Genomic DNA, 42,247 nt, shown 5'->3' with positions numbered 1-42,247 from the left:
GGCAGCGTTCTCCGCGCCGTGGCACTCCGCTCAGCGCATGTGGGGGTAGGTGTGGTCGGTCGGCGGCACGAACGTCTCCTTGATCGTGCGGGCCGACGTCCAGCGCAGCAGGTTCTGGGCCGCGCCGGCCTTGTCGTTGGTGCCCGAGGCCCGGCCGCCGCCGAAGGGCTGCTGGCCCACGACGGCGCCGGTCGGCTTGTCGTTGACGTAGAAGTTGCCCGCGGCGAACCGCAGCACCCGCTGGGCGTGAGCGATCGCGGCGCGGTCCCGGGCGATCACCGCGCCGGTCAGCGCGTAGGGCGCCACCGACTCCAGCTGCGTCAGGACGGCGTCGTAGTCGGCGTCGTCGAACACGTGCACCGCCAGCACCGGCCCGAAGTACTCGGTGGTGAACACCTCGTGCTCCGGGTCGGTGCCCTCCACGATCGTCGGCCGCACGAACCAGCCCTCGGCGTCGTCGCAGCTGCCGCCGGCGACCACCGTCAGCGCGTCGTCGTCCCGCGCGCGGTCCAGCACCCGCGCCAGCTTGTCGAACGCCCGCCGGTCGATGACCGCGCCGAGGAAGTTCGCGAAGTCGGTGACGTCGCCCATCGGCAGCGCCTCGGTGCGGTCGACGAGGTCGTCGCGCAGCCGGGTCCACACGCTGCGGGGCACGTAGGCCCGGGACGCCGCGGAGCACTTCTGCCCCTGGTACTCGAAGGCGCCGCGGATCAGCGCGGTGCGCAGCACGTCGAGGTCGGCCGAGGGGTGGGCCACGACGAAGTCCTTGCCGCCGGTCTCCCCCACGATCCGGGGATAGGTGCGGTAGCCGGCGATGTTCTCCCCCACCGTGCGCCACAGGCGCTGGAAGACCGCGGTCGAGCCGGTGAAGTGGATGCCGGCGAGGTCGCGGTCGGCGAGGACGACGTCGGAGACCGCCGCCCCGTCCCCGGTCACCATGGTGATCACCCCCGGCGGCAGCCCGGCCGCCTCGAGCAGCTGCACGAGGAAGTGCGCGGCGAACTGCTGCGTGGGCGCCGGCTTCCAGACCACCGTGTTGCCCATCAGCGCCGGCGCGGTGGGCAGGTTGCCGGCGATCGCGGTGAAGTTGAACGGCGTGACCGCGTAGACCACGCCCTCCAGCGGCCGGTGGTCGGTGCGGTTCCAGCTGCCCGGCGCCGACTCGGGCTGCCCGGCCAGCACCTCGCGGGCGAAGTGCACGTTCCAGCGCCAGAAGTCGACCAGCTCGCAGGCGCTGTCGATCTCCGCCTGGGCGACGGTCTTGCTCTGGCCGAGCATCGTCGCGGCGTTGAGCGTCTGGCGCCACGGACCGGCCAGCAGGTCCGCGGCGCGGAGGAACACCGCGGCGCGGTCGTCGAACGCCAGGTCGCGCCACGCCGGCGCCGCGGCCTTCGCGCAGCGCAGCGCCTCCTCGGCGTCGGCGTGCGTGGCGTGCGCCCCGGTGCCGAGGACGGCGGCGTGCCGGTGCGGCTGGACGACGTCGAAGCGCTCGCCCCCGCCCAGCCGTCGGCGGCCGCCGAGGTCCATGGTCAGCTCCACCGGCTCGGCGGCGAGCTCGGCCAGCCGGATCTGCAGCTCGGCCCGCTCCGGCGAGCCGGGCGCGTAGGTGAGCACCGGCTCGTTGCGCGGCGGGGGCACGCGGGTGACGCCGTCCACGGGGACCTCCCTCAGGTCGTGGGCACCAGGGCACGCAGGAAGAAGCGCAGGTTGGCCGGCCGCTCGGCCAGGCGGCGGGCGAAGTAGCCGTACCAGTCGCGGCCGTAGGGCACGTAGGCGCGCACCCGGACGCCGGCGGCGGCCAGCCGGCGCTGCTCGTCGGTGCGGACGCCGTGCAGCATCTGCACCTCCCAGGAGTCCGGCGCGCGCCCGCACTCGGCGGCCAGCCGGCCGGCGATGCCGAGCAGCACCGGGTCGTGGCTGCCGACCATCGGGTACCCGGGCCCGCGCATCAGGACGCCGAGGCAGCGGGCGTAGGCGGCGTCGACCGCCCGGCGCCCCTGGAAGGCCACCGACGGCGGCTCGTCGTAGGCGCCCTTGACCAGCCGCACCCGCGAGCCGGGCACCGCCAGCGCCCGGACGTCGTCGAGCGTGCGGTGCAGCGCCGCCTGCAGCGCCACGCCGGTGGCCGGGTGCTCCCGGCGCAGCTCGGCGAGGACGGCGAGCGTGGCGCCGACGGTCGACGACTCCTCCATGTCCAGGGTGACCGTCGTGCCCAGGGCGGTGGCCGCCGCCACGACCGGGCGCACCAGGTCGAGGGCGAGGTCGGTGCCACCGGGCAGCGCGCGGCCGAACGCCGACAGCTTCACCGACACCTCCGCCGCCGGGCCGAGACCGAGCGGGGCCAGGCCCTCGAGCAGCGCGAGGCAGGCGTCGCGGGAGCGGCGCGCCTCGGCCGGGTCGGTGACGTCCTCGCCGAGGTGGTCGAGGGTCACCGCGATGCCCTCGCCGGTCACCCGGCGGACGACGGCCAGCGCCTCCTCCAGCGTCTCGCCGGCCACGAACCGGTCCACCACCGCACGGGTGACCGGCCAGCCGGTGACCGCGCGGCGCAGCGCCGGGCGGCGCGCGGCGGCCAGCAGCAGGGTGCGCGTCGACGGCATCCCGGCCTCCGGGGGTGCGGGGGGGTCCATGGTGCGCCGGATCGCGCGCTGTCCGCTCGCCGGCGGGCGCGGTGACCTACCCTCGGATGCAGATGCGTGCGGGAGGAGAGGCGTTGCCTCGAGATGCGGGGGGCGACGCCGACGTCCTCACGGTGCTGCGGTCCGCGACGGCCGCCGAGCACCAGCGGGTGGAGGACACCCTCGGCCTGATGGACCCGGAGATCACCCGGGACCGGCTGGTCGACGTCCTCGGCGGGATGCACGCCTTCTGGCGGGCCGCCGAGGACGGGCTCGACGCCTGGGCGCGGCGCTGCCCGGCCGACGCCGCCGTCCTCGACTGGGCGCGCCGCCGCCGGTCCGCCCTGTTCGCCGCCGACCTGCAGGCGCTCGGCGCCGGTGCCGACGACGGCGCGCGGCCGGAGCTGCCGGAGGTGCCCACCACCGACGACGCGCTGGGCCGGCTCTACGTGCTCGAGGGCTCCACCCTCGGGGGCACCTTCATCGACCGGCACCTGGCCGCGCTGCCGCACCTGGCGCCGGGCACCCGGCTGGGCGCCTTCTCCCCCTACGGCCCGGAGACCGGCGCCATGTGGCACGCCTTCCGCCGGGTCACCCGGGAGCACGTCGCCGCCGGCGGGGACGCCGGGCGCGTGGTCGCCGCCGCGCGGGAGACGTTCACCGTGCTCGCCGACTGGTGCGAGGGCGCGGTGCAGGGGACGCGCGGGTGAGCCATCCGGACGTCGACGTCGACCTGCTGCCCCCGGGCACCCCGATCGACCTGTCGAACTGCGAGCGCGAGCCGATCCACGTGCCCGGCAGCGTGCAGCCGCGCGGGGTGCTGCTGGCGGTGCGCGAGCCCGAGGGCGTCGTCGAGCAGGTCTCGGAGAACCTGGCCGGCCTGATCGGCGTCCCGTGGCGGGAGGCGCTGGGCCGGCCGCTGGCCGAGGTGCTGGGCGTGCCCGCGGCCGAGGCGGTCCTCCGCTCCGCCAGCGCGTTCGGCGACCTGCGGGAGCGCAACCCGGTCGAGCTGACATTGGAGGTCGACGGCAGCCCCGTGCCGGTCGACGCGATCCTGCACCGGGCGCTGCTGCGCTCCACCGCGGCCGGCGACGAGGTGCCGGCGACCGACCTGGTCATCGAGCTGGAGCCGGCTCACGGGCCGCGGCCGTTCTCCTTCCCGAACACCTACCAGGCGGTGCGCAGCACCGTCGGCGAGCTCAACCGGGCCAGCACGCTGCAGGAGCTCTACGACATCACCGCCCGCGCGGTGCGCACGCTGACCGGCTTCGACCGGGTGATGGTCTACCGCTACGACGCCGACTACAACGGCGAGGTCGTCGCCGAGGCCAGGGCCCCGCACCTCAACTCCTTCCTCGGCCTGCACTACCCGGCCTCGGACATCCCGGCGCAGGCCCGCGCGCTGTACGAGAAGAACTGGATCCGGCTGATCTCGGACGTCGACTACGTCCCCTCCCCCCTGCAGCCGGCCGCCCACCCGGCCACCGGCGCGCCGCTGGACCTCACCTACTCGACGCTGCGCAGCGTCTCCCCGATCCACCTCGAGTACCTGCGCAACATGGGCGTGCGCGCCTCGATGTCGATCTCGCTGCTGCGCGACGACCGGCTGTGGGGGCTCATCGCCTGCCACCACTACGACGGTCCGCACGCCCCGCCGTTCGCCACCCGCGCGGCGGCGGAGTTCCTCGGCTCCACCCTGTCGCTGCGGCTGGTCGACCGCGCCTCGGAGGAGGAGGTCGCCCGCGCCCTGCAGGTCCGCTCGACCCTGGCCTGGCTGACCGCCGCCACCCTCGACGAGGACCGCCCCCTCGCCGACACCCTGCTGGGCAGCCCGAACCTGCTGGACCTGCTGCCCGCCGACGGGGTCGCGGTGCGCCTGCAGGGCAGCACCGGCTGCAGCGGAGCGCCCCTGCCCGAGGGGCTGGCCGAGGCGATCGCGGCCTGGGCGGCGGCCACCGGCGAGGACGTCGTCGCCACCGACTCGCTGGCCGCCCTGGCACCGGAGCTCGACGCCCCCACCGACGTCGCCTGCGGGGTCCTGGTGCTGCCGCTCCCCGAGGGCCAGTACCTGCTGTGGCACCGCGGCGAGTCGGTGCAGCACATCGACTGGGGCGGCGATCCGCACAACAAGGCGATCGCCGAGCTCGAGGGCGACGAGGTGCGGCTGTCCCCGCGCAAGTCCTTCGAGCGCTGGCGGGAGACGGTGCGCGGCCGGTCCGAGGCGTGGACGCCGCAGCAGGTCGCCGAGGCCACCGAGCTGCGCACCCACCTGCTGGAGGCGCTCTACGCCCGCTCCCGCAGCATCGTCCGCGCCGCCGAGACCCTGCAGCGCAGCCTGCTGTCCGAGCCGCCGGCGCCCGACGGGCTGCAGATCGCCGTCCGCTACGTGCCGGCGACGCGGGAGGCCCAGGTCGGCGGCGACTGGTACGACGTCTTCGTCCAGCCCGACGGGTCGACGGTGTTCGTCATCGGCGACGTCGTCGGCCACGACATCGCCGCCGCGGCGGACATGGCGCAGCTGCGCGGACTGCTGCGCGGCATCGCCTTCGACAACGCCGAGGGCCCGGCCCGGGTGCTGTCCCGGCTGGACGCCGCGATCGAGGGACTGCGGCTGGGCGCGATGGCGACCGTGCTGGTCGGCCGGCTGGAGCAGACCGACGCCGAGCGCGCCGCCGGGGTCACCCGGCTGCGCTGGTCCAGCGCCGGGCACCTGCCGCCGGTCGTCACCGACCCCGACGGGCGGGCCACGGTGCTCACCGGCGAGCGCCCCGGCCTGCTGCTGGGCGTCGCCCCGGGGATGGCCCGCCGCGACGAGGAGACGGTGCTCCGCTCCGGCTCGACGGTGCTGCTCTACACCGACGGCCTGGTCGAGCGCCGCGACCAGGGCTTCGACGAGGGCGTCGACCGGCTGGCCGGCGCCCTCCCCGAGCTGCGCGATCTGCCGGTCGAGCAGCTGTGCGACGCGCTGCTCGACCGGCTGGTGCCGCAGGCCGCCGAGGACGACGTCGCGCTGGTGGCCGTCCGGCTCGGCTAGGGGTTCGAGAACTCCGCCGACAGCCCGTCGCCCTGGTCGCCGCCCTCGGCCGGCAGCGGGGCCTCGTCCTCCGCGGCGCGCACCTGCGCCTCGACGTCCTCCCCGCCGGCGGGGGCGCCGGTGCCCTGGGTGAGCTCGCCGAGCAGCCGCTCCTCGTCGGGGCGCAGGTCGCCGGCGCCCAGGTGGTCGCCGGGCTCGCCGGCGTCGGAGCCGGTCGCCATGGCCGACTCCAGCTCGGTGTCGAGGGCGGGGTCCTCCCCCGGGGTGCTCACGTCGCTCACCGCGGGAAGTTGGGCTCGAGCCGCGGCACGATCTGCATCTCCGGCACGAACGCCGACGGGTGCAGCGTGACCAGCGTGCGGACCATCTCGGCCACCGCGGCCGGCGGCATCATGAGGTGGGAGGGGATGCCCCACTGCTCCATCATCGGGGTGTCCATCGCGGCCGGGATGACGCTCTGCACCCGGCACGGGAAGGGCCGCTCGGTGCCGTCGTCGGCCTTCACGGCCTTCTCGCGCAGCTCCCGCTGGATGCACTTGGTGGCGTTGAGGAAGCCGGCCTTGGAGCCGTTGTAGGCGATCGCGCCGCTGCCGGAGGTGATCGCCGACAGCGACACGATGTGCACCACGTCGGCGGTGCGCCCCTCGGGCAGGTGCTGCACCCGCTTCATGAACTCGCTGGTCAGGAAGACCGGGCCCTCGCAGTTGACCGCCATGACCCGCTGGTAGTCGGCCAGGTCGATGTCGGTGATGTAGCCCGGCCGGTCGATGCCGGCGACGTTGACCAGGATGTCGAAGGCGTCGCCGTGCTGGTCGAACAGCTGCGCCACGACCGCGCGCCGGCTGGCGTCGTCGGTCACGTCGAGCGCGACCACGTCGGCCTTGCCGCCGGCCTCGCCGACCAGCTCGGCGGTGCGCTCGCTGCCGGCCTGGTCGATGTCGGCCACCGCCACGTGCGCACCGGCCTCGGCCAGCGCGACGCACGTCGCCCGGCCCAGCCCGCTGGCGCCCCCGGTCACCAGGGCGACCCGCCCGTCCAAGGCCCCGCTCGCGGCCATCCACGCCTCCCTCTCGAAGATCACGTACGTCGCCGACAGCCTCTCCCGAGATCGACCCGGCCGCAGGTCGAGGCGGGGTCAGCGGGGCCGGGCCCACACGTCGGCGAGGGTGACCGTCTCCAGGCCCCGCTCGTCGAGGACGCCGAGCAGCTGGTCGTAGACGGTGGTGACGGTCGGGTGGTTGGCGTGCCCGATGACGATCGACTGGGCGACCATCCACCGCCGCGCGGCGGCCATGAGCTCGTCGGCGGTGATCAGCCGGCCGTCGTCCAGGGTGCCGTTCCACATGACCGTGGTGGGGTGCCCGGCGTCGGCGGCGATCGCGTCGACCCGCGCGTCGTGCGCGCCGTACGGCGGCCGGAAGAACGGCGTGTCCGCGCCGAACGTCCGCCGGAGGAAGTCGCGGTTGCGGCCGATCTCGTCGGCCACGGCCGCGTCGTCCAGCGTGGTGAGGTCGGGATGGGACCAGGTGTGGTTGCCGAGCGCGATCTGCCCGGACTCCACCAGCGGGCGCAGCGCCCGGGCGTTGTCGGTCCAGGAGCCGTACCGGCCGTTGGGGAAGAACGTCATCCGGACGCCGGTGTCGCGGGCCAGCTGGACGAAGGCGGCGACCACCTCGGTGCTCACGCCGTCGTCGACGGTCAGCGCCAGCCGGGAGCCGGCGCCGGGCAGCCGGTCGACGACGCCCAGCGGCGGCGGGACGGTGCCCGGGGGCTGCACCGCCCGGGCCGCGGCGGGCACCGCCGGCGCGGGTGTCGCCGCCGGGACGGGGGCAGGGTCCTCGGCAGCGAGCTGCGTCGCGCCGCGCCCCACGGCGGTACCGGCCAGGCCGGCGGCCAGGAACATCAGGAAACGTCGGCGCTCCACCCGGCGGAAGCTAGGGCGGCGGTCCGGCGCGTCCCCGGCAGCGACACCAGCGCCCCCGCGCGGCCCTCACGCTGGGTCGCGCTCCGGCTACGTCGCAGCTCAGGCGGCCGGGAGCAGCCCCGCCTGCTCGATCAGCCGGGCCTGCTCCCGGCACCACGGGCTCCACGCGTCGCCCTCGGTCTCCTGCCGGCGCCGGAACGCCGCCCAGTCCAGCAGCTCCCACGCGCCGACCTCGGTCGGGTCGGGCGCCACCTCCCCGGCGTACCGGCCGAGGTAGACCGGGCAGACCTCGTTCTCCACCACGCCGCGGAACTCCGCGCGGTAGCGGTAGCCGGGCAGCGCCGGGCGGAGGTCGGCCACGGTCAGGCCGAGCTCGTAGCCGGCGCGGCGGGCGATCGCGGCGGCGTCGTCCTCCCCGGGGCCGGGGTGGCCGCAGACGGTGTTGGTCCACATGCCGGGGAAGGTCTGCTTGCCGTCGGCGCGGCGGGTGACCAGCAGCCGGCCGGCGTCGTCGAACAGGTACGCGGAGAAGGCGCGGTGCAGCGGCGTCTCGCCGTGGTGCACTAGCGGCTTGGGCATCGTGCCGATCGCCGTCCCGTCGTCGTCGACCAGCACGATCAGTTCTGCCGCGGGCGCCGTCACGCCCCCATCGTCCCCGACCGTGACCCGGCGCGCTGGCGGCGGACCGGGCAGAGTGGTGCGGTGGACAGCTTCCGACGCGACGGCATGGTGTTCGACGTCCGGGACGGCGGCCCGGCCGACGGTGAGCCGGTGGTGCTGCTGCACGGCTTCCCGCAGGACTCCGGCGCCTGGGACCGCATGGCACCGGTGCTGCACGGCGCCGGCCTGCGCACCCTCGCCCCCGACCAGCGCGGCTACTCCCCCAGCGCCCGGCCGGGGGGACGCGGCGCCTACCGGCTGCGCGAGGTCGCCGGCGACGTGCTGGCGCTGCTGGACGCCGCCGGGCTGGAGAGCGCGCACGTGGTGGGCCACGACTGGGGCGGGATCGTCGGCTGGGCGCTGGGCGCCTGGTACCCCGAGCGGCTGCGCACGCTGACCGCCCTGTCGGTGCCGCACCTCGCGGCGATGAGCAAGGCGATGGTGACCAGCGACCAGGCCCTGCGGTCGAGCTACATCGGCTTCTTCCAGCTGCCCGTCGTCCCGGAGCGGTTGCTGCTGGCCGGCGGCGGCGCGGCGCTGCGCCGCATGCTGCTGCGCGGCGGGCTGCCCGAGGAGCTGGTCGACCGGTACGTGCGGCGCATGCGCGAGCCGGGCGCGCTGACCGCCGCGCTGAACTGGTACCGGGCCCTGCCGCTGGGCGTGCGCGACCCGGTGGGCCGGGTGCGGGTGCCCACGCTGCACGTGTGGAGCACCGGCGACACCTTCCTCGGCCGGACGGCGACCGAGGCGACGGCGCAGTACGTGACCGCCCCCTACACGCTCGAGGTGCTGGAGGGCGTGACGCACTGGATCCCCGAGCTGGCCGCCGAGCGCACCGCGGAGCTGGTCATCGCCCACACCCGCAGTGGAGTGTGAGGGGCGAGGTTTCCTCGCCCTGCGCACTCCGCTAGCGCATCTGGCCGGCGCCGGCGTACGGGTACGGGCTGGTCAGCAGCGCGCCCTCGGCGAACCGGGACAGCCGGAAGTCCGACTCCGGCACGTCGGCGTCCGAGCTCTTCCCGTCGACGACGAGGTCGGCGACCAGCCGGCCCACCGCCGGGGAGATCTTGAACCCGTGCCCGCTGAAGCCGGCGGCGGCGATCAGCCCCTCGACCGGCGTCTCGGAGATGACCGGGTTGAAGTCGGGCGTGACGTCGTAGCAGCCGGCGTAGGTGCTGGCCACCGCCGCGTCGTCGAGCCCGGGGAACCGGTGCGCGATCTTGCCGACCGCCATCTCGAGGAAGTCCCCGGTGGCCCGGTCGAGGTAGTGGTCGGGGTCGGCCGGCTCCAGCTCGGCGAGGTCGCTGTTGCCGAAGAGCAGCTGCCCGCCGGTCTCGGGGCGGATGTACTGCAGCGACACCAGGTCGGAGAAGACCGGCACGTCGCCGACGTCGAGCCCCGGGTCCAGCAGCACGATCGCCTCGCGGTGCACGGTGATCGGCAGGTCGATGCCGTGCGCGGCCAGCAGCGGCACCGACCACGGGCCGGCGGCGACCACCACGGTGCCCGCGGCGATCGTCGTCCCGTCGGCGAGGCGGACGCCGGTGGCCCGGCCCCCGGAGACGAGCACCTCGGTGACGGTCGTCCCCTGCCGGATGCGGACGCCGTCGCGCCGGGCGGCCGCGGCGAAGGCCTGGGCGGTCGAGTAGGCGTCGCCGTAGCCACCGCGCGGCTCGTAGCCGAACGCGGCGAAGTCCGACAGGTCGGCGGCCGGCCACAGCGCGGCGACCGTGGCGGCGTCGACCTCCTCGGTCCGCACCCCGACGGCACGCTGGCCGGCCAGGCTGGCCCGCAGCGCCCCGACGTCGGCCTCCCCCACACCGACCACGTAGCCGGTCTGCCGGAAGCCGATGTCGGTGCCGAGCAGCTCCTCGGCCCGCTCGAAGACCTCGAGGCCGTGGTTGGCCATCGCGGCCAGCGAGGTCACGCCGTAGTGGCAGCGGACGATGCCGCTGGACTTGCCGGTCATGCCCGAGCCGACGGTGTCCCGCTCGCAGACGACGACGTCGGTCACGCCGCGGGCGGCCAGCGCCCACGCGGTGGCCGCGCCCTCCAGCCCGCCGCCGACGACGACCACGTCCGCGCTGCTGGTCACAGGGAGCGCCCCGGGATCCACGACGTGCCGGCCAGCGGCACCCGCGCCATCGCGGCGGCCTCGATGGTCAGCGCGACGAGGTCCTCGGGCTCCAGCGAGTGCAGGTGCGCCTTGCCGCAGGCGCGGGCGATGACCTGCGCCTCCATCGTCATGACGCGGATGAAGTTGGCCAGCCGGCGGCCGCCGACGACCGGGTCGAGCCGGGCGGCGAGCTCGTCGTCCTGGGTGGTGATGCCGGCCGGGTCGCGGCCGGCCTGCCAGTCGTCGTAGAAGCCGGCCGCCGAGCCCAGGGCCCGGTACTCCTCGTCCAGGTGCGGGGAGTTGTCGCCGAGGGCGATCAGCGCCGCGGTGCCGATGGCCACGGCGTCGGCGCCGAGCGCCATGCACTTGGCCAGGTCGGCGCCGCTGCGGATGCCGCCGGAGACGATCAGCTGCACCCGCCGGTGCAGCCCCTCCTCCTGCAGGGCCTGCACCGCCTGCGGCAGCGCGGCGAGGGTCGGGATGCCGACGTGCTCGATGAAGACGTCCTGGGTGGCCGCCGTCCCGCCCTGCATGCCGTCGAGCACGATGACGTCGGCGCCGGCCTTGGCCGCCAGCTTGACGTCGTAGTAGGTGCGGCTGGCGCCGATCTTGACGTAGACCGGCTTCTCCCAGTCGGTGATCTCCCGCAGCTCCCGGATCTTGATCTCCAGGTCGTCGGGACCGGTCCAGTCGGGGTGCCGGCAGGCGCTGCGCTGGTCGACGCCCATCGGCAGGGTGCGCATGCCGGCCACCCGCTCGGTGATCTTCTGGCCCAGCAGCATCCCGCCTCCGCCGGGCTTGGCCCCTTGGCCGAGCACCACCTCGATGGCGTCGGCGGCCCGCAGGTGGTCGGGGTTCATGCCGTAGCGCGAGGGCAGGTACTGGTAGACGAGGTGCTTGGACTGGCCGCGCTCCTCCGGCGTCATCCCGCCGTCGCCGGTGGTGGTCGACGTCCCGACCTCGCTGGCGCCCCGGCCGAGGGCCTCCTTGGCGCGGCCGGACAGCGCGCCGAAGCTCATCCCGGCGATGGTCACCGGGGTGGACAGGTGCAGCGGGTAGGTGGCGTTGCGGTCGCCGAGGACGACGTCGGTGTCACACCGCTCGCGGTAGCCCTCCAGCGGGTAGCGGGACATGCTCGCGCCGAGGAAGAGCAGGTCGTCGAAGTGCGGCACCTTGCGCTTGGCGCCGCCGCCGCGGATGTCGTAGATGCCGGTCTCGGCGGCGCGCTGGATCTCGGCGATGGTGGAGCGGTCGAAGGTCGCGGATTCACGGAGCACGGGTCGTCCCCTCAGTACGCCGAGGCGTGGTCGATCGAGAAGTTGTAGAGCTGACGGGCCGAGCCGTACCGGCGGAAGTCGCGGGGGTCGGCGTCCAGGCCCGCGGCCGCGAGCAGCCCGGTGAGCTCGGCGAGGTGCTCGGCGCGGACCTCCTTCTCGACGCAGTCGGCGCCCAGGCTCTTCACCGAACCGGCCACGTAGATCCGGGCCTCGTAGAGCGAGTCACCCAGCGCGTCGCCGGCGTCGCCGCAGACGACCAGCCGGCCGGCCTGGCCCATGAACGCGCTCATGTGCCCGACGTCGCCGCCGACGACGATGTCCACGCCCTTCATCGAGATGCCGCAGCGGGCCGCGGCCGAGCCCTCGACCACCAGCAGCCCGCCGTGCGCGGTGGCGCCGGCCGACTGCGAGGCGTTGCCGCGCACCCGCACGGTGCCGCTCATCATGTTCTCGGCCACGCCCACCCCGGCGTTGCCGTGCACGGTGACCGAGGCGGTCTTGTTCATGCCGGCGCAGTAGTAGCCGACGTGCCCGTCGACCTCCACCGTCACGTCGGCGTCCAGGCCGACGGCGATGCTGTGCCGGCCGTCGGGGTGCGTGACCCGCCAGACCGGCGACTTGTCGGCCACGTCGAGGGCGTGCAGGGCGGCGTTCAGCTCCCGCACCCCGGAGACCGACAGGTCCACCACCGCCGGCTCCACGGCGGTCTCCGTCAGCGCTGCCATGCGTACACCTCTTCCGGCTCGGGCTCGAAGATGCGGGCGGTCTCGATGCCGGGCAGGCCGGCCAGGGCGCGGTACTCCGACGCCATCGCGACCCACTGCGGGGTCTCGGCGACCACGGCGGGCTTGCAGGCGATCGCGTCGCGGACCACCGCGAAGCTGTCCCGGGTGCTGACCAGCAGCGTGTAGAAGCCGTCGAACCGCTCGCACAGCAGCTTCAGCGACTTCTCCAGGTCGTACCCGGCGGCCAGCTGGGCGGCGACGAAGCGGGCGCCGACCTCGGAGTCGTTGTCGCTGTCGAACACCGCGCCGCCGGCGACCAGCTCGCGGCGGATCGTGGCGTGGTTGGCGAAGGAGCCGTTGTGCACCAGGCACTGGTCGGCGCCGACCGAGAACGGGTGGCAGTGCGCCGGGGTGACGGCGGACTCGGTGGCCATCCGGGTGTGCGCCACGCCCTGCCAGCCCTGCGCCCGCGCCAGGCCGAACTCGGCGGCCAGCGTCTGCGGGTGGCCGACGCCCTTGAGGACGGCGACGTCGGGGCCCTGCCCGATCACCAGGGCGCCGGGCACCGCGGTGCGGACGGCGGCCACCAGGGCGTCGACGTCGGCGGCGGCGTGCACCACCAGCGTCTGGCCGGCGTCGACCACCTGGACATCGGTGAGCACCGCGCGGACGGCGTCGCGCACGTGGTCCGCCGTCCGGCCGCCGGGCAGGAGCGAGACGGTGGCACGCCCCTCGGGCGACCAGCGCGGATCCCCGTAGACGGCGACGCCGGCGGAGTCCGGTCCGCGCTCGGTGACCTGGCACAGCATCCCGGTCAGCAGCTCGCCGAGCCGGGGGTACAGCGAGGGCTCCCGCAGGTGGAGCCCGACGATCCCGCACATGTCGTCCCTCTCCCGTCTCAGAAGGCGGTCACGTAGCGGTCGACCTCCCAGGGGGTCACCTGCCCGTGCCACTCGAAGAACTCGTCGCGCTTGAGCCCGGCGAAGTAGGCGCAGACGCCGGGCCCGGCCGCGTCGAGGGCGCCGGCGACGACCGGATCGGCCTCCAGCGCCTCGACCGCGTGCAGCAGCGTCGGCGGCAGCGGCGCGCTGCTCGTCGTCCCCGGGTCGCCGGGGTCCAGCCCGCGGACGACGCCGTCCAGCCCGGCGGCCAGCGCCGCGGCGACCGCGAGGTAGGGGTTGGCCGAGCCGTCGCCGCCGCGCAGCTCCACCCGGTTGCCGTCGGGGACGCGCAGCAGGTGGGTGCGGTCGTTGCCGCCGTAGGTGGCGGTGCGCGGCGACCAGGTGGCGCCCGAGCGGGGGTTGGCCGCGCCGGTGCGCTTGTAGGAGTTGACCGTGGGGCCGAGCACCGCCTGCAGACCGCACGCGTGCTCGAGCAGGCCGGCGACGAAGGAGTACGCCAGCGGCGACAGCCCCAGCCCGCGCGCGTCGGCGCCCTCGGGGAAGGCCGGGGCGCCGTCCCGCCACAGCGACAGGTGCAGGTGCAGGCCGCTGCCGGTGCGGTCGGTGAACGGCTTGGGCATGAACGTGGCGGTCATGCCGCGCTGCTCGGCCATGACCGAGAGCAGGTACCGCAGGGTCACCACCCGGTCGGCGGTGGTCAGCGCGTCGGCGTAGGCGAAGTTCTGCTCGAACTGGCCGTTGCCGTCCTCGTGGTCGTTGGCGTAGTTGCCCCAGCCCAGGCCGTTCATCGCCCGCGAGACGGCGGTGAGGTGGTCGTACATGCGGGTCAGGCCGCGGGCGTCGTAGCAGGGCCGGGCGGCGGTGTCCCTGGTGTCGGCCGGGGCGAGCGCGCCGTCGGGACCGCGGGCGACCAGGAAGTACTCGACCTCGGCGCCGACCATGAGCTCCAGGCCCTGCGCTGCGGCGCGGGCCAACTGCTCCTTGAGGATCACCCGCGGCGCGTACGGCCAGGGCCGGCCCTCGACGTGCGGATCACAGTGCACGATCGCCAGGCCCGGCTGGAGGAAGGGCACCGGCATGTAGGACGTCGGGTCCGGCACCGCCATGACGTCGGGGTCCCTGGGCTCCTGGCCCAGCGCGCCGACGGCGTAGCCGGCGAACCCGACGCCGTCGGTCTGCAGCTCCTCGACGGCCTCGATCGGCACCAGCTTGGCGCAGGGCTTGCCGACCAGGTCGACGAAGAGCGCCATGACGAACTCGATGCCGTCGGCGCGGGCGCGGGTGGCCAGGTCCGGCACGGTGCCGGGCACGGGGTCGAGGGCGGGCAGCCCGGCGCGCGCCGGCGCGGGCGGTGCGGCGGTGATCGACACGGGATCCTCCTGGCGGGTCGTCCACTGATGTGAACCGCTGTCACCTCAGAGGAAACCCGTCCGGCGTTACCGCGCGGTTTCCGGCGCGGGGAGATCTGGTTGCCCGTCGTCCCGCCGTCCGCAGCGCGCCGACGCCGGCCGCACCCACCCGCAGTGCGTGCGTTCCTCGCGCATCGCGGGCGCTGCAGCACCGGCAGTGCACGAGCAGCACCGGCGATCCCGCCACCCGCCCCGGCGCGCCTGGGGCCGACCTCGCGCTCCGGCAGCGCGAGCAGCACCCCGGGAGCGGCTGCTCAGCCGGCGCGCAGCCAGTCCACCGCGGCGCCGCGCAGCCGGGTCAGCCCCTTGTAGTCGGCCATGTCGTCGGGCAGCTCGGCCAGCACCTCGCCCAGCCGCCGGCGCCACTCCGGCACGGCGGCCAGCTCCCGCAGCGACACCAGGTACGTGCGGATGAGGAAGCAGACGGCGTTCGAGACGCCGAGCCGCAGCAGGTGCTGCACCTCGACCCGCAGGTGCAGCCGGTCGGGCAGCGCCGGGTCGGCGGCGATCCCCCAGCGCTGCGGCGCCCACTCCGACCGGGCCTCGGTGGAGGTGTCCAGCCGCCGGTCGACCGTCATCGACCAGTTGGTGCGGCGGTAGGCCTCGCCCGGCTGCAGCCGCATGAGGAACTGCTCGGCCCGGGTGATGACGCCGGTCTCGTGCACCCGCGGCACCGGCCCGTGCACCTCGCGGAAGCGCATGCCGACGTCGAAGCCCATCGACCAGTCGGCGGCGAAGGTGACCAGCCCGGCGTCGGCCCACAGCGAGCCCTCGCGCTGGTCGAGCAGGACGACGTCCTCCTGCACCTGGCTGCCGAGGAAGAACAGCGGACCGCCGGGCAGCGAGTCGTCGTCACCCACCCGGAAGCTGGTCGAGGTGCCGATCAGGTCGTTGCGCCAGTACCAGCGGTCGCCGCGCTCGGCCAGCGACATGACGCCGGGATGGGCGGCGGCCAGCTCCGGCAGCAGGGTGGTCAGCGCGTCCCAGGCGGCGATCCGCATGTGCGGCAGCTCCGCGCAGCGCGTCGGGTCGGCGGCGAGCACCTCCCGGCGCAGCGCCAGCTCGGCGGCGCACTCGTCGTCGACGTCGAGCAGCCGGGCACCCCAGCTCCCGGCCGCCGTGGCCACCGGCCGGCGCGCCGGCTCCACGTTGGTCGAGTACCGGTAGGCGTCGGCCGCGAACGGGAAGGGGAAGCGGGCCAGCCGCGCCGAGACGCGGGGCAGCGAGGTGGTCACAGGTCCAGCTCCAGTTCGTCGTCCAGGCTGCGGGAGACGCAGCACATGACCGCGTCGCCGGCGGCACGCTCGGCCTCGGACAGGTAGAGGTCGCGGTGCAGGGGACGGCCGGCGGTGACCGGCACCCGGCACTCGCCGCAGACGCCCTGCCGGCACATGCTCGGGACGGCGACGCCCGCACCCTCCAGCGCCGCCAGCAGGCTCGTGCCCGCGGGCACCGCCACCGCCGCGCCGGAGCGGGCCAGCCGCGCGGTGAACGGCCGGCCGGGGTCGAGGTCGGCGGCGGCGAAGCGCTCGGCGTGCACCCGCTGCTCGGGCCAGCCCAGCGCGGCCGCGGTCTCCTCGACGAAGGCGATCAGCGGCGCCGGCCCGCAGACGTACACGTGCGTGCCGATCGGCTGGTCGGCCAGCGCGGCGCGGACGACGTCCCGGAGCTCCGCGGTGGACTCGTGCACCGACACCCGGTCGCCGCACAGCGCGGCCAGCTCCGCCACGTGCGCCCCGGCGCCGGGCCGGTGCCCGTAGAGCAGCCGGAACGACCGCGACCACCGGACCGCGGCGCGGGCGTGCGACAGCAGCGGGGTGATCCCGATGCCGCCGGCCACCAGCAGGGAGTGCCGCGCGGTCGAGACCGGCGCGAAGGCGCTGCGCGGCCCCGCCGCGGCGACCAGGTCGCCCACCGCCAGCCGGTGCACCGCGGCCGAGCCGCCCGCGCCGTCGGGACACAGCAGCACCGAGATGCGGTACTCCGCCGCCGGGCTGCCGTCGCCGGTGAGCGAGTAGGCGTTGCGCCGCTCCCCCAGCGTCAGCACCAGGTGGCTGCCGGGCGGATGGCCGGGCAGCAGCGCCCCGCCGGGGTCGCGCAGCGCCAGCGTGCGGATGCCGGGCGCAGCCTCGGCGACGGCGGCGACCTCGAGCACCCGGCCCGGCGCCTCCCCCGCGCCGGCCCGGGGTGCACCGGACAGGACGGCGGTCACGCCACCCCCGCGGCGTCCGGCGTCGACCCGAGGTAGGTGCCGGTCCGGCGCGAGACGTGGCCGTGCACCTGCAGCCGCCGCCCGCAGCCCGCGCAGGGCAGCTCGCCCCCGACGGGGACCGCCCGGTCGGTGGTGGTGCGGCAGTGCGCGCAGTGCACCCGCCGGCGCTCGGTGCTCGTGACGGCGACCCGGATCTCGGCGTCCAGCAGCCCCAGCCCGGTGACCACCGCCCGCGCGGCGAGGACGTCGACCTCCGGGCCGGCCAGCATCAGCCGCCAGCCCACCCGGGCCCGCGCCACCTGCCCGGCCAGCTCCGCCAGCGCGGCGTCGTCGGCGCGCTCGGCGGTCGAGACCGCGACCACCGACCCCGGCCGCGCCTGCTGCTCCCACTCGCGGACCACCGCCGCCCCGGCCGCGCCGAAGCCGACCAGGCTGACCGTGCGGCCGGCCGGGTCCACCGGCTCGGGCGCGGCCGGCCACCGCGGCACGCTGCTGTGCTGGGGGGTCATGGCCCTGCCTTCCCTGTCCACTGGCGGTGGACGGACGCTACGACCGGTGGACCCCCGAAGGGGTTACCGAGCCGTTACGTTCTCGTCGCCGCACCGTCCGGGGCCCGGTGCCGCACCTATGCTCGCCCGGTGGAGGTCTCCCCGGAGCACGTTCCGCACGACGACGTACCCAGCGGGCACCTCGAGGACGTCATCGCCCGGCGGGTGCGCGAGCTGCGGCTGGCCAAGGGCATCTCCCTGGCCGACCTCGCCCGGATCACGGGCATGAGCAAGGCGATGCTCTCCAAGATCGAGAACGCCCAGACCTCCTGCAGCCTGTCCAGCCTGGCGCGCCTGGCCGAGGGGCTGGCAGTGCCGGTCACCGCCCTGTTCCGCGGGGTGGACGCCGACCGCGAGGCGGTGTTCACCCCGGCCGGCCAGGGGGCGCGGATCGTGCGCCGCGGGAGCAACGTCGGCCACCTCTACCAGGTGCTGGGCACGCTGCGGGGCGAGCACAAGCGGCTGGAGCCGCTGCTGGTCACCCTCACCGAGGCCAGCGAGGTCTTCCCGCTGTTCCAGCACGCCGGAACCGAGTTCATCCACATGCTCGAGGGCGCGATGGTCTACGGCCACGGCGAGGCCCGCTACGAGATGCGGGCCGGCGACTCGCTGGTCTTCGACGGCGAGGGCCCGCACGGCCCGGCCGAGCTGCTGGAGCTGCCGATCCGCTTCCTCGCCGTCACCGGTTTCGGCCACGTGGTGTGACCGAACGCCTCGCGTGAGCCCGCGCCGCGCGGGGTAGCCAGCGCGGCCATGAGCCCCGACGCGACCGCCCCGGCCACCCGCGCCGAGCGCCTCGACCGGCTGCCCTTCACCCGCCAGCACGGCCGGCTGGTCGTCGGCTCCGGGGTGGGCTGGGCGCTGGACGCCATGGACGTCGGGCTCATCTCCTTCGTCATGGCCGCCCTCGCCGTGCAGTGGGGCCTCGGCGACACCGAGCTGTCGTGGATCGGCTCGATCGGCTTCGTCGGCATGGCACTGGGCGCCACCCTCGGCGGGCTGCTGGCCGACCGGTTCGGCCGGCGGCAGGTCTTCGCGGTCACCCTCCTGGTGTTCGGCGTGGCCACCGGTGCGGCCGCCCTCTCGTGGTCGGTCGCCTCGCTGCTGGTGTTCCGCTTCCTCATCGGGCTCGGCCTGGGCGCGGAGCTGCCGGTGGCCTCCACGCTGGTGAGCGAGTACGCCCCGGCCCGGCTGCGCGGCCGGGTGGTCGTCGCGCTCGAGGCGTTCTGGGCGGTCGGCTGGCTGCTCGCGGCGCTGATCGGCTACCTCGTGGTGCCCGCGTCGGCCGACGGCTGGCGGTGGGCGCTGGCCCTCGGCGCCGTTCCGGCGCTCTACGCCGTCGTCGTGCGGCGGGGGCTGCCGGAGTCGGTGCGGTTCCTGGAGCTGCGCGGCCGGGTGGAGGAGGCCGAGGCGGCGGTGCGCCGCTTCGAGTCCGCCGCGGGCGTGCCGGCGGTGCCGTCGCCGCCGCCGCGGCCGGTGCCCGCCCCCGGTCCGCGCGCCCTGTGGGCGCCGGGCACCCGCGGCCGGACGGCGGCGCTGTGGGCGGTCTGGTTCGGCATCAACTTCGCCTACTACGGCGCCTTCATCTGGCTGCCGAGCCTGCTGGTCGCCTCCGGCTTCTCGCTGGTCCGGTCCTTCGGCTACACGCTCGTGATCACCCTGGCCCAGCTGCCCGGTTACGCCGTGGCCGCGCTGCTGATCGAGCGCTGGGGGCGGCGGCGCACGCTCGTGGTGTTCCTGGCCGGCTCCGCGGTCGGGGCGGGGCTGTTCGCGCTGGCCGCCGGGGACACCGCCGTCCTGGTCACCGGCATGGTGCTGTCCTTCTTCAACCTCGGTGCCTGGGGCGCGGTGTACGCGGTGACCCCGGAGGTCTACCCGACCGCGTTGCGCGGCACCGGGGCCGGCGCGGCGGCCGGTTTCGGCCGGATCGCCTCCATCGCCGCGCCGCTGTGCGTGCCCCCGCTGCTGGACCTCGGCGGCACCGGGCTGGTGTTCGGCACCTTCGCCGCGGCGTTCGTGCTGGCCGCGATCGCCTCGTGGGCGCTGCCGGAGCTGCGCGGCCGGGCACTGGAGGAGTCGCCGGACCCCGCTCCCGTCGGCGTGCACTGAGCTGCCGACGGCCGGAGGCCGGCCCCGCGGGTGCGGGACCGGCCTCCGTCGTGCGACGTGGGGTCAGCCGGCCGGGGTCGCCTCGGTCCGGGTGATCCGCTCGGCCGAGGCGATGACCGCCTCCGGCGTCGGGCCGGCGCCGGGGGTGTGGATCTTCCCCTCGGCGTCGTAGGCCACCTCGGCGTGCTCCACCAGGTCCACGCCGCGGGCCTCGTCCTCCGCGGTCAGCCGCAGGCCCAGGGTCTTCTGCACCGCCAGGGCGATGAGCAGGGTGACGACGAAGGAGTAGCCGAGCACCGCCACCGCGGCGACCGCCTGCGTGCCGAGCAGGCCGAACCCGCCGCCGTAGAGGAGGCCGGCCCGGCCGCTGGGCGCCTCGGCGGTGCCGAGGAACCCGACCAGCAGCGTGCCGATCACGCCGCCGACGAGGTGGACGCCGACGACGTCGAGGGAGTCGTCGTAGCCGAACCGGTACTTCAGCGAGATCGCCAGCGGGCAGATCGCGCCGGCGATCGCGCCGACGGCGAGCGCCCCCAGCGGGCTGACCGCGCCGCAGGCGGGGGTGATGGCGACCAGGCCGGCGATCGCGCCGGACATGCCGCCGAGCGTGGTGGCGTGGCCGTCGCGCAGCCGCTCGACCAGCAGCCAGGCCAGCACCGCCGCGCAGGTGGCGTTGAAGGTGGTGAGCATGACGACCGACGCGCTGTTGCCGGCGGCCAGCGCCGAGCCGCCGTTGAAGCCGAACCAGCCGAACCACAGGATGCCGGCGCCGAGCGCGACCAGCGGCAGGCTGTTGGGGCGGGCCTGCCGCGGCCAGCCGGCGCGCTTGCCCACCACCAGGACGACGGCCAGCGCGCCGATGCCGGCGTTGATGTGCACCGCGGTGCCGCCGGCGAAGTCGACCGCGCCGAGGGTGTTGGCGATCCATCCGCCCTGCAGGCTGCCGTCGGGCGCGTCGAAGGCGAACACCCAGTGCGCGACCGGGAAGTAGACCAGCGCCGCCCACAGGCCGGCGAACACCAGCCACGGGCCGAAGCGCACGCGGTCGGAGACCGCCCCGGCGATCAGCGCGGTGGTGATGACGGCGAACAGCGCCTGGAAGACCGCGACCAGGGCCGGGGGGAGCGCCGCGCTCTCGTCGCCGGCGAGCAGGTCGCCGAGCCCCATGTGCTCGGTCACGTCGCCCAGCAGGCCCAGGCCGCCGTAGGAGTCGCCGAAGACGGCGGAGAAGCCGAACAGCGTCCAGAGGACGCCGACGACGGCGACGGCTCCGAACACCATCATGATCATGTTCAGGACCGAGCGGGAGCCGACCATGCCGCCGTAGAACAGCGCCAGGCCCGGGATCATGAGCGCGACCGCCATCGTGGCGGCGAGGATGAATGCGGTACTGCCGACGTCCACGGCGTTCCTCTCGTCTACTGGGAGTGGTCCCTGTCCCGTGGGAGTAGACGACGCAGACGTTGCCGCTGAGCGCCGGGAACGGTGACGTTCGTGTTGCGGTGCGCCCCCGCGGAGGCCCCGCGTCAGGCCGGGCCCGCGCCCCCGTCGTCGGGGACGACGGCGACCCGGACGGCGGCCTCGGGCACGCCGAGCCGCAGCGCGGTCTCCCGCGCGGCCGCGACGTCCTCGGCCGGGCCGGCGAGCATGAGGTCGCAGTCGTCACCGCCGGTGCGGGCGACCCAGCGCTCGAGTTCGGCGAGGGCCACCTCGTCGGCCCGCTGGGCGGCCGCCCAGCCGACCGGTGTGCCGGCCGGGATCTCGGCGAGCCAGCCGCGGACCACCCGCATCCCGCCCCGACCGATGCCGAGCATCCCGACCGGACGGCTGCCGGCGCGGTCGGGGTGGCGCTCGGTACGGGCGACGGCGGAGGAGCGGTGCGACATGGGGACTCCGGGGAAGCTCGGCCGCTGCTGGTCGGGCCACAGTAGGGCCCAAAGACCCGGTCGTGGTTACCGGATCGTTACATCCCCTCCCTCTCCGTGCCCACACCGGGGGGCCGGTTGTTTTCCGGGACCTGCCCCGGGGGCGGCGTGTCGCCGGGGACGCGCGGGTAGCGGCGGGGCATGCCTGAGCTCAGCCGCGACCACCTGCAGGGCCTCCGGATCGCCGTCACCGGCGCCAGTGGCAACGTCGGCAGCGCGCTGCTGCGGCGGCTGGCCGGCACCGGCGTCGCCGAGGTGCGCGGGCTGGCCCGTCGGCAGCCGCCGGAGGTGCCGCCCTACGACGGCGTGCGGTGGCACCTCGGCGACCTGGGCGAGACCGCGGTGGAGGAGGTGCTGCCGGCGTTCCTGGAGGGGGTCGACGCCGTCGTCCACCTGGCGTGGGCGCTGCAGCCCGGCCGCCACCCCGAGCAGCTGCACCGGGTCAACGTCGAGGGCACCGAGCGGCTGGCCCGCGCGGCCGCCGCCGCCGGGGTGGCGCAATTCGTGCACATGTCCTCCCTCGGCGCCTACGCTCCCGGCGCGCGCGGGCAGGCGGTGGCCGAGGACTGGCCGATCACCGGCATCCCGAGCTCCCAGTACAGCCGGGACAAGAGCCAGGCCGAGCGGGTCGTGCGGCAGGTGTTCGCCCGCTCGCCCGAGGTCACGCTCACCGTCGTCCGGCCGACCCTGGTGCTGCAGCCGCAGGCGGCCGGCGAGATCGGCCGCTACTTCCTCGGCCCGCTGCTCTACGGCGCGGCCCGGATGCTGCCGGCGTCGGTGACGCGGGTGGTGCCCCTCCCCCTGCCCGCCGTCCGGGTCGGCTTCGTGCACGCCGACGACGTCGCCGACGCCCTCGCGCGCATGCTCGACCGCCGTGCCCCCGGGCCGTTCAACCTCGCCGCCGAGCCCACCCTCGACGCCGCCGGCATCGCCCGCGCGCTCGGCGGCCGGCGGGTGCCGGTGCCCGCGGTGGCGCTGCGGACGGCGCTGTCGGCCGCCTTCCACGCGCACCTCGTGCCCACCGAGCCCGGCTGGCTCGACCTGGGCACCCAGGCGCCCGCGCTGGACACCACCCGGGCCCGCACGCTGCTGGACTGGACGCCGGCCCACCCCGGCGACGACGTGCTGGCCCAGTTCGTCCGGGCGCTGCTGGCCGGCACCGGCAGCGAGGGGCCGCTGCTCACCCCGGCCGGCGGGGAGCGGCTCGACCCCGCCGGCGACCCGGCGAACGCGCCGGGCTAGCCGGCCCGCGGCGCCACGAACAGGCCCTCGGCCTCGGCCAGCACGGTGCCCGGGGCCCCCTCGGCGACCAGCCGGGCGGTCGCCGAGGTGCGCCGCCCCTCGGTCTGGCCGACCTCGGCCGACAGCAGCAGCGGGACGCCGAGGCGGACCGGCCGGCGGTAGCGGACGGTCAGCGTCGCGGTCAGCCCACCCTGGCCGGACGCGCGCACCGCCCGCGCCAGCACGTGGTCCAGCAGCGTGGCCACCACCCCGCCGTGCACCAGGCCGGGTGGGCCCTCGTGCGGCTTCCCGACCGTCACCCGGCCGGTGGCCCGGCCGTCGGCGCCGGCGGCGGCCACCAGGGGCGGCGCGACCGGGCTGCCCGGCCCGTACACCGGGTTGTACCAGCGCTCGCCCCGCTCGGGGTCGTCGACCCGGGGGATCTCGTGCAGGTCCCGGCCGGTCACCCGCAGCCGGGCGGCCAGCTCCCGGGCGGTGGTGGCGGCCGCGGCGAGGTCGGCGTCGTCCACCTCGGTGCGGACGGCGGCGTCGACCAGCTCGCGCAGCGCCGCGCCGAGGTCGGCGACGGCGTCGCGGCGGGCGGCGCGCTGCTCCGGGCCCAGCGCCTCAGCCACGCGGCATGCCGGCCGCCCGGAGCAGGCCACCGCCGATGATCACCCGCTGCACCTCGCTGGTGCCCTCGTAGAGCCGGTAGAGCCGGGCGTCGCGGTAGAAGCGCTCGACCGGGGTGGTGCGCAGGTAGCCCAGCCCCCCGTGCACCTGGACGGCGCGGTCGGTGGCGCGGGCGACCATCTCGCTGCAGAAGAGCTTGGCCGAGGACGGCCCGATCGAGGTGTCGGCGCCGCTGTCGTAGGCGGCGGCCACCTCGCGCACCATCGCCCGGCCGGCCAGCAGCTCGGCGTGGGTGTCGGCGATCAGCGCCTGCACCAGCTGGAACCGGCCGATCGGCGCGCCGCCCTGCTTCGCGGTGGCCGCGTAGGCGACCGACTCGTCGAGCACCCGCTGCGCCATGCCGACGCAGAGCGCGGCGATGTGCAGGCGGCCGCGGGAGAGCACGGTGAGCGCCTTGCTGTATCCGCGGCCCTCCTCACCGACGAGGGCGTCGGCCGGCACGCGCACGTCGTCGAGGAACACCTCGGAGGTCCACGCCCCCGACTGGCCCATCTTCTTGTCGCGGGGGCCGAGGGTGAGCCCCGGGGCCGAGGCGTCGACGACGAAGCTGGAGATGCCCCGCCCGCCCTTCTCCGCGGGGTCGGTGCGGGCGAAGACGACGAACAGGTCGGCGATCGGGGCGTTGGTGATGTAGCGCTTGGCGCCGTTGAGCACCCAGGAGTCGCCGTCCCGGCGGGCGCTGGTGCGCAGCCCGGCGGGATCGGAGCCGGCCTCGGCCTCGGTGAGGGCGAAGGAGCCGATCAGCTCGCCGCTCGCCAGCCGCGGGAGGTAGGCCTTCTTCTGCGCGTCGCTGCCGAACCGCGCGATCACCTGGCCGGCGATGCCGTTGTTGGTGCCGAACAGCGAGCGGAACGCCGGGGTGGTGTAGCCGAACTCGAAGGCCAGCTCGACGTCCTCGGCCATCGTGACGCCCAGGCCGCCGTACTCCTCGGGCAGCGCGTAGCCGAACAGGCCCATCTCGGCCGCCGCAGCCCGCAGCTCCTCGGGGATGCGGTCGTCGAGGTCGATCTCCTCCTCGCGCGGGACCACCACCTCCCGCACCAGCTGGCGTACCGCGTCCCGGATCTGCTGGAAGTCCTCGGCGTCCACGACGCCATGGTGGCACCGCCGTCCACGACGCGATGGTGGCACCGCCCGGTACCGGAAGCTCTCCGCAACGGTGCGACCACTGCCAGTTGTGACCATGTCGGGCCCGGGCTAGCGTCGAGGGCGGCGTCCGGAACCGCGGCCGCCACCGTTCCACAGCTCGGAGGTGCCCGTGCCGCACCTGTCCGTCGCCGTCGTCCCGACGCCCGACCAGGTGGTCGTCCGGCTCACCGGCGAGGCGGGCGTCGCGACCCTCGACCGGCTCGGCGCGGCCCTCACGGCCGCTGCCGCGCTGGGCACCCGGCAGGTCGTCGTCGACGTCGCGGGGGTCCGGTTCACCGACGAGGCCCCGCTGCTCGCGCTCACCGAGTACACCCAGGCGCTGGCCCCGGCCGGGCGTGCCTGCCGGCTGGTCGGTGCGCCCGGGGCGACCCGGCGCATGGTGGCCGGCGCGGGCCTGGCCGGCCGGCTGGAGCTGGACGGCCTGCTCGACGCGGTGCCGCCCCGGCCCGCCCCGGACGAGGCCGCACCGGCGCCGGCCCGCCGCCCGCGGCTGGTCCGGGGGGCGGGCCGGTGGCACGAGCGGCGGCCGGGCCGCGGCCGGTCGGCACCGGCCGCGGAGAGCCTGCGCCGCTGGCGCTGAGTCAGGCGAGCGCGTCCAGGCGGGCCATGTCCTCCGCGGAGAGGGTCAGCCGGGCCGCCCCGAGGTTCTCGGTGAGGTGGTCGACGCTCTTGGTGCCCGGGATGGGCAGCACGACCGGCGACTTCTGCAGCAGCCAGGCCAGCGCCACCTGGGACGGCGTGGCGTCGAGCTCGCGGGCGATGTCGGCCACCGGGCTGTCCGGGGCGGCGAGGTCGCCGGTCGCGATCGGGAACCACGGGATGAACGCGATGCCGTGCTCGGTGGCGACGTCGAGGACGTCCTGGCTCTGCCGGTTGGTCAGGTTGTAGAGGTTCTGCACGCTGACGACGTCGACGATCTCCCGCGCCGCGCGCAGCTCCTCGACCGAGACCTCCGAGACGCCGATGTGGCGCACCTTGCCCTCGTCCTGCAGCTCCTTGAACGCGCCGAGCTGGTCGGCCAGCGGCACCTCGGGGTCGATGCGATGCAGCTGGATGAGGTCGATGCGCTCCACCTCCAGGTGCCGCAGCGAGAGCTCGACCTGCTGGCGCAGGTAGGCCGGGCGGCCGACCGCGGTCCAGATGCCCGGGCCCTGCCGGGTCAGGCCGGCCTTGGTCGCGATGACCAGGTTCTCGGGGTAGGGGTGCAGCGCCTCGGCGATGATCTGCTCGCTGACGAACGGCCCGTAGGAGTCGGCGGTGTCGATGAAGTCGACGCCCTGCTCGACGGCGGCGCGGACGACGCGCAGCGCGCCCTCCCGGTCGGCCGGTTCACCCCACACGCCCGGGCCGGGCAGCTGCATGGCGCCGTAGCCGAGCCGGTGCACGGGGAGGTCCCCGCCGATCGAGAAGGTGTCGGACAGCTCTGCGGTGGTCATGCCGGGTGCCAGCACGCCAGCCCGCGCGGCTGTTCCCGGATGCGTGTTCGATGAGCCCGTGGCCGAGGCGAAGCGTGGCGAGATCCTGGTGCTCCGGCACGGGCAGACCGAGTGGAGCCGCAGCGGCCAGCACACCGGGACGACGGACCTCCCCCTCCTGCCCGAGGGAGAGGAACGCGCCCGCGCCCTGGCCCCGGAGCTGAGCCGGCGGAACTTCGCCGAGGTGCGGGTGAGCCCGATGCAGCGCGCCCGGCGCACCGCCGAGCTGGCCGGGCTGACCGCGACGGCGGTCGACGAGGACCTCGTGGAGCTGGACTACGGCGGCTACGAGGGCCGCACCACCGCGGAGATCAGCGAGGAGCTGGGCCGGGAGTGGTCGGTCTGGCGGGACCCGGTCACGCCCGGCGCCACCCCCGGCGAGACCCTGGCGGCGGTGGGCGTCCGCGTCGACCGGGTGCTCGACCGGGTGCGTCCCCGGCTGGCCGACGGCGACGTCGCGCTGGTCGCGCACGGCCACGTGCTGCGGGTGCTCACCGCGCGGTGGCTCGGGCTGGGCCCCGAGGCCGGCGCGCTGTTCGCCCTCCCGGCCGGCGCCTACGGCGTGCTGGGCCACGAGCACGCGCGGCCGGTGCTCACGGGGTGGGCGCTGCGCTGACCGGCGTCGCCGGGCGGCCGAACAGCCAGCCCTGACCCTGGTCGGCGCCCAGCGCGGCGACCTCCTCGGCGGCCTGCTCGGTCTCCACGCCCTCGGCCACGACCAGCGCGCCCACCCGGTGCGCGGACTCCACGACCGAGGCGACCATGGTGCGCGCGCCGTCGTCGGGCAGGGCGGCCACCAGCGGCTTGCCGAGCTTCACGACGTCGGGGCGGAGGCTGGTCAGCAGCGACCGGCTGGCCCAGCCGGCGGCGACGTCGTCCAGGGCGACCCGCCAGCCCAGCGAGCGGTAGTGCTCGAGCACCGACAGCAGGTGCCCGTGGTCGGCGACGGCGGAGGGCTCGCCGACCTCGATGACCAGCCGCTCGGGAGCCAGGCCGGCCGCGGCCAGCGCCTCGACGGTGCTCGCCAGGTCGGCCTCCGGGCGGTGCACCGAGGTGGGGTGGGTGTTGACGAACAGGTCGGCGTCCCCCAGCCAGCCGGCGGCGCCGGCGACGGCGCACTCCCGGCCGATGCGGTCCAGCCGGGCCAGCCAGCCGGCGGACTCGGCGACGAAGAACAGGTCGCCGCCGCCGATCTCCCGGCCGTCGACCGCTCCGCGCAGCAGCGCCTCGTGCGCGACCACCCGCCGGTCGCCCAGCGTGACGATCGGCTGGTACACCGACCACAGCTCGGCCTCGGCCAGCACGCCGACCTCCGCGGTCACGCCCCGTCGGGCGAGCTCGACGGCGAGCGTGGGGGCGGTCAGCAGCCGGGTGACCAGCGCGGTGTACTCCCCCGGCGGATCGGTGGACACCCGCACGACCTCGGCCTCGGCGCCGGTGAGCTCCCGGGAGAGCCGGTCGAACAGCCGCTCGACGCCCACGCCGTCCCGCTCGTCGGTGAGGTCGAGCAGGCCGGGGGCCGCGTACACCGAGAGCCCGACCGACCGGGCGATGCCCGCGACGGAGGGCAGCACGCTGTCCACCTCGCTGGCCATGAGCACCCGGGTGGCGACCTCCGGTAGTGGCCACGCCTCCCGCCGCCGGACGGGGACGACGGGCAGGGAGCCGGTCGGACCGGTGGTGCTGGCCACGCGAGGAGGATGGCCGACGTCGGGGTGTCCCGGCGACAGGCGCGCGGGGGTGGACCCGGCGCGTCCACGCCGGGCAGGCACCTCGTCCACAACTTAAGTGTCTAAGGTGCCGGGCATGAGGCCTCTCCCGTCGACCGACCCCGTGCGTCCCAACCGCGGTGGCCGGCCGCGCGACCCCAGCCGCGACGGCGTCATCCGCGCCGCCATCCTGCGGCTGCTGGGTGAGGTCGGGTACGGGGCGCTGACCATGGACGCGGTGGCCGCCGAGGCCGGCGTCGGCAAGGCGACGATCTACCGCCGGTGGCGGACGAAGCAGGACCTCGTCGTCGACACCATCTCGGACATGAACCGGGCGGTGGCCGTTCCCACCGACACCGGCACGCTGGAGGGCGATCTCCGCGCTCTCATGCACCTGCTGGTCGGGGTGGTGAACGGGCCGGTGGGCACGGCGATCCGCTCGCTGCTGCCGGCGATGCAGCACCAGGAGGCGATGACCGAGGCGTTCCGCAGCGGACCGCTGGAGGTCTGGCGGGACGCCTACGCGCAGGTCTGGGACCGCGCGGCCGCCCGCGGCGAGATCGGCCAGGGCATGGCCCGGTCGATCGTCGCCGAGGCCACCAGCGCGCTGCTCGTGCAGCGCTGGCTGCTGACCGGCGAGCCGGTGGACGAGGCCTACGCCGACCAGGTGCTGGACACCCTCGTGCTGCCGGTGCTGCGCCAGTCCCGCTAGCTGGAGGCCCGCTGAGCGTCCGCGCCGGTCACCAGCCGAGCGTGCCCGGATCGCCCTTGACGGGGCCGACGACGTCGGCGGTGATCCAGCCGCCGTAGAAGTCGCCGGGCTGGGCCCGCACGGCCTCGCCGTCGACCAGCGCGCGGTCGACCCGGCTCGGATAGAACGCGACCGCGCCGCGCAGGAGCTCGTACCCGGCGGTGGGCCGCTCGTAGGACCAGCCGACCGCCGGGTGGCGCCGGCCGTCGACGACGGCGTCCCAGTACGTGGCCGCGCCCTTCCACTCGCACCACGAGCTGCCCTCGGCGCGCTCGAGCACGCCGGGGACGACGTCGGCGACCGGCACGTAGTAGACCGGCGGGTGGCTGGTCTCGCAGACCCGCACCGCCCGCACGGTGTCGGCGACCACCCGGCCGCCGAGCTCGACCACGACCCGCCGCGCGGTCACCTCGGCCGACGGCGGCCGGGGGTAGTCCCAGACCGACTCCTGGCCGGGACCGACCGGGTCGGGCCGCGGACGGCGCACGGTCAGCGCTTGCGGGACCGCACCGCGTTGACCACGACCACGGTGACGAACAGGCCGACCGCGCCGATGGTGGCCTTGCCCGCGGGCGAGGCGAGGAAGCGCTGGACGGCCTCCCGGCCCTGCGACTTCAGCCGCGTCGGGCTGGTGCGGAAGGCCAGCTGGTCGAGCGTGGCCGCCAGCGACTCACGGGCAGCGTCGATCTCCAGCTGAATCTGTCGAGGGTCGCGAGGCACGGCGACAGCCTGCCAGACCCGCCGTCGCGGGGCGCGTTCCGACCGCTCGGGGCAACCCGCACGGGCGACCTCCGGGCTTCTCCCGCCGGGTCCTCCTACACTCTGCTGCGCGGCGGGAGTGGTGTAACGGCAGCCACGCCAGACTTAGGATCTGGTGCCTTCGGGCGTGCGGGTTCGACTCCCGCCTCCCGCACCGCCAGCGCCTGCCGCCCCGGCGGAGGATCATGGGACGGCGTGAGCGTTCCCAGCCGGATCCTGCGTCCCCGGGTCCCGTCCGACGGGGCGGGCGGCGACGTCCGGGCGCGGGTGTGCGCCGGCCTCACCGGTGAGGTCCTCGAGATCGGCCACGGGTACGGGCCCAACCAGTCGCACCTTCCCCCGGCGGTTACCGGCGTCTGGGCCGTCGAGCCCTCCGCCACTGTGCTGCGGGACGCCGCCGAGCGCGCCGGGACCTCCGCCGTCCCCGTCGTCGTCACCGAGGGCGACGCGCAGTCGCTGCCCTTCCCCGACGACCGCTTCGACGCAGCCCTCTGCACCTGGGTCCTGTGCGAGCTGCCCGACCCGGCCGCCGCGCTGGCGGAGGTGGCCCGCGTCCTGCGCCCCGGCGCCGCCCTGCACTTCGTCGAGCACGGACTGTCCCCGGACCCGTCGGTCCGGCGATGGCAGCGCCGCGGGCACCGGGCCGATCGGCTGCGCACCGGCTGCGTGCTGGACAACGACGTCGCCGCGTTGCTGGCGTCCTCGCCGCTGACGGTCACCCGGCTGACGCGGTGGCGCCAGGACGATGCGCCGGGCTGGGCGGGATACATGTACGAGGGCCGGGCCGCCGCCTGACCCGCCGGTCACGGCAGGGGTGGTCCGGCGGTGGTCCAGGTGCGGTGCGGACGCCGGAGCAGCCACTCCTCGTCGATCCGGATGCCGGTCAGCCGGTCGACCAGCTCCAGCAGCAGCGCGCGGCCGCTCCCGTCCTGGAAGTCCAGGCCCTCCTCCTCCGGCAGCGGGTCCCCGATCGGCTCCCAGTCCTGGAGGAACGGGTCGAGCGACCGGACCACCGTCCCCCGACGCGCCAGGGACAACTGGTACCGCGCGTTGATGTTCCAGAACACGCAGACGGCGGAGCCGCCCCGGGAGAGCTCGGCGAGCAGCGCCTCGTCGGTCGCCTGGTAGCCGTTGTTCTCCACGACCACGAGCCGGCCGTCGCGCTCCCCGACCTGCACCGGCGCCGCGGAGGAGTCCAGGTCCACCAGGTCGCAGGCCTGGTCGAAGGTCGCCTGCCGCTCGGTCGACCAGTCGAAGCCGAGCAGCTCGCCGACCTCGCGCAGCTCGAGCCCCTCGACGACGGTGAGGGTGACGGCCTCGACGTCCTCCAGCCAGTCGTCCGGGCCAGCCGGTTCCGCGGGGGCGGTCCGCCCGGGGGCGCTGCCGCGGTGCAGCCAGCGGAGCAGCCGCGGACCGCGACGCCGGAACCCCGCGCCGTGCCGCTCGTCGGTCATCGCCGCACCGTAGCCCGGCCTGGATGTCGTGAGGATCACACGATCGGGTCGTCGCAGGTGAGGGGCCCGCCGAGCGTGACGGTCGCCCAGCCGCGTCGCCGGGGGCGCCGTACCGTCGAGGTGCGGCCGGCCGGCAGCGCAGCCGGATGGCCCTCTTCCCCGCATCCCCGCACCATCCCGGAGACCATGTCCTCCCCGCGCACCGAACCGACCGACCGAACCTCGTCCGCCGAGTCCGCCGAGTCCGCGGAGAAGGCGAAGGCCAGCGCCCTCAACATCGCCCAGATCGCCGCCGGCGCCCTGGCCGCGGTGTCCACGGCCGTGGTGATGTCCTTCTTCGGCGCCGTCGGCACCCTGATCGGCGCCGGCCTGGCCAGCGTGATCAGCTCCGTGACCGCCGCCCTCTACAAGCAGTCGCTGGAGAAGACCAACGAGCGGCTGCGCCAGGTCCGCGCCCAGCTCGGCGGCGCCCGCCCGGCGAACGGCCAGGCGAACAACCAGGCGACACCGGAGCCGACGGCCGGGCCGCCGGCGACCGCGGCCCTGCCCGCCCACCTCGATCCGCGCCGCGCCCCGGCGCCCCGCCGGCTGGACGTCAAGCGGGTGGCGCTCTACGCCGGCGCGGTCTTCGTCCTGGCCATGGGGATCGTGACCGGGATCGAGCTGATCGGGCAGAAGCCGGTGTCCGCCCTCGTCGGCGGCACGACCAGCAGCACCTCGGGGACGACGACGATCGGCTCGTTCACGAACACCTCGTCGACGCGGGACGCCGAGCCGACGGCGCCGGCGACCACCGCCCCGGCGAGCCCCGGCACCGGCGCCCCGGCGACGAGCTCCGAGGCCCCCGGCACCGAGACCGACGCGCCCGCGAGCACGAGCACCGGCACGAGCTCGACCGCGCCGTCCACGCCGACCACCCCCCGGTCGACGACGGCGGCTCCCGAGCCCACCCGGTCCACGACGCAGGCGCCGGCGACCTCGGCGCCGGCGGCGACCGCCACCCCCTGAGCCGGGTTCAGAGGACGACCCGCAGCTCGACCGTCGCCGACGGTCGCTGCGGGTCGTCGTCGTCCACGACCGCCAGCAGCGACACCTCGTCGCGCGAGCTGCCGCGCAGGGCCAGCCCCTCGATCTTGTGCACCCGGCCGCCGACCTCGGGCACGGGCGCGACGGCGAGCACCCGGTCGCCGTCGGCCAGGGCCAGCGCGGTGGCGACGACCGGCCCGTCGTCGACGGCGTTGGGAGTGTCCTCCGCGGCCGCGCTGAGGACCACGCGGCCGTCGGGCAGCGCGACCGCGTCGGTGACCGCCAGCCCCACCCCCTCGACCCGGCCGAGGTCGTAGCGGCGCGGCGCCGCCACCGGCACGGCGGCGGCCGGTGTCCGCCCGAGGACGGCGGCCACGAGGTCGGCCAGCGGCACGTCGACGCTGGCGTCGGCCACCCCGGCGGCCAGGTTGCCCCGCTGGAACCAGCGCACCGTGTCCCCCGACCGGGCGGCGCCCTCGAGGTTGAGCTGGTCCGCCGGCACGCCCAGCAGCGCGGCCACCCGGGCGTAGAGCGGCCCCAGCTCGCCCGCCCGCACCTCCGGCCGGCCGTCGGCCAGCCGCACGACGATCCCGCGCATCCGCCGCGGGCCCGAGCCGGAGCCGAGCAGCACGACGGCGGGCTCGCCGTCGACCTCGGCCGGGGAGGCGACCTCGAGGTCGGGTTTGAGGTGCTTGGTGCCCTCGTCCTCGCGGAACCGGTCGAGGCCGTCGACCGGCGGCAGCACCCGCACCGCGGTGACCCCGCCCGCGCGCACCCAGGCCGCCGACGTCGCGTCGTCCTGGGCGACCAGCCAGCCGTCGCCGAACGGGGCGATGCCCGAGGCGGCGGTGACCGGCGTCCCGTCGTCGAAGCGCAGCGACCCGATTCCGTCCACGACGACCTGCATGGCCCCGCACTGCCCACCGCCGGGGCGGCTCACGCCCCTAGGAGCCGACCAGCGCCCGGTGCAGGACGGCGATGAGCTCGGTGCGGGTGATGATCCCGACCAGCCGGCCCGCGGCGTCGACGACCGGCAGGTTGCGCAGCCCCCGGTCGGTCATCAGCTCGACGAGGTCGGCCACCGGCATGTCCTCGGGAACGGTCGTGACCGGGGTGGTCATCACCTTCGACACCGGGTCGAACTCGACGATGTCGCGGTTGAACAGGTCGAAGACGGTGATGATGCCGACGACGCGGTGCTCGGCGTCCACCACCGGCACGGCCTTGACGTGGTGCTGGTTGATCACCATGCGCGCCCGGTAGAGGGTGTCGCCGGGCAGCACGCTCTTCACGTCGCGCGCCATCAGCGAGCCCACCCGCAGCCGGCCCAGCCGGCGGTCCAGCGCCTGGGCCTCGGCCTCGCGGATGAGCGACACCACGTCGCCGGGCAGCACGTCGAGACCGCGGTCCAGGCGGGCGATGGCCTGCGTGACGTCCTCGGTCGACACGCCCACCCGCTCGCTGGGCGCGGCGTCGGTGCCCTGGGCCGGGGGCGGCGGCGGGGGCACGTGCGGATACGGCCGGCCGGTCAGGTTGTTGACCAGCGCCCCGACCACCAGCAGGACGACGGTGTTGACGCCGACCGGCCACAGGGCGAAGGCGAAGCCCTGCTCGGCCACCGCCGACCCGCCCACGGCGGCGAACAGCGCGCAGGCGCCGCCCGGGGGGTGCACGCAGCGCAGCAGCATCATCAGCGCGATGGCCGCGCCCACCGCGACGGCCGCGGCCAGCGCGACGTCGTCCACCAGGCGGCCGGCGGCGATGCCGACCAGCGAGGAGCTGGTGTTGCCGACCAGCAGCGACCACGGCTGGGCCAGCGGGCTGGCCGGCGCGGCGAACAGCAGCACCGCGGTGGCGCCCATCGGCGCGACGATGAAGGGCAGGGCCTCCGGTCCGCCGGGCACCAGACGGGCGGTGAGGGCGGCGAGCGCGATGCCCACGAGGGCGCCCAGCCCCCCGCGCAGGTAGTCGGCCCGGCGGTAGCCGACCGGGCCCGGCCGCAGCGAGGCCAGCCAGGCCCTCCGGTCCGCGTACACGCGTCCACCCCTCTCGCCGGCGCCGGTGCCGTCGACGGACAGTACGCGGGGCCGCCCCTGCTGCGGGGTCGGCCCGGCCCCGCGCCGTTCCGCCGACGAGGTCCGTCCGGGACCGTCTCCCCCCATCGGGTCGCCCCGTGCAATCAGGGGCTGCAGCCCGGCTCCTCCGCGGCCGTTGCCCCGGCCATGACCGCCACTCCCGTCCGGCCGGCCGCTGCGGGCCGGCACCGCGCCCCCGACCTGCTCGGCGACTCCGACTGGGCCGCCGCCGCGGACTTCGAGGCCGCCTGGCGCCGCACCGGCCGGCACGCCGCCCGCGAGGAGGGATCCCGGGGCCGGCACGCCGCGCCCGAGGACTGGGAGACCAGCCCGGTCCGCCACGCGGACGGCGACCCGTTCGACTGGCTCGGCTTCAGCGAGACGCCGTGAGCCGGCTCAGCGGCCGGCGAGTGCCGCGGCGACCAGGGGGACGAGGGCCGCGAACGCCTGGGCCCGGTGGCTCCTCGCGTCCTTCTCGGCGGGCGACAACTCGGCGGAGGTGAGCGTCAGCCCCTCCGGCTCGAACACCGGGTCGTAGCCGAAGCCGTTGCTGCCGCGCGGCTCGCGCACCACCCGCCCGCGCCAGGCGCGCTCGAGCACGTGCTCGGTGCCGTCGGGGGTCACCAGCGCCGCGGCGCAGACGAAGGCCGCGCCGCGCCGCTCGTCGGGCACGTCGGCGAGCTGGCCCAGCAGCAGCGCGGTGTTCGCCGCGTCGTCCCCGTGCCGTCCGGACCAGCGCGCGGAGAGCACGCCCGGCATGCCGTTCAGCGCGTCGACGGCGATGCCGGAGTCGTCGGCGACCGCGGGCAGCCCGGTGTACCGGACCGCCTCGCGCGCCTTGAGCAGCGCGTTCTCGGCGAAGGTGGCGCCGGTCTCGGGCGCCTCCGGGTACTCCGGGACGTCGCGCAGGCCCACGACCTCGACACCCGGGACGGCGGAGGTCAGCAGCCGCTGCAGCTCCGCGAGCTTGCCCGGGTTGCGCGTGGCCAGCAGCAGCCGGGTGCTCATCGGGCCAGCGCCTCCCGCTGGAGGCGGGTCAGCTCGGCGCAGCCGGCCACGGCCAGGTCGAGCAGCGCGTCGAGCGTGGGCCGGTCGAAGACGGCGCCCTCCGCCGTGCCCTGCACCTCGACGAAGCCACCGCTGCCGGTGCACACCACGTTCATGTCGGTGCCGGCGCGCACGTCCTCCTCGTAGGCGAGGTCCAGCCGCGGCTGGCCGTCGATGACGCCGACGCTCACGGCCGCCACGGACTCGGCGATCGCGTTCTTCTTCGCCAGCTTGCCCCGCTCCCCCAGCCACGAGACGGCGTCGGCCAGGGCGACGTAGGCCCCAGTGATCGCCGCGGTGCGGGTGCCGCCGTCGGCCTGCAGGACGTCGCAGTCGATGGCGATGCTGTTCTCGCCGAGCGCGCCGAGGTCGATCGCGGCCCGCAGCGAGCGCCCGATCAGCCGGCTGATTTCGTGCGTCCGGCCGCCGATGCGGCCCTTGACCGACTCGCGGTCGCCCCGGGTGTGGGTGGCCCGCGGCAGCATCGCGTACTCGGCGGTGACCCAGCCCAGGCCCGAGCCGCGGCGCCAGCGCGGCACCCCCTCGGTGACGCTCGCGGCGCAGAGCACGCGGGTGCGCCCGAACTCCACGAGCACCGAGCCCTCGGCGTGGTCGAGCCAGTTGCGGGTGATCGTGACCGGCCGGAGCTGGTCGGCGGTGCGCCCGTCGGGGCGTGGGGTCTGCGGGGCGGGAGTCACGTGAGTCGACAGTAGTGCTCCGCACCGTCGTCGTGTCGCCGGAACCGGAACAGGCTGCCGACCTGCGACTACTACTGTCCGCTCGCCTCCCGGCGATCGCCGGGTGCGCCTCCCCCGAGCACCGGAGCAGCGACCCATGGCCCAGCACGCCGCGCATCCCGTCGACGACGCCGAGGAGCAGGAGGAGCGGCACGGTCGCCGGATGGAGCTCGTCGCCGCGGTGCTGCTGGGCCTGGCCGCCGTCGCCACCGCGTGGAGCGCCTACTGGTCGGCCATCTATGGCGGCAACGCCATCCAGGGCTACGCCCAGGCCAACACCCTCACCAGCCAGGCCGCCGACATCTACGGCGACGCCACCGGCCAGTTCAACTACGACCGCACGCTGTTCCTGCAGTACGCCCAGGCGCTGATCGCCGGTCAGCCCCAGGTCGCCGACGCGCTGCGCGACAACTACTTCTCGGAGAACCTCGAGGAGACGGTCCAGTGGTACGACACCACGGGCGACGAGGTCACCGACCCGTTCGACGCCGACGCCGGCTCGCCGTACGCACTGCCCGAGTGGGCCGAGGGCAACGAGCTGTCCGAGCAGGCCGACGCGACCTACCAGCAGGCGGTCGCCGACGACGACCAGGGTGACAAGTTCGACCTGTCGACGGTGTTCCTCGCCCTGTCGCTGTTCTTCGGCGGCATCGCCACCGTCTTCCGCCGCCGCCTGCCGCAGTACGCCACCCTGACCGTCGGCGGCGCCGGCCTGGTCATCGGCGTGGGCGCCGTGGTCTGGGCGCACCTGGGCTGACGCCGTCCTCGGGCGGGGCCGGCGGAGGACGCCGGCCCCGCCCGCGCGCGTCCGGATGTCCCGCCCGCGCGCGACCGGCAGGATCGGCGCATGCGATCGGAGCTGCGCAGCGTGCGGACCGGCGGCGTGCCCGCCGTGGTGGACCTGACCGACGAGTGCGCCGAGTTCGTCTCCGGTGAGGCCGACGGGCTGCTGCAGGTGTTCGTGCCGCACGCGACCGCGGGCGTGGCGGTGATCGAAACCGGTGCCGGCAGCGATCCCGACCTGCTCGCCGCCCTGGAGGACCTGCTGCCGCGCGACGACCGCTGGCGGCACCGGCACGGCAGCCCCGGCCACGGCCGAGACCACGTGCTCCCGGCGTTCGTGCCACCGCACGCGACGATCCCCGTCCTGGAGGGCCGGCTGCAGCTGGGCACCTGGCAGCGGATCTGCCTGGTGGACACCAACGTGGACAACCCGCAGCGGCACGTGCGGCTGTCGTTCCTCGCGGGGTAGCGGGCGCTCCCCCGTGCACCGCTGTCGGCGGACCACGGCAGGATGCCGGGCATGACCGACACCAGCACCCCGGACGCGCCCGTCCGCCTGGCCCCTGGGGACCGGGCGCCGGACTTCACCCTCCTCGACGCCGAGGGCACCCCGGTGTCGCTGTCGGACCACCGCGGACGCCGGGTGGTCGTCTACTGCTACCCGGCGGCGCTGACCCCGGGCTGCACCACGCAGGCGGTCGACTTCACCGCCGCCGCGGGTGAGCTCGCCGAGGCCGGGCTGGACATCATCGGCATCTCCCCCGACCCGCCGGAGAAGCTGATGCGCTTCCGGGAGAAGGAGTCGCTGGGCATCACGCTGCTGTCCGACCCGGACAAGAGCGTGCTGACCGCGTACGGCGCCTACGGCCCCAAGAAGCTGTACGGCAAGGAGGTGGTGGGCGTGATCCGCTCGACGTTCGTCGTCGACGCCGAGGGCCGCATCGAGAGGGCCGCCTACAACGTCAAGGCCACCGGCCACGTCGCGAAGCTGCGCCGAGACCTCGGGCTGGCCTGAGCCGTCCCGCCCCCGACGCCCCTCCCGGTCCGCCCGGGAGGGGCGTCGCGCGTTCCCGGCCCGCCCGGGCGCGCGTCCCGGCAGGACGGGACGGCGGTCCCTCGTGCTCGGGTCACCCCCGACGGCACTGTCCAGGGGACTCGATCACCGACACCTCCGGGAGAGGCCCCCATGCTCCGCACGACCACGACGACCCGCCTCCTCGCCGCGGGCTGCCTGGCCGCGATGCTCGCCGCCGCGGGCTGCAGCGCCGCCGACGACACCTCGGCCGGCGGTGCCGGCTCCGAGGACACCAACCTCGCCTCCGACGGCAGCGGCGGCGACCTCGAGGCGTTCTGCCAGGGCGTCGTCGACCTCGACGCCACCCCCAAGCCGATGGGCGGGGAGACCGGTCCGAGCCCCGAGGACGTCGCCGCCTACGGCGAGGCGCTCGGCGGCCCGGTGCAGGCGATCGTCGACAACGCCCCCGCGGACCTCGCCGAGGCCGCGGCCACGCTGCAGGACGCCCAGGCCGCGCTGACCGGTGGCGACCCCAGCGCGCTGTTCTCGCCCGGGACGATCGAGGCCGTCGGCGCGATCCAGCAGGGCGTCGCCGACAACTGCGACTACGAGTCGGTCACCGTCACCGCGGTCGACTACAACTTCGAGGGCGTGCCGGCGACGCTGCCCGCCGGCGTCGTGAACTTCGTCATGCCCAACATGTCGCAGGCCCACGAGGAGCACGTCATGCTCGTGGCCCGCGTCGCCGACGGGCAGACGCTGACCCCCGAGCAGTTCGTCGCCGACCCCGAGGGCTCCTTCGCCAAGATCGAGCTGATCGGCGAGGCGGTCGCCTCCCACGGCGCGACCGGCGGCGTCACCCTCGACCTGCCGGCCGGCGAGTACCTGCTCATCTGCCCGGTCGCCAAGGACGAGACCAGCCCGCCGCACTTCGTGCTCGGCATGATCGCGGCGGTCAGCGTCGCGTGAGCCGCCGGTCCTCCGGGGAGGCCGGCCGCCGGGCCGGGCTCCCCGGGCGGCCCGGGGCGGCGGTGAGCCGGCGGGCGTTCCTGCTCGCCGGCGCGTCGGCCGCCCTGTCCGTGCCCGTGCTGGCCGCCTGCACGGCGGGCGAGCCGCCCGCGCGCCCAGTGGCCGGGGCCGGCGGACCGGAGCGGCCGGCGCCGGCCACCGACGCCGACGGGGTGCCCCTCGTGCCGGTGCCGCCGCTCGCGCCGTCCGAGCTCGACGCCGACGACGTCCGGGTCTTCCGGCTGCGCGCGCAGGCCGGCACCACGGAGTTCACCGCGGGCACCGCCACCCCCACGTGGGGCTACGAGGGCGCCTACCTCGGCCCCACCCTGCGGGCCCGCCGCGGGGAGACCGTGCGGGTCGAGGTGACCAACGAGCTGATGGACGGCACGACCGTGCACTGGCACGGCATGGAGCTGCCCGGCACCGCGGACGGCGGCCCGCACGCCCCCGTCCCGCCGGGCGGGTCGGTGTGGCCCAGCTGGACGGTCGACCAGCCGGCCGCCACGCTCTGGTACCACCCGCACCCGCACATGCACAGCTCCGAGCAGGTGCTCCGGGGGCTGGCCGGCGCCTTCCTCGTCGACGACGACGCCGCGCCCCCCGGGCTGCCCGCGCGCTACGGCGTGGACGACGTGCCCCTGCTGCTGCAGGACAAGACGTTCACCCCCGACGGCCGCATCGACGAGGAGACCCGCACCGCGATCGGCCCGCTGGGCGAGGTCGTGCTGGTCAACGGCGTGGCCGGCGGCCGGCTCGAGGTGACCACGCAGCGGATCCGGCTGCGGGTGGTCAACGCCTCGGGCGGGCGGGTGTACGCCGTGGCCGCCGCGGACGGCCGCGAGCTGGCGATGGTCGCCGGCGACGGCGGCCTGCTGGCCGCGCCGGTGCCGGTGCGGTCGGTGCGGCTGTCGCCCGGCGAGCGCGCGGAGCTGGTCGTGACACTGACCGCCGGCGAGCGGCTGCAGCTGGTCTCGGTGCCGCCCGACCTCGGCCTGCTGCCGCAGGCGGCCGCGGCCTACGGCGGCGCCGACACGCTCCCGCTCCTGGAACTGGCCGCCGCCCACCACCTGGCGCCGTCGCCGGAGCTGCCGGCGACCCTCGCCGACGTGCCGGCGCCCGATCCGGCCGCGGCGTCGGCCGAGCGCAGCTTCGACCTCTCCGCCAACCGGATCAACGGCGCGGCGATGGACCCCGCGCGCATCGACCTCACCGTGCCGCTGGGGGCGACCGAGGTCTGGACGGTCACCAGCGCGCACGAGCAGCCGCACAGCTTCCACCCGCACGGCGTCCGGTTCCGGGTGCTGTCGGTCGGGGGCGCGCCCCCGCCGCCGGAGCTGGCCGGCTGGAAGGACACCGTCTACGTGCCGCCGCGGACTCCGATCCGGCTGCTGCTGACCTTCGACCACCCGGCGGGGCCGGAGGCACCGTTCATGTACCACTGCCACCTGCTCTGGCACGAGGACCTCGGGATGATGGGTCAGTACGTGGTCGAGCCACCGGCCTGAGAACTGCCGCGCCCAAGTCGGTGTCCCGCCGGCGGCCGGACCTGCACGATGTCGCCCATGACCGAGCAGATCGGCGTCACCGGGCTGGCCACCATGGGCGCGAACCTCGCCCGCAACCTGGCCCGGCACGGCCACCAGGTGGTGCTCCACAACCGGACCCGTGCCCGGACCGACGCCCTCGTCGCCGCCTACGGCGACGAGGGCGACTTCGTGTCCGCCGGCACCGTGGAGGAGTTCGTCGCGGCGCTGGCCCGGCCCCGGCGGATCGTGGTGATGGTCGCGGCCGGGATGTCGACCGACGCGGTGATCGACGGGCTGGTGCCGCTGCTCGACGAGGGCGACGTGGTGATCGACGGCGGCAACGCCCGCTACCAGGACACCCAGCGGCGGACCGCGGCGCTGGCCGGACGCGGCCTGCACTTCGTGGGCGCGGGCATCAGCGGCGGCGAGGAGGGGGCACTGCTCGGGCCGAGCATCATGCCCGGCGGCTCGAAGGAGGCCTACGCGCTGGTCGGCCCGCTGCTGGAGAGCATCGCGGCCGTCGTGGACGGCACCCCCTGCTGCACGCACGTCGGGGCCGACGGGGCCGGGCACTTCGTGAAGATGGTGCACAACGGCATCGAGTACGCCGACATGCAGCTGATCGCCGAGGCCTACGACCTGCTGCGCCGGCGGGCCGGGCTCTCCCCCGCCGAGATCGGCGAGGTGTTCGCCGGCTGGAACGAGGGCGACCTGGAGTCCTACCTCGTCGAGATCACCGCCGACGTGCTCCGGCACGTCGACGCCGACACCGGCCGCCCCTTCGTCGACGTGGTGCTCGACGAGGCCGAGCAGAAGGGCACCGGCCGCTGGACGGTGCAGTCGGCGCTCGACCTCGGGGTGCCGGTGAGCGGCATCGCCGAGGCCGTGTTCGCGCGGGCACTGTCCGGTCACGTCGAGCAGCGGTCGGCCGCCCAGCAGGTGCTGCCGCCCGGCCCCGGCGTGGCCGCGCTCCCGGCCGGCGAGCGCGACGCCTTCGTCGAGGCGGTCCGCCGGGCGCTGTACGCCTCGAAGGTGGTCGCCTACTCGCAGGGGTTCGACCAGATCGCCGCCGGAGCGGAGGCCAACGGCTGGGACGTCGACCGCGGGGCGCTGGCCACCATCTGGCGGGGCGGCTGCATCATCCGCGCCCGCTTCCTCGACCGGATCCGCCAGGCGTTCGCCGACGAGCCGGATCTCACCACGCTGCTCACCCACTCCTACTTCCGCGACGCGGTCGCCGACTGCCAGGAGGGCTGGCGGTCGGTCGTGGTGGAGGCCGCCCGCTGCGGCATCCCCGCGCCCGGCTTCGCCAGTGCGCTGGCCTACTACGACGGGCTGCGCGCCGACCGGCTGCCGGCGGCGCTGATCCAGGGCCTGCGCGACCGGTTCGGCTCGCACACCTACCGGCGGGTCGACCGGGCCGGCTCCTTCCACACCCTCTGGTCGGCCGACCGCAGCGAGGTGGTCATCGGCTGACGGCGGGCTCACGCCTGCCACTCCCCCGGCCGCGGCTGGCAGTCCGGCCCGCACGGATAGCCCTCCTCCCACGGGAAGGCGCCGTCGGCGTGGGTCCAGGCCAGCTGGTGGGCGGGCACGGAGTACTCGGCCGGTCGTTGGTACCAGCGGTTGGCGCCGAGGACGACGTCCCCGGGGTTGGGGCACGCCTCGACGACCAGCCGGCTGCCGTCGGCGCGGGTCACCAGCTCGCCCGGCACGAGGTTGCGGCCGGCGGCCACCAGCGCGGCCACCTCCTCGAGCAGGGCGTGCGCGGCCTGGGCGGGCAGCCCCACGACCACCAGCTCGGGGTGGCCGAGGCCGAACAGGCCGATCGTGTAGGCGAAGGCCGGCTCCCCGGGGTGGTCCCCGGGGCCGACGTACTGCACGGCCCAGCGACGGCGCCGGATCACCGCGGCGAGGTGGGCGTCCTCCTGGTCGAGCCAGGCGGTGGTCTGCGGATCGGAGGTCATGCGCGGAGGGTGCGCCGGACCTCTGACACGCCCGGTCCGTGCCTGTGGAGACCGCCGTCCCTGTGGACGGGCACCCGGAACCGTCGTCCGGGTGTGCTCAGCCCTCCTCGGCGGCGCGGCGCGCGCGGGCCCGCCGGCGGCCCTCGTGCATGGCCACCACCCGGGCGACCGGGATGGTGTGGCCCTCGGCCACCAGGTCGGCGGGTAGCTCCTCGGGCTCGGGCAGCGCCGCGGCCCAGGGGTCGCCGTCGCCGAGCAGCTCTCCCGCCGTCCGCACCGTGACCCGGCCGGGCGCGGCCTGCGCCAGCTCCGCCCACGGCACCGGCGCCGACACCGGCAGCCCGGGCCGCACCCGGGGGCTGTAGGCGGCGACGATCGTCGCCTGCCCGG

The 42,247-nt window shown here is 75.8% G+C and carries 47 protein-coding genes and 1 tRNA gene (1 of these 48 running past the window's edge); 19 read left to right on the top strand and 29 right to left on the bottom strand.

Annotated features, from left to right (window positions below; translation table 11 throughout):
* Positions 1-30 precede the first annotated feature (30 nt).
* Together pruA and ACI79R_RS17780 are read right to left on the bottom strand one after the other, a co-directional pair.
* Positions 31-1,656 (bottom strand): L-glutamate gamma-semialdehyde dehydrogenase, encoded by a 1,626-nt coding sequence (pruA, locus tag ACI79R_RS17785; RefSeq protein WP_456574985.1) that lies wholly within the window; start codon positions 1,654-1,656, stop codon positions 31-33.
* 11 nt (positions 1,657-1,667) lie between these two features.
* Positions 1,668-2,600 (bottom strand): proline dehydrogenase family protein, encoded by a 933-nt coding sequence (locus ACI79R_RS17780; protein ID WP_456574984.1) that lies wholly within the window; start codon positions 2,598-2,600, stop codon positions 1,668-1,670.
* Positions 2,601-2,713: 113 nt separating this feature from the next.
* Here ACI79R_RS17780 and ACI79R_RS17775 point away from each other — a divergent pair, with 113 nt between their 5' ends.
* Together ACI79R_RS17775 and ACI79R_RS17770 are read left to right on the top strand one after the other, a co-directional pair.
* Complete coding sequence (locus ACI79R_RS17775) at positions 2,714-3,328, top strand: biliverdin-producing heme oxygenase (protein WP_456574983.1); 615 nt, start codon at positions 2,714-2,716, stop codon at positions 3,326-3,328.
* Entirely contained in the window at positions 3,325-5,652 is a 2,328-nt protein-coding gene (locus ACI79R_RS17770; RefSeq protein WP_456574982.1) for a SpoIIE family protein phosphatase, read from the top strand. Before ACI79R_RS17775 ends, ACI79R_RS17770 begins: the two co-directional genes overlap by 4 nt.
* Here the strand turns inward: ACI79R_RS17770 and ACI79R_RS17765 are convergent.
* From ACI79R_RS17765 to idi, 4 genes are all read right to left on the bottom strand, one after another.
* Complete coding sequence (locus ACI79R_RS17765; protein ID WP_456574981.1) at positions 5,649-5,933, bottom strand: hypothetical protein; 285 nt, start codon at positions 5,931-5,933, stop codon at positions 5,649-5,651. The genes ACI79R_RS17770 and ACI79R_RS17765 overlap by 4 nt on opposite strands.
* Positions 5,930-6,709, bottom strand: coding sequence for an SDR family NAD(P)-dependent oxidoreductase (locus ACI79R_RS17760; RefSeq protein WP_456574980.1), 780 nt, complete (start codon positions 6,707-6,709; stop codon positions 5,930-5,932). Before ACI79R_RS17760 ends, ACI79R_RS17765 begins: the two co-directional genes overlap by 4 nt.
* 78 nt (positions 6,710-6,787) lie before the next feature.
* Complete coding sequence (locus ACI79R_RS17755; RefSeq protein WP_456574979.1) at positions 6,788-7,576, bottom strand: polysaccharide deacetylase family protein; 789 nt, start codon at positions 7,574-7,576, stop codon at positions 6,788-6,790.
* A 99-nt stretch (positions 7,577-7,675) separates the two neighbouring features.
* Entirely contained in the window at positions 7,676-8,218 is a 543-nt protein-coding gene (idi, locus tag ACI79R_RS17750; RefSeq protein ID WP_456574978.1) for an isopentenyl-diphosphate Delta-isomerase, read from the bottom strand.
* Positions 8,219-8,278: 60 nt separating this feature from the next.
* Here idi and ACI79R_RS17745 point away from each other — a divergent pair, with 60 nt between their 5' ends.
* Positions 8,279-9,112, top strand: coding sequence for an alpha/beta fold hydrolase (locus ACI79R_RS17745; RefSeq protein WP_456574977.1), 834 nt, complete (start codon positions 8,279-8,281; stop codon positions 9,110-9,112).
* A gap of 31 nt (positions 9,113-9,143) precedes the next feature.
* Here the strand turns inward: ACI79R_RS17745 and ACI79R_RS17740 are convergent, their stop codons facing one another.
* The 8 genes from ACI79R_RS17740 to ACI79R_RS17705 form a co-directional block, all read right to left on the bottom strand.
* On the bottom strand, positions 9,144-10,331 hold the full coding sequence (locus ACI79R_RS17740; RefSeq protein WP_456574976.1) for an NAD(P)/FAD-dependent oxidoreductase: 1,188 nt from the start codon (positions 10,329-10,331) through the stop codon (positions 9,144-9,146).
* Positions 10,328-11,629, bottom strand: a complete 1,302-nt coding sequence (locus tag ACI79R_RS17735) for an FMN-binding glutamate synthase family protein (RefSeq protein ID WP_456574975.1) — start codon at positions 11,627-11,629, stop codon at positions 10,328-10,330. Before ACI79R_RS17735 ends, ACI79R_RS17740 begins: the two co-directional genes overlap by 4 nt.
* An 11-nt stretch (positions 11,630-11,640) precedes the next feature.
* On the bottom strand, positions 11,641-12,354 hold the full coding sequence (locus tag ACI79R_RS17730) for a GltB/FmdC/FwdC-like GXGXG domain-containing protein (RefSeq protein ID WP_456574974.1): 714 nt from the start codon (positions 12,352-12,354) through the stop codon (positions 11,641-11,643).
* Positions 12,342-13,235 carry a hypothetical protein gene (locus tag ACI79R_RS17725; protein WP_456574973.1) on the bottom strand — a complete coding sequence of 298 codons (894 nt, stop codon included), beginning with the start codon at positions 13,233-13,235 and terminating at the stop codon, positions 12,342-12,344. The genes ACI79R_RS17730 and ACI79R_RS17725 overlap by 13 nt, the downstream gene beginning before the upstream one ends.
* A 17-nt stretch (positions 13,236-13,252) precedes the next feature.
* Positions 13,253-14,626 (bottom strand): type III glutamate--ammonia ligase, encoded by a 1,374-nt coding sequence (gene glnT / locus ACI79R_RS17720; RefSeq protein WP_456574972.1) that lies wholly within the window; start codon positions 14,624-14,626, stop codon positions 13,253-13,255.
* Positions 14,627-14,919: 293 nt separating this feature from the next.
* Entirely contained in the window at positions 14,920-15,900 is a 981-nt protein-coding gene (locus tag ACI79R_RS17715; protein ID WP_456574971.1) for a heme-dependent oxidative N-demethylase family protein, read from the bottom strand.
* Positions 15,897-16,877, bottom strand: a complete 981-nt coding sequence (locus ACI79R_RS17710) for a PDR/VanB family oxidoreductase (protein WP_456574970.1) — start codon at positions 16,875-16,877, stop codon at positions 15,897-15,899. The genes ACI79R_RS17715 and ACI79R_RS17710 overlap by 4 nt, the downstream gene beginning before the upstream one ends.
* Positions 16,874-17,386, bottom strand: a complete 513-nt coding sequence (locus ACI79R_RS17705; protein ID WP_456574969.1) for a dimethylamine monooxygenase subunit DmmA family protein — start codon at positions 17,384-17,386, stop codon at positions 16,874-16,876. The genes ACI79R_RS17710 and ACI79R_RS17705 overlap by 4 nt, the downstream gene beginning before the upstream one ends.
* 129 nt (positions 17,387-17,515) lie before the next feature.
* On the opposite strand from ACI79R_RS17705, the gene ACI79R_RS17700 reads away from it, so the two are divergent.
* Both ACI79R_RS17700 and ACI79R_RS17695 read left to right on the top strand, forming a co-directional pair.
* Positions 17,516-18,130: a helix-turn-helix domain-containing protein gene (locus ACI79R_RS17700; RefSeq protein ID WP_456574968.1), complete on the top strand. Its 615-nt coding sequence runs from the start codon at positions 17,516-17,518 to the stop codon at positions 18,128-18,130.
* Between the two features lie 48 nt (positions 18,131-18,178).
* A complete protein-coding gene (locus tag ACI79R_RS17695; protein WP_456574967.1) occupies positions 18,179-19,534 on the top strand; it encodes an MFS transporter in 1,356 nt (451 codons plus the stop codon).
* A gap of 63 nt (positions 19,535-19,597) precedes the next feature.
* Here ACI79R_RS17695 and ACI79R_RS17690 read toward each other — a convergent pair whose 3' ends face one another.
* Both ACI79R_RS17690 and ACI79R_RS17685 read right to left on the bottom strand, forming a co-directional pair.
* Positions 19,598-20,938 carry an ammonium transporter gene (locus ACI79R_RS17690; RefSeq protein WP_456574966.1) on the bottom strand — a complete coding sequence of 447 codons (1,341 nt, stop codon included), beginning with the start codon at positions 20,936-20,938 and terminating at the stop codon, positions 19,598-19,600.
* Positions 20,939-21,060: 122 nt separating this feature from the next.
* Entirely contained in the window at positions 21,061-21,420 is a 360-nt protein-coding gene (locus ACI79R_RS17685; RefSeq protein WP_456574965.1) for a hypothetical protein, read from the bottom strand.
* Between the two features lie 180 nt (positions 21,421-21,600).
* On the opposite strand from ACI79R_RS17685, the gene ACI79R_RS17680 reads away from it, so the two are divergent.
* Positions 21,601-22,701 (top strand): NAD-dependent epimerase/dehydratase family protein, encoded by a 1,101-nt coding sequence (locus ACI79R_RS17680; protein ID WP_456574964.1) that lies wholly within the window; start codon positions 21,601-21,603, stop codon positions 22,699-22,701.
* On the opposite strand, the gene ACI79R_RS17675 is transcribed toward ACI79R_RS17680, so the two are convergent.
* Together ACI79R_RS17675 and ACI79R_RS17670 are read right to left on the bottom strand one after the other, a co-directional pair.
* The gene (locus ACI79R_RS17675) at positions 22,698-23,315 is read right to left on the bottom strand and encodes a PaaI family thioesterase (protein WP_456574963.1); all 618 of its coding nucleotides are present in this window, start codon (positions 23,313-23,315) and stop codon (positions 22,698-22,700) included. The genes ACI79R_RS17680 and ACI79R_RS17675 overlap by 4 nt on opposite strands.
* The gene (locus ACI79R_RS17670; RefSeq protein WP_456574962.1) at positions 23,308-24,462 is read right to left on the bottom strand and encodes an acyl-CoA dehydrogenase family protein; all 1,155 of its coding nucleotides are present in this window, start codon (positions 24,460-24,462) and stop codon (positions 23,308-23,310) included. The genes ACI79R_RS17675 and ACI79R_RS17670 overlap by 8 nt, the downstream gene beginning before the upstream one ends.
* A 169-nt stretch (positions 24,463-24,631) precedes the next feature.
* Here ACI79R_RS17670 and ACI79R_RS17665 point away from each other — a divergent pair, with 169 nt between their 5' ends.
* On the top strand, positions 24,632-25,102 hold the full coding sequence (locus tag ACI79R_RS17665; protein WP_456574961.1) for an STAS domain-containing protein: 471 nt from the start codon (positions 24,632-24,634) through the stop codon (positions 25,100-25,102).
* A gap of 1 nt (position 25,103) precedes the next feature.
* Here ACI79R_RS17665 and ACI79R_RS17660 read toward each other — a convergent pair whose 3' ends face one another.
* Complete coding sequence (locus ACI79R_RS17660) at positions 25,104-25,958, bottom strand: aldo/keto reductase (RefSeq protein ID WP_456574960.1); 855 nt, start codon at positions 25,956-25,958, stop codon at positions 25,104-25,106.
* Positions 25,959-26,016: 58 nt separating this feature from the next.
* On the opposite strand from ACI79R_RS17660, the gene ACI79R_RS17655 reads away from it, so the two are divergent.
* Entirely contained in the window at positions 26,017-26,613 is a 597-nt protein-coding gene (locus ACI79R_RS17655; RefSeq protein ID WP_456574959.1) for a histidine phosphatase family protein, read from the top strand.
* Here the strand turns inward: ACI79R_RS17655 and ACI79R_RS17650 are convergent.
* Positions 26,591-27,688: an EAL domain-containing protein gene (locus ACI79R_RS17650; RefSeq protein ID WP_456574958.1), complete on the bottom strand. Its 1,098-nt coding sequence runs from the start codon at positions 27,686-27,688 to the stop codon at positions 26,591-26,593. The two genes, ACI79R_RS17655 and ACI79R_RS17650, sit on opposite strands and share 23 nt — an antisense overlap.
* A 115-nt stretch (positions 27,689-27,803) precedes the next feature.
* Between ACI79R_RS17650 and ACI79R_RS17645 the strand changes: the two genes are divergently transcribed.
* Positions 27,804-28,418, top strand: a complete 615-nt coding sequence (locus ACI79R_RS17645) for a TetR/AcrR family transcriptional regulator (protein ID WP_456574957.1) — start codon at positions 27,804-27,806, stop codon at positions 28,416-28,418.
* A 28-nt stretch (positions 28,419-28,446) separates the two neighbouring features.
* On the opposite strand, the gene ACI79R_RS17640 is transcribed toward ACI79R_RS17645, so the two are convergent.
* Positions 28,447-28,944, bottom strand: a complete 498-nt coding sequence (locus tag ACI79R_RS17640; protein ID WP_456574956.1) for a DUF427 domain-containing protein — start codon at positions 28,942-28,944, stop codon at positions 28,447-28,449.
* 2 nt (positions 28,945-28,946) lie between these two features.
* Positions 28,947-29,177, bottom strand: a complete 231-nt coding sequence (locus tag ACI79R_RS17635; RefSeq protein ID WP_456574955.1) for a DUF3618 domain-containing protein — start codon at positions 29,175-29,177, stop codon at positions 28,947-28,949.
* A gap of 112 nt (positions 29,178-29,289) precedes the next feature.
* Between ACI79R_RS17635 and ACI79R_RS17630 the strand changes: the two genes are divergently transcribed.
* A tRNA-Leu gene (locus ACI79R_RS17630) sits at positions 29,290-29,370 on the top strand.
* Between the two features lie 41 nt (positions 29,371-29,411).
* Entirely contained in the window at positions 29,412-30,011 is a 600-nt protein-coding gene (locus ACI79R_RS17625) for a class I SAM-dependent methyltransferase (protein ID WP_456574954.1), read from the top strand.
* An 8-nt stretch (positions 30,012-30,019) separates the two neighbouring features.
* Here ACI79R_RS17625 and ACI79R_RS17620 read toward each other — a convergent pair whose 3' ends face one another.
* The gene (locus tag ACI79R_RS17620) at positions 30,020-30,670 is read right to left on the bottom strand and encodes a DUF6461 domain-containing protein (RefSeq protein ID WP_456574953.1); all 651 of its coding nucleotides are present in this window, start codon (positions 30,668-30,670) and stop codon (positions 30,020-30,022) included.
* A gap of 186 nt (positions 30,671-30,856) precedes the next feature.
* Between ACI79R_RS17620 and ACI79R_RS17615 the strand changes: the two genes are divergently transcribed.
* Entirely contained in the window at positions 30,857-31,678 is an 822-nt protein-coding gene (locus tag ACI79R_RS17615) for a hypothetical protein (protein WP_456574952.1), read from the top strand.
* A 7-nt stretch (positions 31,679-31,685) separates the two neighbouring features.
* Here ACI79R_RS17615 and ACI79R_RS17610 read toward each other — a convergent pair whose 3' ends face one another.
* The gene (locus tag ACI79R_RS17610) at positions 31,686-32,591 is read right to left on the bottom strand and encodes a DUF6910 family protein (protein WP_456574951.1); all 906 of its coding nucleotides are present in this window, start codon (positions 32,589-32,591) and stop codon (positions 31,686-31,688) included.
* Positions 32,592-32,640: 49 nt separating this feature from the next.
* On the bottom strand, positions 32,641-33,732 hold the full coding sequence (locus ACI79R_RS17605; RefSeq protein WP_456574950.1) for an HPP family protein: 1,092 nt from the start codon (positions 33,730-33,732) through the stop codon (positions 32,641-32,643).
* Positions 33,733-33,918: 186 nt separating this feature from the next.
* Between ACI79R_RS17605 and ACI79R_RS17600 the strand changes: the two genes are divergently transcribed.
* Positions 33,919-34,161 carry a hypothetical protein gene (locus ACI79R_RS17600; protein WP_456574949.1) on the top strand — a complete coding sequence of 81 codons (243 nt, stop codon included), beginning with the start codon at positions 33,919-33,921 and terminating at the stop codon, positions 34,159-34,161.
* A 6-nt stretch (positions 34,162-34,167) separates the two neighbouring features.
* On the opposite strand, the gene rdgB is transcribed toward ACI79R_RS17600, so the two are convergent.
* Both rdgB and rph read right to left on the bottom strand, forming a co-directional pair.
* The gene (rdgB, locus tag ACI79R_RS17595) at positions 34,168-34,779 is read right to left on the bottom strand and encodes an RdgB/HAM1 family non-canonical purine NTP pyrophosphatase (protein ID WP_456574948.1); all 612 of its coding nucleotides are present in this window, start codon (positions 34,777-34,779) and stop codon (positions 34,168-34,170) included.
* Complete coding sequence (gene rph, locus ACI79R_RS17590) at positions 34,776-35,516, bottom strand: ribonuclease PH (protein ID WP_456574947.1); 741 nt, start codon at positions 35,514-35,516, stop codon at positions 34,776-34,778. Before rph ends, rdgB begins: the two co-directional genes overlap by 4 nt.
* 136 nt (positions 35,517-35,652) lie before the next feature.
* On the opposite strand from rph, the gene ACI79R_RS17585 reads away from it, so the two are divergent.
* From ACI79R_RS17585 to gndA, 6 genes are all read left to right on the top strand, one after another.
* Positions 35,653-36,312 carry a DUF4337 family protein gene (locus ACI79R_RS17585; RefSeq protein ID WP_456574946.1) on the top strand — a complete coding sequence of 220 codons (660 nt, stop codon included), beginning with the start codon at positions 35,653-35,655 and terminating at the stop codon, positions 36,310-36,312.
* 90 nt (positions 36,313-36,402) lie between these two features.
* Positions 36,403-36,807, top strand: a complete 405-nt coding sequence (locus ACI79R_RS17580) for a YjbQ family protein (protein ID WP_456574945.1) — start codon at positions 36,403-36,405, stop codon at positions 36,805-36,807.
* A gap of 51 nt (positions 36,808-36,858) precedes the next feature.
* The gene (bcp, locus tag ACI79R_RS17575) at positions 36,859-37,353 is read left to right on the top strand and encodes a thioredoxin-dependent thiol peroxidase (RefSeq protein WP_456574944.1); all 495 of its coding nucleotides are present in this window, start codon (positions 36,859-36,861) and stop codon (positions 37,351-37,353) included.
* 171 nt (positions 37,354-37,524) lie between these two features.
* The gene (locus ACI79R_RS17570) at positions 37,525-38,322 is read left to right on the top strand and encodes a hypothetical protein (RefSeq protein WP_456574943.1); all 798 of its coding nucleotides are present in this window, start codon (positions 37,525-37,527) and stop codon (positions 38,320-38,322) included.
* Positions 38,319-39,869 carry a multicopper oxidase family protein gene (locus tag ACI79R_RS17565; RefSeq protein WP_456574942.1) on the top strand — a complete coding sequence of 517 codons (1,551 nt, stop codon included), beginning with the start codon at positions 38,319-38,321 and terminating at the stop codon, positions 39,867-39,869. Before ACI79R_RS17570 ends, ACI79R_RS17565 begins: the two co-directional genes overlap by 4 nt.
* Positions 39,870-39,926: 57 nt before the next feature.
* Positions 39,927-41,366 (top strand): NADP-dependent phosphogluconate dehydrogenase, encoded by a 1,440-nt coding sequence (gene gndA / locus ACI79R_RS17560; RefSeq protein WP_456574941.1) that lies wholly within the window; start codon positions 39,927-39,929, stop codon positions 41,364-41,366.
* Between the two features lie 8 nt (positions 41,367-41,374).
* On the opposite strand, the gene ACI79R_RS17555 is transcribed toward gndA, so the two are convergent.
* Positions 41,375-41,857: a DUF4262 domain-containing protein gene (locus tag ACI79R_RS17555; RefSeq protein ID WP_456574940.1), complete on the bottom strand. Its 483-nt coding sequence runs from the start codon at positions 41,855-41,857 to the stop codon at positions 41,375-41,377.
* 97 nt (positions 41,858-41,954) lie between these two features.
* On the bottom strand, positions 41,955-42,247 hold the 3' portion of the coding sequence (locus ACI79R_RS17550; RefSeq protein WP_456574939.1) for a DNA polymerase domain-containing protein. 661 nt of this gene lie beyond the right edge of the window; the window shows 293 of its 954 coding nt (coding positions 662-954); its start codon lies beyond the right edge, outside the window; the stop codon is at positions 41,955-41,957.

Source organism: Blastococcus sp. SYSU D00820 (genome assembly GCF_054050695.1).
Note: the sequence above shows the minus strand (reverse complement) of the source record. Positions and strands in the feature narration are given on the sequence as shown.

Coding starts and splice junctions, on each gene's coding strand:
- bcp (WP_456574944.1), top strand. CDS start 36,859: ATGACCGACACCAGCACCCCGGACGCGCCCGTCCGCCTGGCCCCTGGG.
- ACI79R_RS17620 (WP_456574953.1), bottom strand. CDS start 30,670: ATGACCGACGAGCGGCACGGCGCGGGGTTCCGGCGTCGCGGTCCGCGG.
- ACI79R_RS17705 (WP_456574969.1), bottom strand. CDS start 17,386: ATGACCCCCCAGCACAGCAGCGTGCCGCGGTGGCCGGCCGCGCCCGAG.
- ACI79R_RS17645 (WP_456574957.1), top strand. CDS start 27,804: ATGAGGCCTCTCCCGTCGACCGACCCCGTGCGTCCCAACCGCGGTGGC.
- gndA (WP_456574941.1), top strand. CDS start 39,927: ATGACCGAGCAGATCGGCGTCACCGGGCTGGCCACCATGGGCGCGAAC.
- ACI79R_RS17725 (WP_456574973.1), bottom strand. CDS start 13,235: ATGTGCGGGATCGTCGGGCTCCACCTGCGGGAGCCCTCGCTGTACCCC.
- ACI79R_RS17580 (WP_456574945.1), top strand. CDS start 36,403: ATGCGATCGGAGCTGCGCAGCGTGCGGACCGGCGGCGTGCCCGCCGTG.
- ACI79R_RS17600 (WP_456574949.1), top strand. CDS start 33,919: ATGACCGCCACTCCCGTCCGGCCGGCCGCTGCGGGCCGGCACCGCGCC.
- ACI79R_RS17780 (WP_456574984.1), bottom strand. CDS start 2,600: ATGCCGTCGACGCGCACCCTGCTGCTGGCCGCCGCGCGCCGCCCGGCG.
- ACI79R_RS17685 (WP_456574965.1), bottom strand. CDS start 21,420: ATGTCGCACCGCTCCTCCGCCGTCGCCCGTACCGAGCGCCACCCCGAC.
- ACI79R_RS17615 (WP_456574952.1), top strand. CDS start 30,857: ATGTCCTCCCCGCGCACCGAACCGACCGACCGAACCTCGTCCGCCGAG.
- ACI79R_RS17730 (WP_456574974.1), bottom strand. CDS start 12,354: ATGGCAGCGCTGACGGAGACCGCCGTGGAGCCGGCGGTGGTGGACCTG.
- ACI79R_RS17555 (WP_456574940.1), bottom strand. CDS start 41,857: ATGACCTCCGATCCGCAGACCACCGCCTGGCTCGACCAGGAGGACGCC.
- ACI79R_RS17570 (WP_456574943.1), top strand. CDS start 37,525: ATGCTCCGCACGACCACGACGACCCGCCTCCTCGCCGCGGGCTGCCTG.
- ACI79R_RS17680 (WP_456574964.1), top strand. CDS start 21,601: ATGCCTGAGCTCAGCCGCGACCACCTGCAGGGCCTCCGGATCGCCGTC.
- ACI79R_RS17760 (WP_456574980.1), bottom strand. CDS start 6,709: ATGGCCGCGAGCGGGGCCTTGGACGGGCGGGTCGCCCTGGTGACCGGG.
- ACI79R_RS17585 (WP_456574946.1), top strand. CDS start 35,653: ATGGCCCAGCACGCCGCGCATCCCGTCGACGACGCCGAGGAGCAGGAG.
- ACI79R_RS17695 (WP_456574967.1), top strand. CDS start 18,179: ATGAGCCCCGACGCGACCGCCCCGGCCACCCGCGCCGAGCGCCTCGAC.
- rdgB (WP_456574948.1), bottom strand. CDS start 34,779: ATGAGCACCCGGCTGCTGCTGGCCACGCGCAACCCGGGCAAGCTCGCG.
- ACI79R_RS17660 (WP_456574960.1), bottom strand. CDS start 25,958: ATGACCACCGCAGAGCTGTCCGACACCTTCTCGATCGGCGGGGACCTC.